Source organism: Maribacter huludaoensis, assembly GCF_029350945.1.
In the GTDB taxonomy this organism is placed as follows: Bacteria; Bacteroidota; Bacteroidia; order Flavobacteriales; family Flavobacteriaceae; genus Maribacter; species Maribacter huludaoensis.
Genome location: NZ_JARKMS010000005.1, coordinates 221,113 through 278,783, shown reverse-complemented (window position 1 = coordinate 278,783; position 57,671 = coordinate 221,113). Strand labels below are relative to the sequence as shown.

56 protein-coding genes and 1 other RNA gene (2 of these 57 only partly in view) are annotated in these 57,671 nt (G+C 35.8%); 23 read left to right on the top strand and 34 right to left on the bottom strand.

Going from position 1 to position 57,671, the window contains the following annotated elements:
- Positions 1-1,589, bottom strand: the 5' portion of a protein-coding gene (locus PXC01_RS15410; protein WP_276473181.1) for a M23 family metallopeptidase. Its footprint begins 103 nt before the window's first position; the window shows 1,589 of its 1,692 coding nt (coding positions 1-1,589); the start codon lies at positions 1,587-1,589; the stop codon falls past the left edge of the window.
- A gap of 193 nt (positions 1,590-1,782) precedes the next feature.
- On the opposite strand from PXC01_RS15410, the gene PXC01_RS15405 reads away from it, so the two are divergent.
- From PXC01_RS15405 to rny, 4 genes are all read left to right on the top strand, one after another.
- Positions 1,783-2,073, top strand: coding sequence for a hypothetical protein (locus PXC01_RS15405; RefSeq protein ID WP_276473180.1), 291 nt, complete (start codon positions 1,783-1,785; stop codon positions 2,071-2,073).
- Positions 2,074-2,085: 12 nt separating this feature from the next.
- Entirely contained in the window at positions 2,086-2,382 is a 297-nt protein-coding gene (locus tag PXC01_RS15400; RefSeq protein ID WP_276473179.1) for a cell division protein ZapA, read from the top strand.
- Positions 2,383-2,438: 56 nt separating this feature from the next.
- Positions 2,439-2,549, top strand: a non-coding RNA gene (gene ssrS / locus PXC01_RS15395) — 6S RNA.
- A gap of 49 nt (positions 2,550-2,598) precedes the next feature.
- Positions 2,599-4,167, top strand: coding sequence for a ribonuclease Y (gene rny, locus PXC01_RS15390; protein WP_276473178.1), 1,569 nt, complete (start codon positions 2,599-2,601; stop codon positions 4,165-4,167).
- A 303-nt stretch (positions 4,168-4,470) separates the two neighbouring features.
- Here the strand turns inward: rny and PXC01_RS15385 are convergent, their stop codons facing one another.
- The 16 genes from PXC01_RS15385 to PXC01_RS15310 form a co-directional block, all read right to left on the bottom strand.
- The gene (locus PXC01_RS15385) at positions 4,471-5,682 is read right to left on the bottom strand and encodes a sensor histidine kinase (protein ID WP_276473177.1); all 1,212 of its coding nucleotides are present in this window, start codon (positions 5,680-5,682) and stop codon (positions 4,471-4,473) included.
- Positions 5,683-5,789: 107 nt separating this feature from the next.
- Complete coding sequence (locus PXC01_RS15380; protein ID WP_276473176.1) at positions 5,790-7,808, bottom strand: DUF349 domain-containing protein; 2,019 nt, start codon at positions 7,806-7,808, stop codon at positions 5,790-5,792.
- A gap of 147 nt (positions 7,809-7,955) precedes the next feature.
- The gene (locus PXC01_RS15375) at positions 7,956-8,708 is read right to left on the bottom strand and encodes a shikimate dehydrogenase family protein (protein ID WP_276473175.1); all 753 of its coding nucleotides are present in this window, start codon (positions 8,706-8,708) and stop codon (positions 7,956-7,958) included.
- Positions 8,680-9,699, bottom strand: a complete 1,020-nt coding sequence (locus PXC01_RS15370) for a DUF368 domain-containing protein (protein WP_276473174.1) — start codon at positions 9,697-9,699, stop codon at positions 8,680-8,682. The genes PXC01_RS15375 and PXC01_RS15370 overlap by 29 nt, the downstream gene beginning before the upstream one ends.
- Before the next feature lie 13 nt (positions 9,700-9,712).
- Positions 9,713-10,627 (bottom strand): DUF368 domain-containing protein, encoded by a 915-nt coding sequence (locus PXC01_RS15365; protein ID WP_276473173.1) that lies wholly within the window; start codon positions 10,625-10,627, stop codon positions 9,713-9,715.
- 17 nt (positions 10,628-10,644) lie between these two features.
- Positions 10,645-12,048: a tetratricopeptide repeat protein gene (locus PXC01_RS15360; RefSeq protein WP_276473172.1), complete on the bottom strand. Its 1,404-nt coding sequence runs from the start codon at positions 12,046-12,048 to the stop codon at positions 10,645-10,647.
- 104 nt (positions 12,049-12,152) lie between these two features.
- On the bottom strand, positions 12,153-13,328 hold the full coding sequence (locus PXC01_RS15355) for an aspartate aminotransferase family protein (protein WP_276473171.1): 1,176 nt from the start codon (positions 13,326-13,328) through the stop codon (positions 12,153-12,155).
- A 9-nt stretch (positions 13,329-13,337) separates the two neighbouring features.
- Positions 13,338-15,050: an OstA-like protein gene (locus PXC01_RS15350; RefSeq protein WP_420828594.1), complete on the bottom strand. Its 1,713-nt coding sequence runs from the start codon at positions 15,048-15,050 to the stop codon at positions 13,338-13,340.
- Positions 15,051-15,175: 125 nt separating this feature from the next.
- Positions 15,176-16,018, bottom strand: coding sequence for a sugar phosphate isomerase/epimerase family protein (locus PXC01_RS15345; RefSeq protein ID WP_276473169.1), 843 nt, complete (start codon positions 16,016-16,018; stop codon positions 15,176-15,178).
- Positions 16,019-16,056: 38 nt separating this feature from the next.
- Positions 16,057-17,493: a Gfo/Idh/MocA family protein gene (locus tag PXC01_RS15340; RefSeq protein ID WP_276473168.1), complete on the bottom strand. Its 1,437-nt coding sequence runs from the start codon at positions 17,491-17,493 to the stop codon at positions 16,057-16,059.
- Between the two features lie 11 nt (positions 17,494-17,504).
- Positions 17,505-18,302: a 3-keto-disaccharide hydrolase gene (locus PXC01_RS15335; protein ID WP_276473167.1), complete on the bottom strand. Its 798-nt coding sequence runs from the start codon at positions 18,300-18,302 to the stop codon at positions 17,505-17,507.
- A gap of 148 nt (positions 18,303-18,450) precedes the next feature.
- The gene (locus PXC01_RS15330; protein ID WP_276473166.1) at positions 18,451-19,722 is read right to left on the bottom strand and encodes an adenylosuccinate synthase; all 1,272 of its coding nucleotides are present in this window, start codon (positions 19,720-19,722) and stop codon (positions 18,451-18,453) included.
- Positions 19,723-19,747: 25 nt separating this feature from the next.
- Positions 19,748-20,218, bottom strand: coding sequence for a Fur family transcriptional regulator (locus PXC01_RS15325; RefSeq protein WP_133673572.1), 471 nt, complete (start codon positions 20,216-20,218; stop codon positions 19,748-19,750).
- Between the two features lie 50 nt (positions 20,219-20,268).
- A complete protein-coding gene (locus tag PXC01_RS15320; RefSeq protein WP_276473165.1) occupies positions 20,269-22,473 on the bottom strand; it encodes a RelA/SpoT family protein in 2,205 nt (734 codons plus the stop codon).
- A gap of 44 nt (positions 22,474-22,517) precedes the next feature.
- On the bottom strand, positions 22,518-23,750 hold the full coding sequence (locus PXC01_RS15315; protein WP_276473164.1) for a M48 family metallopeptidase: 1,233 nt from the start codon (positions 23,748-23,750) through the stop codon (positions 22,518-22,520).
- 48 nt (positions 23,751-23,798) lie between these two features.
- Complete coding sequence (locus PXC01_RS15310) at positions 23,799-24,599, bottom strand: TrmH family RNA methyltransferase (protein WP_276473163.1); 801 nt, start codon at positions 24,597-24,599, stop codon at positions 23,799-23,801.
- A gap of 87 nt (positions 24,600-24,686) precedes the next feature.
- Between PXC01_RS15310 and PXC01_RS15305 the strand changes: the two genes are divergently transcribed.
- From PXC01_RS15305 to PXC01_RS15260, 10 genes are all read left to right on the top strand, one after another.
- Complete coding sequence (locus tag PXC01_RS15305; RefSeq protein ID WP_276473162.1) at positions 24,687-25,481, top strand: DUF6503 family protein; 795 nt, start codon at positions 24,687-24,689, stop codon at positions 25,479-25,481.
- Positions 25,482-25,581: 100 nt separating this feature from the next.
- On the top strand, positions 25,582-25,821 hold the full coding sequence (locus PXC01_RS15300) for a MoaD/ThiS family protein (RefSeq protein WP_276473161.1): 240 nt from the start codon (positions 25,582-25,584) through the stop codon (positions 25,819-25,821).
- Positions 25,821-26,237, top strand: a complete 417-nt coding sequence (locus tag PXC01_RS15295) for a molybdenum cofactor biosynthesis protein MoaE (RefSeq protein ID WP_276473160.1) — start codon at positions 25,821-25,823, stop codon at positions 26,235-26,237. The genes PXC01_RS15300 and PXC01_RS15295 overlap by 1 nt, the downstream gene beginning before the upstream one ends.
- A 198-nt stretch (positions 26,238-26,435) precedes the next feature.
- Positions 26,436-27,419, top strand: coding sequence for a GTP 3',8-cyclase MoaA (gene moaA, locus PXC01_RS15290; protein ID WP_276473159.1), 984 nt, complete (start codon positions 26,436-26,438; stop codon positions 27,417-27,419).
- Positions 27,419-27,892, top strand: coding sequence for a cyclic pyranopterin monophosphate synthase MoaC (gene moaC, locus PXC01_RS15285; RefSeq protein WP_276473158.1), 474 nt, complete (start codon positions 27,419-27,421; stop codon positions 27,890-27,892). The genes moaA and moaC overlap by 1 nt, the downstream gene beginning before the upstream one ends.
- Positions 27,876-28,469, top strand: coding sequence for an NTP transferase domain-containing protein (locus PXC01_RS15280; protein WP_276473157.1), 594 nt, complete (start codon positions 27,876-27,878; stop codon positions 28,467-28,469). Before moaC ends, PXC01_RS15280 begins: the two co-directional genes overlap by 17 nt.
- A complete protein-coding gene (locus PXC01_RS15275; protein ID WP_276473156.1) occupies positions 28,466-29,539 on the top strand; it encodes a HesA/MoeB/ThiF family protein in 1,074 nt (357 codons plus the stop codon). Before PXC01_RS15280 ends, PXC01_RS15275 begins: the two co-directional genes overlap by 4 nt.
- Positions 29,523-30,299 carry a sulfite exporter TauE/SafE family protein gene (locus PXC01_RS15270; protein ID WP_276473155.1) on the top strand — a complete coding sequence of 259 codons (777 nt, stop codon included), beginning with the start codon at positions 29,523-29,525 and terminating at the stop codon, positions 30,297-30,299. The genes PXC01_RS15275 and PXC01_RS15270 overlap by 17 nt, the downstream gene beginning before the upstream one ends.
- Before the next feature lie 66 nt (positions 30,300-30,365).
- Positions 30,366-31,556, top strand: coding sequence for a molybdopterin molybdotransferase MoeA (locus tag PXC01_RS15265; protein ID WP_276473154.1), 1,191 nt, complete (start codon positions 30,366-30,368; stop codon positions 31,554-31,556).
- Between the two features lie 21 nt (positions 31,557-31,577).
- Positions 31,578-31,985, top strand: coding sequence for a hypothetical protein (locus PXC01_RS15260; protein WP_276473153.1), 408 nt, complete (start codon positions 31,578-31,580; stop codon positions 31,983-31,985).
- Between the two features lie 75 nt (positions 31,986-32,060).
- Here the strand turns inward: PXC01_RS15260 and PXC01_RS15255 are convergent, their stop codons facing one another.
- From PXC01_RS15255 to PXC01_RS15245, 3 genes are all read right to left on the bottom strand, one after another.
- The gene (locus PXC01_RS15255; RefSeq protein WP_276473152.1) at positions 32,061-33,353 is read right to left on the bottom strand and encodes an amidohydrolase family protein; all 1,293 of its coding nucleotides are present in this window, start codon (positions 33,351-33,353) and stop codon (positions 32,061-32,063) included.
- A 39-nt stretch (positions 33,354-33,392) separates the two neighbouring features.
- Positions 33,393-36,347 (bottom strand): amidohydrolase family protein, encoded by a 2,955-nt coding sequence (locus PXC01_RS15250; protein WP_276473151.1) that lies wholly within the window; start codon positions 36,345-36,347, stop codon positions 33,393-33,395.
- A 174-nt stretch (positions 36,348-36,521) separates the two neighbouring features.
- Positions 36,522-37,589, bottom strand: coding sequence for a DUF3810 domain-containing protein (locus PXC01_RS15245; protein WP_276473150.1), 1,068 nt, complete (start codon positions 37,587-37,589; stop codon positions 36,522-36,524).
- A 68-nt stretch (positions 37,590-37,657) separates the two neighbouring features.
- Between PXC01_RS15245 and PXC01_RS15240 the strand changes: the two genes are divergently transcribed.
- Positions 37,658-39,103, top strand: a complete 1,446-nt coding sequence (locus PXC01_RS15240) for an aminoacyl-histidine dipeptidase (protein ID WP_276473149.1) — start codon at positions 37,658-37,660, stop codon at positions 39,101-39,103.
- A gap of 60 nt (positions 39,104-39,163) precedes the next feature.
- Here the strand turns inward: PXC01_RS15240 and PXC01_RS15235 are convergent, their stop codons facing one another.
- The 3 genes from PXC01_RS15235 to PXC01_RS15225 are packed head-to-tail and all read right to left on the bottom strand — an operon-like array spanning position 39,164 to position 41,878.
- Complete coding sequence (locus PXC01_RS15235; protein WP_420828593.1) at positions 39,164-40,300, bottom strand: peptidylprolyl isomerase; 1,137 nt, start codon at positions 40,298-40,300, stop codon at positions 39,164-39,166.
- 13 nt (positions 40,301-40,313) lie between these two features.
- Complete coding sequence (gldI, locus tag PXC01_RS15230; RefSeq protein WP_276473147.1) at positions 40,314-40,865, bottom strand: gliding motility-associated peptidyl-prolyl isomerase GldI; 552 nt, start codon at positions 40,863-40,865, stop codon at positions 40,314-40,316.
- A complete protein-coding gene (locus PXC01_RS15225; RefSeq protein WP_276473146.1) occupies positions 40,862-41,878 on the bottom strand; it encodes a DHH family phosphoesterase in 1,017 nt (338 codons plus the stop codon). The genes gldI and PXC01_RS15225 overlap by 4 nt, the downstream gene beginning before the upstream one ends.
- A 75-nt stretch (positions 41,879-41,953) precedes the next feature.
- Between PXC01_RS15225 and PXC01_RS15220 the strand changes: the two genes are divergently transcribed.
- Both PXC01_RS15220 and PXC01_RS15215 read left to right on the top strand, forming a co-directional pair.
- The gene (locus PXC01_RS15220; RefSeq protein WP_276473145.1) at positions 41,954-42,982 is read left to right on the top strand and encodes an alkaline phosphatase D family protein; all 1,029 of its coding nucleotides are present in this window, start codon (positions 41,954-41,956) and stop codon (positions 42,980-42,982) included.
- A gap of 45 nt (positions 42,983-43,027) precedes the next feature.
- Positions 43,028-43,447: a nucleoside-diphosphate kinase gene (locus PXC01_RS15215; protein ID WP_276473144.1), complete on the top strand. Its 420-nt coding sequence runs from the start codon at positions 43,028-43,030 to the stop codon at positions 43,445-43,447.
- Between the two features lie 72 nt (positions 43,448-43,519).
- Here the strand turns inward: PXC01_RS15215 and PXC01_RS15210 are convergent, their stop codons facing one another.
- From PXC01_RS15210 to recF, 3 genes are read right to left on the bottom strand one after another with little or no spacing between them, the layout of a single operon-like run.
- Positions 43,520-43,816 (bottom strand): DciA family protein, encoded by a 297-nt coding sequence (locus PXC01_RS15210; protein ID WP_276473143.1) that lies wholly within the window; start codon positions 43,814-43,816, stop codon positions 43,520-43,522.
- Positions 43,816-44,232 carry a lipocalin family protein gene (locus PXC01_RS15205; RefSeq protein WP_276473142.1) on the bottom strand — a complete coding sequence of 139 codons (417 nt, stop codon included), beginning with the start codon at positions 44,230-44,232 and terminating at the stop codon, positions 43,816-43,818. Before PXC01_RS15205 ends, PXC01_RS15210 begins: the two co-directional genes overlap by 1 nt.
- Before the next feature lie 2 nt (positions 44,233-44,234).
- Positions 44,235-45,314, bottom strand: a complete 1,080-nt coding sequence (gene recF, locus PXC01_RS15200) for a DNA replication/repair protein RecF (RefSeq protein ID WP_276473141.1) — start codon at positions 45,312-45,314, stop codon at positions 44,235-44,237.
- Between the two features lie 123 nt (positions 45,315-45,437).
- Here recF and PXC01_RS15195 point away from each other — a divergent pair, with 123 nt between their 5' ends.
- From PXC01_RS15195 to PXC01_RS15165, 6 genes are all read left to right on the top strand, one after another.
- A complete protein-coding gene (locus PXC01_RS15195) occupies positions 45,438-46,205 on the top strand; it encodes a tetratricopeptide repeat protein (protein WP_276473140.1) in 768 nt (255 codons plus the stop codon).
- Positions 46,205-46,690, top strand: a complete 486-nt coding sequence (gene ribH / locus PXC01_RS15190; RefSeq protein ID WP_276473139.1) for a 6,7-dimethyl-8-ribityllumazine synthase — start codon at positions 46,205-46,207, stop codon at positions 46,688-46,690. The genes PXC01_RS15195 and ribH overlap by 1 nt, the downstream gene beginning before the upstream one ends.
- Positions 46,691-47,109: 419 nt before the next feature.
- Positions 47,110-48,960, top strand: coding sequence for a DNA mismatch repair endonuclease MutL (gene mutL / locus PXC01_RS15180; RefSeq protein WP_276473138.1), 1,851 nt, complete (start codon positions 47,110-47,112; stop codon positions 48,958-48,960).
- Positions 48,961-49,704 carry a rhomboid family intramembrane serine protease gene (locus PXC01_RS15175; RefSeq protein WP_276473137.1) on the top strand — a complete coding sequence of 248 codons (744 nt, stop codon included), beginning with the start codon at positions 48,961-48,963 and terminating at the stop codon, positions 49,702-49,704. It begins immediately after the preceding gene.
- A gap of 3 nt (positions 49,705-49,707) precedes the next feature.
- Positions 49,708-50,589, top strand: a complete 882-nt coding sequence (locus PXC01_RS15170) for a rhomboid family intramembrane serine protease (protein WP_276473136.1) — start codon at positions 49,708-49,710, stop codon at positions 50,587-50,589.
- Between the two features lie 194 nt (positions 50,590-50,783).
- A complete protein-coding gene (locus PXC01_RS15165; RefSeq protein ID WP_276473135.1) occupies positions 50,784-51,620 on the top strand; it encodes an endonuclease/exonuclease/phosphatase family protein in 837 nt (278 codons plus the stop codon).
- Here the strand turns inward: PXC01_RS15165 and PXC01_RS15160 are convergent.
- The 8 genes from PXC01_RS15160 to PXC01_RS15125 form a co-directional block, all read right to left on the bottom strand.
- On the bottom strand, positions 51,601-51,921 hold the full coding sequence (locus PXC01_RS15160) for a DUF6122 family protein (RefSeq protein WP_276473134.1): 321 nt from the start codon (positions 51,919-51,921) through the stop codon (positions 51,601-51,603). The genes PXC01_RS15165 and PXC01_RS15160 overlap by 20 nt on opposite strands.
- On the bottom strand, positions 51,914-52,543 hold the full coding sequence (locus PXC01_RS15155; RefSeq protein ID WP_276473133.1) for a WbqC family protein: 630 nt from the start codon (positions 52,541-52,543) through the stop codon (positions 51,914-51,916). The genes PXC01_RS15160 and PXC01_RS15155 overlap by 8 nt, the downstream gene beginning before the upstream one ends.
- The gene (gene lepB / locus PXC01_RS15150; RefSeq protein WP_276473132.1) at positions 52,540-54,240 is read right to left on the bottom strand and encodes a signal peptidase I; all 1,701 of its coding nucleotides are present in this window, start codon (positions 54,238-54,240) and stop codon (positions 52,540-52,542) included. The genes PXC01_RS15155 and lepB overlap by 4 nt, the downstream gene beginning before the upstream one ends.
- A gap of 93 nt (positions 54,241-54,333) precedes the next feature.
- Positions 54,334-55,035: a 4-hydroxy-tetrahydrodipicolinate reductase gene (dapB, locus tag PXC01_RS15145; RefSeq protein ID WP_276473131.1), complete on the bottom strand. Its 702-nt coding sequence runs from the start codon at positions 55,033-55,035 to the stop codon at positions 54,334-54,336.
- 2 nt (positions 55,036-55,037) lie between these two features.
- The gene (locus PXC01_RS15140; RefSeq protein WP_276473130.1) at positions 55,038-55,679 is read right to left on the bottom strand and encodes a DUF5683 domain-containing protein; all 642 of its coding nucleotides are present in this window, start codon (positions 55,677-55,679) and stop codon (positions 55,038-55,040) included.
- On the bottom strand, positions 55,672-56,580 hold the full coding sequence (locus PXC01_RS15135; RefSeq protein WP_276473129.1) for a ParB/RepB/Spo0J family partition protein: 909 nt from the start codon (positions 56,578-56,580) through the stop codon (positions 55,672-55,674). The genes PXC01_RS15140 and PXC01_RS15135 overlap by 8 nt, the downstream gene beginning before the upstream one ends.
- Before the next feature lie 2 nt (positions 56,581-56,582).
- The gene (locus PXC01_RS15130) at positions 56,583-57,356 is read right to left on the bottom strand and encodes a ParA family protein (RefSeq protein ID WP_276473128.1); all 774 of its coding nucleotides are present in this window, start codon (positions 57,354-57,356) and stop codon (positions 56,583-56,585) included.
- Between the two features lie 189 nt (positions 57,357-57,545).
- Positions 57,546-57,671, bottom strand: the final stretch of a protein-coding gene (locus tag PXC01_RS15125; protein ID WP_276473127.1) for an FtsB family cell division protein. Its footprint extends 207 nt past the window's final position; only the last 126 of its 333 coding nucleotides appear in the window; its start codon lies beyond the right edge, outside the window; it ends in the stop codon at positions 57,546-57,548.

Genomic DNA, 57,671 nt, shown 5'->3' with positions numbered 1-57,671 from the left:
AAATTGTAGGTCAAAGTATTACGCTTGGGTTCATATTCCATTAATATCCATTCTCCGTTCAAGGTAGCAGCGTATTTGTCAACGCCGCTTAAATCATCGGCAATTTGTACACTTAGGTATTTGTAATTATTTAACCATTGCTTCTCTTTAAAGTTCTTGGTTCTAATGGTAGGGGCCACGGTATCTTTTGCCAGAGTGTAGGTTCCTAGATTACGTGTACGGGTCGTAAATTCATTACCACGTTTATAAGTGTTTACATGGTTTGGCCTAAGTTTAGAATCTAATCTGGCTATGAACAATTGCTTTCGTTCTTCTTTTGAATATTTGGATACATCAAAAGTTATCGTAAAATTTCTATGTGCGGGTACGGTGTTGGTGTGTATGGTAACCGTGTCTTTTCCTTTTTTTAGGTCGATGTAAAAATCTTCATAAAATGTATTTGTCGGGAAATAGACTTTAGCACCGTCCAAATCAAAATTATTAGGTTTTTTGGCAATTACATAGTTATCCGTTTTGTTCACTATTTTTTTATTGCCTAACAAATTCTTGACCCCTTCTATAGGTATGTTAAGTTCTAATTTATTGCCTGCATAGTCTTTGATCAATAACTTGGCGTTATAACTTAGCCCTTCGTTTATTTTTACTATACCATCATTATACAGGTCTTTATATATACTTAAGTTATTACCTGGTGATTTAAAGCTCTTTTGAATTTTTTGTCTATGTCTCCCGTAATAATCGTAATCTACAAGTGTGTTTATATATCTGGTTTCACCAAAAGAAAACGATTCAAAATCATATAATGAATAAACTTTGCCGTTTACACTGAGCTCTACACTGTATACCCCATTTTTATTGGCGGCCATATCCAATCTGTCGAAACCAATAAAGCCTACCCCAATATTGCCCAGGGCGGTTACTTTGTCCGCTAAAAAGGTTCCGTCTTTTTGTTTGCTAAAATTTATTTGGGTTCTTTCATAATTATTGTTGACATGAGCATTATCCGTTAAAGGATAAAGAAATAATTTTTCTAAAATAGGGTTGGTGGCATCGGCAACATCTAGGCCATACATTAAAGGATTGGTAGGTTTTTCGGAAATGCTACTTCGTATTTCAAAATGTAAATGTGGACCCGCAGAACCACCCGTATTACCACTATATGCTATTAATTCTCCCTTGGTAACTTTTAACTCTCCGTAATCAGGAAATACTTCAACTTCAAAAGATTTTTTAGCATACTGTAATTTCTTAATATACGCTTCTATAGCCGGAGAAAACTTTTGTAAATGGCCATAGACAGAAGTATACCCGTTTGGGTGGGCTATATAAAGTACTTTTCCATAACCCCATAAAGAAACCTTAATTCTGGTAATGGTGCCATCACCAATGGCTTTTATGGGTATGCCTTCTCTTTGTTGTGTTTTAATATCAACACCAGAATGGAAATGGTTAGAACGTAACTCACCAAAAGTGCCCGCCAATATAATCGGTATATCCATAGGAGGACCAAAAACATCTTTAGGGTATTTTTCTTGTGAGAAAAGACTTAAGCAAAATAACAATAACAGACCAAGGGATATTTTTTTCATAGATAGATAGGAATACTGCGAAAATAATTAATCAATGACAATTCTGTGAAGTTGGGCGCGCTAAAATTATTATAAAGCGTTTTGTATACTATATTATTAATTCAATAGCAGTCTATTTACGAATATTTGAAAAAACTATTGCTAAGTCATATAATGTATGTTAACTTTGTGTAAATCGCATTGATGGTAATGTATGAGCGAGTTAATTAAAATCGTTGATTCTTTAGAAAATAAAATTAGCAAATTGTTGCATAAACTTGAGGTTTTGAACAATGCCAATTTAGAATTGGAAAAAGAATTGAGTGATATAAAATCTTCACAGGAAAGTGCCAATAAATCGGTGTCCGAATGGGAAGAAAAATATAATTCGCTTAAACTTGCAAATTCAATGCTTGGCAGTAATACCAATAAAACAGAAGCTAAGCTTAAAATAAATACATTAATACGAGAATTGGACCATTGTATAGCTCAATTGTCGGAATAATGTTTCAATAATATGTCAGAAAAGCTCAAAATTAAACTTTCTATTGCTGATAGGGTCTACCCATTGACTATTGACCCTGCTCAGGAAGAAGGCTTGCGCAAAGCAGCCAAAAATATAGAACAGTTGGCAAAAAAATTTGAGCAGAACTATGCAGTTAGAGACAAACAAGATGTTTTGGCGATGTGCGCCTTGCAATTTGCGTCTAAGATTGAACAGCATGGCATAGAGCAATCAGAAGGAACCAAGGAAGCTGAAGAGCGTCTAAAAGCGCTTGAAGAATTGGTGACATCTAAATTAGCTTTGAAATAAATACGTTCTTATAAATACATTAAGTTACTGCCCACATTGGTAATACCTTTTGACAAACTCAACATTTATTTTTTTTAAAAAGGGTGAGTTTAGATTGTAAAAGCAGGCCCTACTCGTATAGGGATCCTTGATCAGTCTGTTAGCCCTAAACCTGTTTACCGGAGTTTGATCAAAACTTCTCCAATGTGGGCTTTTTTTTTATTAATTAATTACACTATGGATAGTACAATGATAATTATTGCCGCAATAGTTGGACTGGCAATCGGTTTTGCAATAGCAAAATTTTTGGAAAAAGGGAAAGCCTCTAAAACCATAATAAATGCAAAAAAAGACGCAGAACGTATTTTAAAAGATGCAAATGCAGAAGGTGAAAGCGTCAAGAAAGAAAAGATTTTACAGGCGAAAGAGAAATTCTTAGAATTAAAAGCTGAACATGAGAAGGTTATTAATAGCAAGGACAAGAAAATAAGCGACGCCGAAAAGCGTACCAGGGATAAAGAGTCTCAGGTAAGTAGTGAACTTGCCAAAAACAAGAACATGAACGCTCAGTTAGATAATAAACTGAAAGATGTAGAACAGAAAAGACAACTGTTCGAAAAACGTCATGAAGAGTTGGATAAGATGCACAAAAGCCAAATTCAACAGTTAGAAGTTATATCTGGACTTTCTGCGGACGAAGCCAAAAACCAACTGGTGGAAAGCTTAAAGGAAACTGCCAAGACAGATGCCATGGCCTTTATACAGTCTACTGTAGAAGAATCAAAACTTACCGCGCAGCAAGAAGCTCGTAAAATAATTATCAATACCATACAAAGAATTGGTACAGAAGAAGCGGTAGAAAACTGTGTTTCTGTATTTAATATAGAATCTGATGATGTTAAAGGTAGAATTATTGGTAGAGAGGGTAGAAATATTAGAGCATTAGAAGCGGCTACAGGTGTAGAAATCATTGTTGATGATACTCCAGAGGCCATTATTCTTTCTTGTTTTGATTCCGTTAGAAGAGAGGTTGCAAGACTATCACTTCATAAACTTGTTACGGATGGTAGAATTCACCCGGCAAGAATTGAAGAAATTGTAAAGAAAACAGAGAAGCAAATAGAGACCGAAATTGTTGAAATAGGTAAGCGAACGGTTATAGATTTGGGTATTCACGGTTTACATCCAGAATTAATTCGTGCAGTAGGTAGAATGAAGTATAGGTCTTCTTACGGACAAAACTTATTACAACACTCTAGAGAGGTTGCAAAGCTTTGCGGTGTTATGGCTTCTGAATTAGGTTTAAATCCTAAAATAGCCAAACGTGCCGGACTTTTACATGATATAGGTAAAGTTCCTAATACTGAAAATGAAATAGAAACCCCGCACGCTATCCTAGGTATGCAGTGGGCAGAGAAATTTGGGGAGAAGCCAGAGGTTTGCAATGCCATAGGTGCCCACCATGATGAAATAGAAATGAAAACGCTTATTGCGCCAATTGTTCAGGTATGTGATGCCATTAGTGGTGCAAGGCCTGGAGCAAGAAGGCAAGTGTTGGATTCATATATTCAGCGTTTAAAAGATTTAGAAGAGATTGCGTTCGGTTTTAGTGGTGTACAGAAGGCATACGCCATTCAAGCAGGTAGAGAGCTTCGTGTAATTGTTGAAAGCGAAAAAGTGAACGATGATAGGGCGGCTCAACTATCTTTTGAAATATCGCAAAAGATTCAAACGGATATGACATATCCTGGTCAAGTGAAAGTTACTGTTATTCGTGAGACTAGAGCGGTCAACGTTGCAAAGTAATCTTAGTTTACAATCATCAAAAAGCCTCTAGTTATAGAGGCTTTTTTTATGTAGTTTATTTAGTATTCTTCTAAGGATGATAATTTGTTCTTTCTGCCTTTTGGTATACTTTTCTATCAAATACTTAAGATTCTATTTCCTTTGCAAGTCTATTCATATTTTCAAGGCAAATAATAGTTCCTTTCTTTTTTACTTGGTTGTTTTGATGCCTAAATTCTTGAAATCGGTTATTTGAAGTTTTTGGAAATGAAATTATTAATAATTATAAAAATCCATATTACAGATTTTATATGTCCATCGATTTTAGAAAAGGTTTTTGGCAAGTGTAAATTTAAAGTGTACGCCTTCTTTTTGGTCATGCCGTTTTCCAATACTAATTTCGCCTCCTAATTTTTCTACGAGTTCTTTAATGGTTGTTAGTCCAATACCGGTATCTGTAGCGCCATCAGTGCTTAGTTTTTCGAATAATAAGAATACCTTTTTCCAGTATTTCTCAGGTATACCGGGTCCATTATCCTCATACGTAAATGAATAGGTACTTTCATCTTCACTTAAAGAAACTTTTATTTCCACATTCGGTTTATTGCTGAACTTAATACTGTTCGATATCAAATCCCTAAAAATTTGATCAAAGCTATTTAAAGAATGATTTATGTCACGGTCACAATTTTTTAATTGCAATGAAACACAATCATTATTAAATTGTTTACCGAGTACATCTTTTATTTCTTTTGATACATTAAATTTTTCGAGTTTTATTTCAGTATTGGTAATTAAGTTGTAATTGATAATACCAGTGATCAAAGATTCCATATAGTAAACTCTGTTGTCTATTATACTCAAGTATTCTGGTATTTCGGTATCTTTAAAAAACTCTGAATAGTCTTCTTTTATTATGCCGACCATAGAGCTTATACCGAATAGTGGAGTTTTCATATCGTGAGCCATTCGATATGATAATTGCTTTAGTTGGTTGTTCTTTACTCGCAATTCTTCATTAATGATCTTTTGCTGTATGTTTTGCTTTCGTAACTCTAATTGAGCCATTACTTGATCGGCTAAATCTTTTAAGGACGCCCGTTGTTTTTCAGTAAATTCTTTTCTTGGCTTGGTATCAATTACGCAAAGGGTGCCAATAGATTGGCCTTCTTTAGTGTTCAATGGGGCACCAGCATAGAATTTTACAGACGGGCCACCTGTAACCAAAGGATTGTCAAAAAACCTATCATCTTTATTGGCGTCATTAACCAATAATATAGAGTCGGGAGTATTAATGGCATGTGCGCAGAATGCCAACTCTCTAGGCGTTTCAGTGGCATCTATACCATAGTGAGATTTAAACCATTGCCTATCTTCATCCACTAGAGAAACCAATGCCATGGGAGTATTGCAGATATCTGCTGCAATTCTGGTAATGGCATCGTATTCTTTTTCCTCTAAGGTATCTAATATATTAAAGCTTTTTAACGCTTCAAGTCTTTGTTTTTCGTTACTTGGTATTGTGGGTTTTACCATAATGTATGAAGCTAACTACCTATGCACACTCAAAACATAAGTATTTTCCTACAATTATAACGCATACCAGAGGTAATTGTTATGTATTATTCAATTTTAGAATAAGCTTAGTCCTCGGCTTCCGGTTCTTCGGTATCGGCAACATTTTCCTCTTCCTTAAGTATATTATTTTTCAATATGTTTAACTTCTTTAATTTCGCCTTCCAAGCAGCTAAAGATTCTTTGTGTTGATTTACTCTTTTAATGACATCTTGTACCAGAGGATTACTTTCTGAAGCGTTTGAGAAAAACTGTAGATTGTTTTCTAATTGCCTTATCTCATCTTTGCTTTCATCAATTTTCTTTCTTATGAACGTGCGTTCATTTTGTATGGCGCGTTCTTGATTATCAGTGTCACTTAGCTGTTGAATTTTGTTTCCGTATTTTAACAGCTCTGACTCTTGTTTGCTAACACCACATTTTTGATATAAAGTATCAATAATTTTATCAAATTTTTGATTGATGTTTTTCTTTTTAAACGGAACTCTACCGTAAGTTTTCCATTCTTCAGAAAACTTTTTAATTGCTTCTAAATCTTTGGCTTTATCTCCACTTAATTCAAAAGATTTAAGACGGTCAATGAATTCGTCCTTAAGCTTAAAATTAGCTTCTTCTTCTTTAAACGCGTCGCTTTTAAGTGCATTTAGCCTATCAAAGTAATGGTTACAGGCTGTTTTAAAATCTTTCCAAAGTTGATCTGAATACTTTCTAGGAACATGACCTATTTTTTTCCACTGGCCTTGTATGCGTTTCATTTCTGATGTGGTAGCATCAAAATCTTCGCTATCTTTCAATGAAACCGCAATATCCAATAAAGCTCTTTTTTTATCTAAGTTTTCTTGTTGCTCTTTTTTTAGATTTTTGTAAAAAGCATTTTTATTTTGATTAAAAGCGCGTACAGCTGTCTTAAAGCTATTCCAAGTTTTAGAATTCTGTTTTTGGGGTACTTGCCCTACTTTGAAGAAAGATTCTCTAAGTTCCTCTAATTTTTTAATTTGTTTTTGCAACGTACCATGATTACTAGAAATATGCTCACTAAGTGCAGTTATTTCTGCTATGATGGCATTTTTACGATCTAAGTTCTCTTCCTTTATCTTATCAAGATTTTTAAAATAATCTTGTCTTCTTTCATGAATTGTTTTGGTAGCGGCACTAAAGCGGTTCCAAATTTCCTCTCTATGCTCTTTGCCTACCGGACCTAAATCTTCTTTCCAGATTTTATGCAGCACTTGTAGTTCCCTAAATGCCCGGTTTAAATCCGGTTCTTTTGAAAGTTCTTCCGCTCTAGCTACTATCTTACTTTTTTCTTCTAGATTATGTTTAAAGTCTAAATCTCTTAAGTCTCTATTTATGTTTAAAAAGTCGTAGAATATTTCAATATGGTGATGGTATGTTTTCCAAACATTATTGTAATCTGCCCGTGGAATTGGTCCTGCATGTCGCCATTTTGCTTGAATGTCCTTAAAGTTGTTATACGTAGTATTAATATCTTCTTCTACATTGACCAAAGCCTTTAGTTGTTCAATAAGGTCCAACCTGTATGCAAGATTTTCCTTATGGCTTTTTTCTAAACTTTTATAGTACTGGTTACGTTTATCCCTATACTCCGAGTATACTTCGTTGAATTGTTGTTTGTCAACAGAATTATACCTAAAGTCAATCTCGTTACCACCATTAGCAATAAATTCTTCTTTTTTCTCTTCTAAGAAATGTTCAAATTTTTGGTTGAATTCGTCTTTTATGGTGTCAACATGTTTTCTAATGGCTTGTATTTTCTCGTTCTTTACCAAACGCTGCAATTCTCCCACCAAATTTTCCATGCTCATTTCATGGTAGTCCGGCATAGGAATTTCATGTCTTTTTTCAGTGTCGGTATCCTCTGCATCTTCGGCATTAGAATCGTCAATTTCATTCATTACATTTGGTTCTTCTGCACTATCTGTGGCTACAGATGAAGTTTCTGTTTGTAATGTCGTAGATTCTTCAGAAGAATTTACAGTTTTTTCACCGACATTTTCGGTAGTTTCTGTTGCAGTCTTTTCTTCTATTGAATTCTCTTGTAATGGTTGTTCTTTATCCTCAGACATAATCCTAAATTATATGCTTACAAGATAGTAACAACCCTACTACTGGCAAAGAATTGGTGGGTCTTTTTAGTTAAATGTCTAAAGTGTAATTTGTAGTATACGTATTACATTCTATGTCTGCCTTTTGTAATTTTATAATTGTTGCGACTATCTGTTCCAGATTTCCCAAGATTTTTCAGCTTGAAATTCTAACATTCTATGTCCATTACAAATACTTGCACCGTTGGCTTTGCCCGCAGCTAAGAAAGCAGTTTCCGCAGGGTTGTAGATGAGATCAAAAAGAAGATGGTCATTGCCAATTTTTGAATAGGGTATTGCAGGTTTTTCTTTAATATTTGGGAATGTACCTACCGGAGAACAATTAATAATTAACGTGTAGTCGCCAATGATATCATCGGTAAGTTCATTATAGGTGTAGCCATTGTTTTTACCACTTCTAGAAACATAGGTAAATGTTATGCCTAACTCTTCCAATACAAACGCGATTGCTTTTGATGCTCCACCTGTACCTAAGATCAAGGCTTTTTTATGATAATCTTTTAAGTATGGTTCTATAGATTTTTGAAATCCGTAGGCATCGGTATTAAAACCAATTAAACCTTTGTCCGTGAATTTTATAGTATTTACGGCTCCTATTTTCTTTGCGGCTATATCTAAATCATCTAAATATGCCATGACTTCTTCTTTGTAAGGTATAGTTACATTAAGTCCTTGAACATTTTCGGTTTTTTTAAAAATAGAAGGAAATTCCGAAATGGATTGCAAATCGAAGTTTTGATACTGGCAACGAGCCAATCCCATATCATCAAATTTTTTTGTAAAGTATCCTCTTGAAAATGAATAGGAAATATCCTTTCCTATAAGGCCGTAATTAGCTTTCTGTTCTTCTGTTCTTTCCATACCAATCTAAAAGTAGCAAAATACTAATACCAATGATAATAAAGAAAATAGCTGTCCAGTTTTCTACGGTGGTCAAATCTGGCAGAAACCTTTCATAGTTCATTATTATCGGTTTTCCGTTTGTGTCTAAAATACTTTCTCCGTCAACTCCCGTTTTAAAAATTGTTCTTTTCCATGGCCATACTACCCCCAAAGATCCAGTAATGAAACCAAGAATAGTTGCTGTAGTTACGTGCTTGTAATGTTTTAAGACGTAAGTTAATAAATGGGAGAGGGTTACTAAACCTGTGGCAGAACCTAAAGTAAATACCGCTAAAATCTTAAGCGTATGTAACCTTTCCGTATTGGAGGTGAAACTAAAATCACCAATTAGCAATTCTGAGAAAGTGTCATATAATGCATTGACAGAATCTACCAAAAGCAGCACATAGTTACCTAATAATATTAATATAAATGAACCCGAAAGCCCAGGTAGGGTCATTCCGGAAACACTGATCATTCCACATAAAAAGATAAATAACAAATTGTCATTTTCCTTTGCAGGGCTAAGAAAACTAATGGCAACACCAATACTTAAACCTATAAGCGCTGCAGTAAATGTTTTCTTTTTCCAATAATCAAAATCTTTACCAATGTAGTATATGGAGCCTAAAATCATTCCAAAAAAGGCGGACCAAACATACAGCTCATGGGTGGCCAAAAAATAATCCAAAATTTTTGATATACTGAAGTAGCTGACCAGCATACCAAAGATAAGCAGGGTTAAAAATGAACCGTTTATATATCTATAGAAGCTTTTGAGCCTACCATTAATAAGAAGCTTAAAGGCTTTTCCGTTTACTTTTTGAAGGGAATATATGAATTCTTCGTAAAAACCACCTACAAACGCCACTATACCGCCAGATACGCCGGGTACCTTATTGGCAGCGCCCATGCAAAGACCCTTTATGACCAAGAAAATTTTGTCGGCAAAGGATCGGGTTTTATTCATTTAGCTTTTAGCGTTACTTTTTGGAAGCTGATTTTTCTAATATAAAAATAAGAGAAAAACCTATTACAGCAGCTATGATAGCAAAGGTTAATTGATTATCGCCTTGAAAAGCGAAAGGGGAGATATTTTCGTCTACAATTATTTCTTTTTTACCTATCTGAATAACTTCTATAATATTTTTCCAGGGCCATATTTTGTTCAATGAACCTAAGATGAAACCTGTTAAAACGGCTAATGTAGCATCTTTATAATTGATAAACATCCATTTTAAAACTCGAGCAAAACTTAAAATACCAAAGGCTGCACCAAAAGCAAATGTGATAATAATGCCAAAGTCTTTTTCATTTACGGCTTCTAGTACAGTTTTATATGAACCGAGCAAAACTAAAATGAAAGACCCGGAGATACCTGGTAATACCATGGCACAAATGGCTATGGCACCAGAAAGAAATATAAAAGGTAAACTTCCTGAACTTGTAGAAGGTGGTAGGGTAGTGATGTAAAAAGCACCAACTGTTCCGAATATGAATAAAACAATGGCTAAAATATTCCATCTTTTAATTGATTTGGCTACAAAAATGACACTTGCCAATACCAGACCAAAAAAGAACGACCATGTTACTATAGTGTGTTCATCTAATAACCAAGCAATAACTTTTGATAATGAGAAAATACTAATCATCATACCAATAACTAAGGCCAATAGAAAGTTACCGTTCAATTTCTCCCAGAACTTTTTAAAACCTTCTTCCTTTAAAACTTTTAGGGTTGTTAGGTTAACGTTATTGATAGAAGTAATGAATTCTTCGTATATGCCTGTTACAAAGGCTATTGTGCCACCAGATACTCCCGGCACCAATTCTGCAATACCCATTGCCATACCTTTTAGTGATATGAAAGTATAATCTTTTAGTTTTCTATTGTCCATGAAATGTAGAACCTATTCTAAGAGGTTTTATTGTATTTTCTTACAATTTCTTGTGTCCATTCAGACTTGCCGTATTCTGGAAAATTTTCAATGAACAAATGAAGTTTTTTCTGTTTTTTGTCAATTTTCAATGCATCCATGAGCATTATACGTGCATTAATAGGGTCTTTGGCCAGTAATAGGTAGCCTACAGATCTGTATAATATTCTTAAATTCTCAGGATAAAACTCCCTACCTTGAGCCAAAATTTCTACTGCAGCAGAATCTTCTCCGTTTATATGCACAACTTCTGCCCAGTTTAACCATGTGTCCAATTCAAAATTACCTAAGTCTACGGCTTGTTTAAAAGCAAAATCTGCTTGGTCGTAATTTTTTAAGGACATGTGGATTTGTGCGCATTTTTTCCAGTATTGAGGATTTTCACCATCAATATTTAAGGCTTTGTTTATATAAAATACCGCTTTTTCAAAATCTCTACTGTTATAATATAGATTTGTAATGGCCAGCCAACCTTTGTCCAACAGTGGGTCCTCATGAACCGTTTGGTAGAAATAATATTTGGCCATTTCGGTATCCTTCAGTTTTTCATAACATTTACCTATTCTTAAAAATGCGTGAGATGTGGGATCTTCAATAGAAATTGTAGTCTCGTAGTTTTCTATAGCTTCCTTATGACGACCTAGTTTTTCAAGAACTTTTCCTTTTTCAAAGTAGGCACCAATAAAAGTATCGTCAGATATAACGGCAAAATCAAAAGCGGTCAAAGCTTCGGTATACATTTCTTTGAAATAATACTGTTTGCCCAATTGATGCCAAGCTACTTCACAATACGGATTCTTTTCCAAATAACTGTTCAAATAAACAATTGCACCGTCATAGTCTTCAAGAAACTCAAAGCAATACACCACGTTGTAGAGCGAAGAATAGTCTTGTTCATCAAACTCTACACATTTCATAAAGCTTTCTTTAGCGTTATTGAAATTGTCCATGAACAAATATTCCATGCCCAAAAGACTATAGATATCAAAACTATTGTTGGTAAAACTTAATGCTTTTTGTAATAATTCTATAGCGCCGGCGTGATCATCTCTCTTAGAATATATATTTGCACGTTGAATGTAAATTTCGTCGTTGTTATTATCTAACTGTTGTAATTCATCTAACAACCCTTCGGCTTTATCCATCTGGTTTTCAAAAACCAATACTTCTACCTGAAGCAATTTAAGTTCTATAGAAGCCGGATGCTGTTGTAAACCTATTTTAATTCCTTTTTTTGCCAAAGAAATCTTCCCATGATTTAGGTAATGGTGCACAATATCTTCAAAATCCTCTGCATCAAAGAAATAGACATCATCTGTCTTTAACATTGATTCAAATTTTGTAATCGGCTTGTCCGGTCTCTCGTTAGATTCTAACGCCATAGGAACTTTTTGGTTTTACAAGATATTTTAAAAGTAAGCGATTGTAAGGGGTTTCAGCCATGTTCCTAATCGATATTATTAACAAATTAGTTAACAACGCTGATTTACATTGCATTAAGAAGTTCTAAAATTACGGTACAGCCTTTTTTGATTTCTTCTTCTGAAATTGTTAACGGGGGAGAAATTCTTACCGCTCTATTTTCAAACAATAGCCAGAATAAAATAAGATTTTTCTCTTTTGCCTTTAAGACCAATGCATTGGCTGTTTCGGGTGAATCCATAATGAGGGCAAGCATCAGTCCTTTACCTCTAATTTCTTTTATTTTGGGGTGCTTCAATAAAGATTTGAAAAGGGTTTCTTTCTTTAGGGTATCGGTTATAAGATTAGAATTTAAAAGTACATTCAACGTTGCCAAACTAGAGGCGGCAATAACCGGATTACCCCCAAAGGTTGTAATGTGGCCCATTTTCGGATTCTCGCTTAATGTATGCATGATTTCTTTACTTGCGGTAAATGCACCCACTGGTAACCCAGATGCCATTCCTTTACCAATTACCAAAATATCCGGAACGCAGTCAAAATGCTCAAAAGCGAACAACTTTCCTGTTCTGCCAAAACCTGGTTGAATTTCATCAAGAATCAATAAAGCTCCCATGTCTTTACAACGTTGCTTTACCTTTTTAAGGTATTCATTGGTAGGTACTATAAAACCTGCACCGCCTTGTATGGTCTCTAATATTACGCAAGCTGTTCTTTTTGTGATTTTTTTTAGATCCGCTTCGTTATTGAATTGAATATGATAAATATCCGGTAAAAGTGGTCTGAAAACACTTTTGCGCTCTTCAAAATCCATAAGGCTTAGACTGCCCATTGTATTGCCGTGATAGGCAGATTTTGCCGCAATAATTTCTGAGCGTCCCGTAAATCTACGTGCCAATTTTAAAGCTCCTTCAATGGCTTCTGTTCCAGAATTTACCAAATAGGTTACCTCCAAGGGTGCCGGTATATTATCGGCAAGTAATTTTGTGTAAATGGTAGCGGGAGATTGTGCATATTCACCATACACCATTACGTGCATATATTTGTCTACCTGCTCTTTTATGGCCGCTACCACACTTGGATGACAATGACCAAGCGTACAAGCAGATACTCCTGCAACAAAATCTAGATGTGCATTGCCCTTGGTGTCATAAATATAACTGCCGCTTGAATGCGAAACTTCCATGCCCAAAGGGTAGGGGGAAGTTTGTGCTTGATATTTTAAAAAGTCTTCGTTCATGTGAAATAACTATTTCACCTTTTTAGGTTTTGTAGAATTTTTGGGATCTATAGCTTTGTTTTGTGTGGAAATGTTGTTTACAGGGTCTGTTTCGTTTTTACTTCTTTGTTGCTCTTCTGCATCAATATCAATTGGATTGTCAATACCATTAATTACAACAAGCTTTAAGTTGATGTCGTCTTCATCGAAAATATCGTCCTTAGTCAATATACGTTCATCGCCACGCCATAAGAATCCTTTTAAAATTCTACTGTTTTCCGGTAGATCCTTTTCCGGAAATATATCTCCGTCAGGATTTGTGTAAAAAGTTAGGTCTTCTATATCATTTTCCGCCATGGTAATTCTAATTTTACTACAAACGGTTTTATCTATTCCTATAAGTTCGTCATCGTCATTGTACATATAGTAAATGACCTCGGTATTCTGAACCAGGTCTATAAGTTTTAGTTCATTTTCAATAAACTTACCGAACAAGTTAATTCCTTTGGCTTGATTATACCCTGTCATACTAACACTATCCAATGAAATAATGAATGCATTGTTCAGTACTTTTAACGAATCTAATTTTTCAGTTTCCAGGTTCGATTTTAGGTGAATACTGTCGCCTGTCATTTGGTTTGCCCCGTTCCAAATAATAGGGTTTTTAATCAATTGGGTAATGCCTGTTTTTTGTTCTGAATGTATACTGTCACATTTACCGCTTAAATCTGTTTTATAGAATTTGGCATTTCTAAATGCTCGTAGCACCCTATCCTCTGGCTTACCGGTTACCATTAATGTATCTCCATGAACAAAAAGTGAATCTCTTTCTTGAATAGAAATGGACACTGCCTTTCTTGTTGCAAAAACAGAATCTTTGGCTTTGAACACTTCAGCATAATGTGCCCTAATAATGCCATTGTTTATGGTGTCTGTTACCGTGATGTTATTGGTGGCAGAAGCAAATTCTTGTGCTTTGTTAAAATAAACGCTATCTCCTTCTATGATGCGGTTGTTATAATCTATGCGGGTATTTTTTATACCGTAGCCACTTTCAATTTTTGTATCGTAAAATCCTCTCTCACAATAAATTTTATATGCCTCTCCATTAATGGTCGATGGCCCGTACATATAAGCATTCTTAGAGGTGGTGTAATAATCTAATTGTTCTGAATCTAGCGTGTATTCTGGGTTTTGAACATGTACACTATCTAGAAATTGATACTTTTTAAGTTCCATAAAATACTTGCCAATTTTACTTGTCAATGTATTTGCAGAGTCTATCACAGTGCCGTTATCTTGGTAAAAAGCCTCTTGTTTTTCACGATCTAAACGTAATGTGTCTGTTTTTAAGGTCATGTCAGAGTTAGTTAAAACAACATTTCCCCATGCTTTGGCTAATTTTATATCACCTAAGTAGTTGATTTTTTTACTGGTCATTTCAACGGAATCTCCCTGCTTTAAAATGACATTACCTATTGCTTCCAGCCTATTTTCCAATTGATAATAAATAGCAACATCGCACCAAAGGTCGGCACCTTGATGCTCAAATTGTACTTGACGGGTGTCTTTGCTGAATATTGACGCGCCAGGGTATTCAGCTTCGTTTTTAGTGAAGTTGGCACCGTAGACAATATTGATTTGTTTGGGTTCTTCACCGGTAGTTTTCTCTTGGGCATAGCATAAAAGAGCACTGGCAAAGAACAAAAGGACAACGGAATAAATCTTTTTCAACCTAAAAATTTTTTCAAAAATAGAACATTTTAAAAGAGCCTTGTCATGGTTAAGATACTTTTGGGATTTTGTACAACAAAGTTTGGTTACTCTTTTAATGTTCTAAAGGTAATAGATGGTAGCAATGATTTGTTTTAAGTAGTCTTTAGAATTCCTCTAATATACCCTATAGACTCAGATAAGCCATAAATGGCATGGTCTGCATCTTTCTCATATTCAATGGCTACTATACCGGTATACTTTATTTCTCTTAAAGCGGTCAATATTGAAGGTATATTTATTTTGCCATGTCCTAAGACGGTTTTATTACCTTCTGCAACAGGTGCATCAATATCCTTGATATGAACATCAAATAGTTTGTTTTTATATTTAATCAGTTCTTCTGCGGGATCCAAACCTAATCTAAAGGTATGTCCTACGTCTATACATAACCCTATTCTATCATCTAAATCTTTAATTTTATCATAGACACTTTTTGGAGATGGAAAGATCTTATCTTCTGGTCCGTGATTATGAATGGCCAATCTAATATTCGTTTTTTTAATTTTTTCTTCTACCAGAGGCAATAAATGATGCTCGGGAGCTCCAATAATCATGGGTAAACCCGCATTTTCGGCATAATTGAAATATGTTTCTACGTCTTCTGGAGATTGCATATAAATTACTCCGCCACCGTATAGATTTAAACCTCTTGCTTTAACTTTTTCACGTATATAGGAGAGCTTTGACTTTTCTGCATCATAGGGTAGATGAACACTTTTAAAAGCCACATCTTTTATGTTTAAACGTGCTGTAATTTCAATTAATTCATCTAAACTATATTTTCTTAGGGTAAAAGATGCTAGACCAATATTAAGTTTGTGATTGTTGTACGTGGTATCGGTATTCTTGGGTTGACCAGATTTGAAGGATGCGGTGCCTAGAGCCAAAACACCTAGACCACTTGTTTTAATGAAGTTTTTTCTTGATAAAGCCATGTTTGTAATTGAATGTTTATTTAATGCAAGAGTTATTTCTAGAACGCTCTGTAATCGCCTTGTAAAAAAGTATTGGCTTCTTCTTCGGCAAACTTGGCATTTTCACTGTCCCAGTGCAATACTTGGTTGGGAAATCTACCGGCAATGACACCTAATAGTATAGTTTCCGTTAACCTTGATGCATATGAAAATGGTGCGGTAGTAACATCTTCGCCTAAGCAGGCATCTACAAATTGATGATAATGTTTAGGTCCTTCCAAATCATAATCTCTAATTGGTTTATCCATATTGTTCGCTTTTTCCACGGCTTCGATCTCTGCCGTAATATCTACATATTTACCATCTACGATCTTTTTAGGAAGTTGCATAAAGTGTGGTAGCAATAACCTTCCTTTTTCTCCAATGAACATAGCACCTTGATCTGGTAGTGTTCCTTCAGTGGCATTTTTAGTGTCTAAAGACATTTTATCTTCCATACTTTCCTTGGAACTATCATCTTTGGCGACTATATTTTCTGCACCCGGTAAAATTAAATCTTCATGATCTTTTGGTGCGCCTGGACCGTCGTACCAAACCCATTTTAATGTTTCTGTAGTATATTCAGTTTGTGGAAACTCATAGGTTACTACATTGTTTTGAGGAAAGCCAAACCCATTAGGTTCCCTGCATTCATTTTTTATGGTTTTGGGTACCTGTAAAGCCAGTGCGTTATAAGGGGTGTCAAAAATGTGAACTCCCATATCGCCCAATGTTCCGCAACCATAATCAACTAATTTTCTCCAATTTCCAGGGTGGTAAAATCCTTCTTTGTATGGTCTCTCTGCTGAGGTGCCCAACCATAAATTCCAGTCTAGCGAATCAGGAATAGGGTCAGAACTTGTAGGTTCAGGTCCGTCATAACCCCAATCTTTTGGAGACCATGCACGTACCGTATGTACTTTACCTATAATACCCGATTGAATCAATAAAGTGGCAAGTTTATAGTCATAAAATGAATGAACCTGAATTCCCATTTGAGTGACCAATCCTTTTTCTTGAGCTAGTTTATTCATAGCCCTGGCCTCTGATACATAATGGGTGAGGGGTTTTTGACAATATACAGGTTTGTCCATTTCCATGGCCATCATAGAAGCGGGAGCATGGGTGTGATCAGGTGTAGATACAACCACAGCATCTATCTCATTGCCCATTTCTTTCAGCATTACCCTGTAATCTGTGTACGTTTTGGCATTTGGGTGCAGTTCTTTTGCTGCAGCCAGATTTTTGGCGTCTACGTCACAAAGAGCAGTGACATCCACTTTATTGTGAGATGAAATGGCTTTTAAGTCTTCTGCCCCCATATTACCTACACCAATATGTGCTGTGCGTAATCTGGTCAGTTTTTTCACTTCTTTTTTACAAGACCAGAGTCCAGATGGTAATAATACAAATGTGGACAATGCCGCTGCGTTCTTTAAAAAGTCTCTTTTGTTCATTGGTGTGGTGGTTATAGTTTTTTGATTTTTATATTTCTGAACCAGATAGGGCTAGAATGATCTTGAAAACCGATATAGCCGGTTTTAAACTTGCCGTAATCTTTGCTGTTTTTCCATTTATCGGAATTCTTTCTTTCGTACCAGGCCTCATCCCATGGAACAAAGGAAACTACTTTCTTACCGTTCAACCAATGTTCTACCTGGTCTGGGGTAAAGATTATTCTTGTGGTGTTCCATTCGCCAACAGGGTGCAAAATTTTTTCTTCGGGGTCTGCCGCGTGCATGGCATAATCAGATGCGGTCTGTTGTAACGGTTTAAGTTCTTCCGGGTTGTCCGTATATCCTAAACTTAAATTGTAATCTGTAAGGTCGTGAATGTTTGCATAGTTTTCGTCATCTATCAATTGATACTCAGGGGCAACTTCTGGCGGGCTATCGTACCCTTCTTTTAAATGGTAGAAAATACCACTATTACCACCTTTTGGTAATTTCCACTCTACATAGAGTTCAAAATTATCAAATTCTTCAGCTCCATAAATAATATCGGTACCTCCTTCATAATCTTGCTCTTTGCCCAATTCGGTATCAAATTGTAATTCTCCGTCTTTTGCAATCCAGCCTGGTGGTAGTTCTTTGCCATTATATGCTCGCCAACCCTTGGTAGTCTTACCGTCAAAAAGGGTGATCCATTCATTTTCAATTTGTTGTACGGTAGCGGTTTGTTCCTCCACTTTCTGCTTTGTTTTTGTTTTACAAGCTGTTGTCAGCACAAGCAATAAGAGCAATGTAGTGTAAATAAGTCTTTTCATTTTTTAAGGCTAAAGCGAAGTTGTTGTTGATGGTCAAAATCTAAATTTTACACCTTCTTGAAAATACAAAAAAAAAGAATGGCGATAAAGGTATTTCCCTATATCGCCATTCTTGAAAGTTGAACAACCTGTTACGGCCGTTAAATGTTTATCTTAAAATTGTCTGAGTTCTATCTGGACCCACTGAAACAATTTTGATAGGAACTTCTAGTTCTTTTTCTAGAAAGTCAATGTAATCGTTAAGTTCTATGGGCAGTTGGTCTGCTGAAGTCATTTTGGTCAAATCTTCTTTCCATCCGGCCATTTCAGAATAGACGGGAGTAACGTTCTCCGCTTCAATGTTGTAAGGGAAATGTTCTATTTGCTCTCCTTTGTAATTGTATGCCGTACAAACTTTTAGTTTCTTGAAACCACTAAGTACATCTCCTTTCATCATCATTAGTTCAGTAACACCATTTACACGAACTGCGTATTTTAATGCAACTAGATCTAACCAACCGCAACGTCTTGGTCTACCTGTAGTAGCTCCAAATTCGTTACCTACACGGCCCATAGTTTCACCATCTTCATCAAATAGTTCTGTAGGGAAAGGGCCACTGCCCACCCTTGTAGTATAGGCTTTAAAAATACCTTTAACGGCACCTATTTGGTTTGGTGCAACGCCTAAACCTGTACATGCGCCGGCTGCCGTAGTATTTGAGGAGGTAACAAATGGGTATGTACCAAAGTCAATATCCAATAAAGATCCTTGGGCTCCTTCTGCCAATATTTTTTTTCCTGCCTTTTGGGCCTGGTACAAATATTCTTCACTATCGATAAAAGTTAATTTCTTCAATTCTTCCACAGCTTTAAAAAAGTCTGTTTCCAATTCTGCAAGATCATACTGTATGTCTACATCGTAAAAATTGATCATTGCTTCATGCTTGTTTGCCAAGCTTCGGTATTTTTCTTTCCAATCGCTTAATTCCAAATCGCCGATACGCATACCGTTTCTACCAGTTTTGTCCATGTACGTAGGACCTATTCCTTTTAGCGTAGAACCAATTTTTGCTTTTCCTTTTGATGCTTCCGATGCAGCATCCAATAAGCGGTGTGTAGGTAATATTAAGTGTGCCTTTCTAGAAATGAAAAGTTTAGCGTTTACATCTAAATTAAATTTCTTTAATGCATCTAACTCTTTTTTAAAGATAACCGGGTCTATTACAACACCGTTACCGACTACGTTTACCGCATTTTTATGAAATATTCCAGAAGGAATAGTGTGCAAAACGTGTTTTATTCCATCAAATTCCAAGGTATGGCCTGCATTTGGGCCACCTTGAAAACGTGCAATAATGTCGTAATCTTGAGTTAATACATCAACAATTTTTCCTTTTCCTTCGTCACCCCATTGTAGGCCTAACAATAAATCTACTGCCATTTAAATATTATATACTTGGTTAGTTCTATTTTATTTCTTTTTTACCTGCATCTTTTGCAGGGGTATTTTTGGTCCCATAAAAATATAGGGAGTGTGTGTTTATCGTAATATCGAAAACCTCTTCAATAGTTTTCTTTATAGATTGGATCCTAGGGTCGCAAAACTCCATTACCTCACCCGTATCGGTTAAGATAACATGATCGTGCTGGCGATCAAAATACGATTTTTCGTACTGTGCTTGATTTTTGCCAAATTGATGTTTACGTACCAATTTGCAATCTAAAAGAAGTTCAATGGTATTGTAGAGTGTAGCCCTACTAACGCGATAGTTTTTGTTCTTCATTTTAATATAGAGCGATTCTATATCAAAATGCTCATCACTTTCATAAATTTCTTGAAGTATGGCGTAGCGTTCAGGTGTTTTTCTATGTCCTTTGTCCTCTAAAAAGGTGGTGAAGACGTTTTTTACTATTTCTTGATTTTTATCAGAAGACATATTTACTGCATTAATACACAAAGGTACAGTTAAATTTTAATTTCCTTTTTCTAAATACGAGTAACTTTATCAATACCGCTGATGTTCATAAGATTATCGGTCAATTTTTTTAGCACGGCCTTGTTTTTGACCACTACCGTAATCTTACCTTTAAATGTTCCACCATCTGTGCTGAAGTTCAAATTACGCATATTTACGTGCATAATATCAGAAATAACTTCTGTAATATCACTTACAAGACCCAAATTGTCAATCCCCGTTAATACAATATCTGCCTGATATTCTTGTTGTGACGAATCTATCCATTTGGCACTGATAATACGGTAGGCATAGTTAGATTGTAATGAAATTGCATTGGGGCAGTTCTTTTTGTGAACCTTGATACCTTCGGACACGCTTACAAAACCAAAGACATCATCACCAGGTATAGGGTTGCAACATTGAGACAATTTATATTCTAATTTTTCTTCCTCTTTACCAAAGACCAGCATATCATATTTAGATGTAATCTCATCTTTGTTGATATCTTCCGGTGTTGGTGTTTTGCGCATTCTGTTCTTGAAGAAACTAATGAATGCATTGCTGTAAGAAGATGCAAAGTCTTTGATCATTGCATTGTCGATAGATCCAATGCCTACCCTATAAAATAGATCCAGACTTGTTTTTAGTTTAAAGAAGGAAACCATTTTGTTTATGGAGTCTTCATTGAGCGAAATTTTCTGAGATTTTAATTTTCTGCGCAAAATCTCTTTTCCGTCTTCTGCTACAACTTTTTTCTCTTCACGTAAGACAGATTTAATTTTAGCACGTGCTCTGGCCGTAGTGGCATAGTCTAACCAGTTAGAGTTTGGTTTTGCCTGGTCAGATGTTATGATCTCTACCTGATCACCACTTGAAAGTGTGGTGTTCAACGGTACCAGCTTGCCGTTCACTTTTGCCCCACGGGTTCGCATACCCACTTCGGTATGTATGTTAAAAGAAAAATCTAACGGTGTTGCACCTTTGGGCAAAGACCGTAGTTCCCCTTTTGGGGTAAAGACAAAAATTTCTTTTGAATACAGGTTTAGCTTAAATTCCTCTACAAAATCAACGGCATTGGTATTGGCATTCTCCAATGCTTCTTGAAGTTTGTTTAGCCAAACTTCTATACCTTGTTCTTTTTGATCGCCATGTTTGTATTTAAAATGCGCCGCATAGCCCTTTTCCGCTATTTCGTGCATTCTTTCACTTCTGATCTGTACTTCCACCCATTTACCCTTTGGCCCCATAACGGTAATGTGCAATGCTTCATAACCTGTAGATTTGGGGGAAGAAATCCAATCTCGTAATCTTACAGGGTTTGGGGTAAAGTGATCGGTTACGATCGAATATATTTTCCAAGCAAGAAATTTTTCGTTCTGCGCATCGGATTTATAGATTATTCTAATGGCAAACTTGTCATAGATTTCCTCAAAGGTCACATTTTGCGCAATCATTTTCTTCCGCATAGAAAAGATGGACTTCATTCTTCCTTTTATAATGTAATTCAGTCCTTCTTTTTTTAGGGAATTGTCTATGGTGCCGGAAAATGCGTCAATATACGCTTGTTGGTCTTCTTTACTATCTTCTATTTTATCTTTAATAGAATTGTAAACATCTGGCTCTGTATACTTTAAACTTAAATCTTCTAGCTCTGTCTTAATGTTGTATAGTCCTATTCTATGGGCTAGGGGAGCATAGATATACAACGTTTCGGACGCGATCTTTACTTGCTTATGCTCTGGCATAGAATCCATGGTAAGCATGTTATGATATCGATCGGCAATTTTAATGATAATTACACGTACATCGTCATTTAAGGTCAAGAGCATTTTTCTGAAATTCTCCGCTTGTTGAGAGATGTTCATGTCTTTCTTTAAATGCGATATTTTTGTAAGTCCGTCAACAATCCGCGCCACGGTTTCACCGAACATACGATCAATGTCATCTAGCGTGTACTCAGTATCCTCAACTACGTCGTGTAATAGGGCAGAGGCAATGGAAACCGCATCAAGACCAATTTCCGATGCTACTATTTTTGCCACGGCTATGGGGTGAAAAATGTATGCTTCGCCAGATTTTCTACGTTGGGTCTTGTGCGCGTCAACAGCCACCTCAAAGGCGCTTCGTATTAGTTTTTTATCATCATCTGTTAAGGTTTGATAACTAATACGCAGTAATTCCTTGTACTCTTGAGCTATAAGCTTATTTTCTTCTTCTATTGCTGCCTGTGTCATACTAGATTAAAAATAAGATAATCTTAGATGATGCACAACAAAAATTATGCCTTTAAATTACGTATACGGTCAATTAAAGGCGGGTGGGAATAATGCATAAAAACATATGCAGGGTGAGGAGTTAAATTACTAAGGCTGTTTTTTGAAAGTTTTTTTAACGAGGTTACCAATGGTAGTGCAGCATAGGTATTCTTGGCATAATCATCTGCTTGATACTCAAATTTTCTTGAAAAATAATTCATTAGTAATCCAGTGATTTCTGAAATAGGACTGTACAAGATTCCAAAACCGATCAATGCGGCATGAAAACTTGGTCTGTCCACACCAATGGCCAAAGAAACTTCCGGGTTGTTAATAAACAAAGATAGTATCAATAACATTAGACCGGTTAGCACTATTGATGAGGTCAGGTTAAAGATAGTGTGCTTTCTTTTGTAATGACCTATTTCATGTGCCAGTACGGCAACAATTTCCTCTTCTTCCAAGTCATTGATCAAAGTGTCATATAAGGTTACTCTCTTTTCTTTACCAAATCCTGAAAAATAAGCGTTTGCTTTGGTAGAGCGCTTAGACCCGTTGATAACAAAAATGTTTTGAAGGTCAAAACCTACCTGAGCGGCGTAGGCTTCTATTTTTTCTTTTAGGGTACCTGCTTCCAGCGGTTTTTGTTTGTTAAATAGCGGCACTATTAGCTTGCTGTAAAACAGATTCATAAACAAGGTAAATATGGCGATCAATGCCCATGTATATAACCAAAAGCTGGTGCCTGCCCATTGAAAGAACCATATGACCAAAGATAATATGATGCTGCCCACAATTATGGTCATGGCCCATTGCTTTAGCTTATCGGTAAGAAATGTAGTTTTAGTTGTCTTGTTGAAACCAAATTTTTCTTCAATTACAAATGTTTGGTAGTATGAAAATGGAATATTGATAAAATCACTACCTATCATAATAATACCAAAAAAAATCAAGGCTTGTAATATAATACTGTCGGTCTGGTTTTGTGCAATGTTATCTACATAATTAAATCCTCCAAGTAATAAGAAAGATAAAATCAATACCAATGAAAAAACAGATGTAAACACTCCAAATTTATAATTGGTTAATTTGTAGGCTTGAGATTTTTCATATTCTTCGGCATTGTAGACATCCTTTAAATCTTCTGGTATAGGATCTTTAAAACGCTGCGCGTTCAAGTAATTCATTACCGTGGCAAGTATAAACTCTGCGATCAGAATAAAAAGAATACAGTAAAAGACAATTGTATTATCCATATAGTGTAGTTGCAAACGAAAACGGTACTATAAAAAGTATATGTTTTACTAGTTTATTTTTCGCTGACGTTTGGCTTCAAAGATAAGTATTGCCGCAGAGACCGAAACATTCATGGAATCTATCTCACCTTCCATGGGTATAATAATGTTTTGGGTAGCATTTTTTAACCACTCGTCACTTAATCCAGAATGCTCCGTACCTACTACTATTGCTGTAGGTTCAGTGAAATTGACCGTTGTATAATCTTTGGATGCCGACAATGCGGCGCAAAATATTTGAAATCCTTCTTTTTTAAGATAGGATATAATATCTGAGGTGTTTCCCATTCTAATATTCCTAGAAAAAATACACCCTACGCTAGATCTTATAATATTAGGATTGTAAAGATCTGTCTTTGGGTTGGCTATTAAAACGGCATCTAAATTTGCGGCATCCGCCGTTCTTAATAAAGCGCCTATATTTCCTGGTTTTTCAGGTGCTTCCGCTATTAATATCAATGGATTTTTAGTATGGAACTTTAATGAAGAAAGTTCATGATCTTTACTCTTTGCAATAGCAATGATGCCTTCTGTAGTATCTCTATAAGCCAATTTTTTATATACGTCTAAAGTGACGGATATAAGTTGGTCAGCACTGAAAGCTTGCGTTATATTGGTGTTTTCTAAAATATTTTCGCAGTATAGTACGGTGTCTATATGATAACCGGCATTGCTTGCAATCTGTAATTCACGCAATCCTTCTAAAACAAAAAGGCCTGTTTTTTTACGCTCTCTAGATTTTTCTTTTAAAACTAAAACCTTCTTTATTAGAGGGTTTTGAGCGCTACTAATGTGTTTAGTTGTTTGCATGAAGTACAAAAATAGTTCAATTTAGTAAGTCTGCTATAGTTTATCGACTAACCGGTTGCAAAAAACAATAAATAATCAATCGACATTATGAATAAATTTCACCTTTTAGTTTTGGTCTTGGCAATATTTTCGTGCAAAGAAGCTCCTAAGAAAGAAGTTGTTACCAAGGTTGTTGAAGAAATGACAACGCAAGTAGATTTAGATAAATATCCAACGGAATTGAATAAAGTATTTGAAGCTCATGGCGGATTAAATGCTTGGAAGGGATACAAAACATTGAATTTTGAAATGCCTAATGAGAAGTTCAATGAAATACAAACTATTGACCTTCATAAAAGATATGACAAAATTATAACTCCGGACTATTCAATTGGATATAACGGTTCTGAAGTTTGGCTTTTAGATAACACGGGCAACTATGAAGGCAAGCCAAAATTCTATCATAATTTAATGTTCTACTTCTACGCAATGCCTTTTGTTTTGTCCGATGACGGAATAAAATATGAAGAAGTGGATGCTTTGGTTTATGACGGTGTTTCTTACCCAGGATATAAAATTTCATATAACAGTGGAGTAGGTGCCTCTTCTACAGATGAGTACTATATTCACTATGATGCAAAAACCTATGAGATGAGATGGTTGGGTTATACTATGACCTATTTTAGTGGAGAACCATCTGATAAAATAAGCTGGATCAACTATGCCGATTGGGTAAAGGTAGATGAGGTATTGTTGCCAAAGTCAATTACATGGCATAAGGTAGTAGAGGGTGCAATTAACGAGGCAGCTAAAACCGTAAACTTTGAAAATGCTAGTTTGTCTACAACAGCTAAGCCAAAGGAGTTTTTTACTAAACCTGACAATGCCATAATTGTAGAGTAAGGCATTTCTCAAAATCATATATTTTTTTTAAAATAGGTGCCATTTTTATGGCACCTTATTTTTTATACCTAACTTGGAATTTATCTAATTTTGGAAGGATATGAACGTACTTTTTTTTGGTATAACAAAAGATATTGTCGGTGGTTCAGAAATCAGTATTTCTGATGTTGCTAAACCCTTGAATGTTGCAGGGCTTAAAAAAAGATTAATTGATTCTTATCCTGAATTTTCAAAATTAAACTCTTTGGCCGTTGCCGTTAATAACGAATATGCCGATGATAATGTAATATTGACCGGTAATGAAGAAATTGCCATTATACCACCAGTAAGCGGAGGCTAATGAAAAAAGTAATTGAAATAGTTAATGTGATTGATACCACTAAGGTATATGCTGAGCTAAGCGACCCTAATAGTGGTGGAATTTGTGTGTTTATAGGTGCCGTTCGCGAGTTTACCAATAATGAAGAGGTAACAGCTTTAGAATTTGAAACCTACAAAACCATGGCGCTTAAAGAAATGGAGAAGATTGCCGATAGTGCTTTAAAAAAGTGGTCATTGAATAAAGTGATCATGAGGCATGCCGTTGGTGAAAAAGGTGTTGAAGAACCTGTAGTTGTTGTAGGTGCTTCATCTGCACATAGAGATGCGTGTTTTGAGGCCTGTAGATTTCTTATAGATACCTTGAAAGAAACAGTCCCTATTTGGAAGAAAGAGAAATTTAAGAACAAAACGGTGTGGGTTTCTGCGCATCCGTAAGAAAATAGAGAAGAGAAGTTAGAAGAGAGAGAATAGAAAAGAGATAATAGAGTAAAGGAAATAGCAAACAAGGAATAGAAATTAAAAGGGAAAATTTGAACTTGACATTTGTACTTGAATTTGTATTTGATTTTTGAGTTTAAACTTGATTTTTGAATTTGTATTTCAATTTACTTCTTGAATTTGTATTTACAAAGTATGTTAGTAGACAACCATAATAGAACAATTAATTATCTAAGATTGGCGGTGACAGACCGTTGCAATCTTCGTTGTAATTATTGTATGCCTGAGGAGGGAATTAATTTTGCCAAAAATGATAAGTTGTTTACCATAGAGGAGTTGGTAAAATTGAGCGAGATAGTAGTTTCTCAAGGTATAGATAAAATACGGATTACAGGTGGTGAGCCTTTTGTTCGTAAAGATTTAATGGTATTGTTAAGAAGCTTGTCTAAATTAGAAGGTTTAAACGATATTTCCGTTACTACGAACGCAACGCTGATTGGTCCATATATAGATGAGTTGAAAGAACTGGGCATTAAGAATATAAATGTGAGTATGGATGCCATTAATCGTGAGACTTTTGAGCGTATTACCCGTAGGGATCATTATGACGTGGTGTATAATAATATGATTAGGTTGATTACCGAAGGTTTTAATGTGCGTATCAACTTTATTGCTTTAGATGGTCAGAATACAGATGACATTCTACCAATGCTAGAATTGACAAAGCACTATAATGTATCGGTGCGTTTTTTGGAAGAAATGCCTTTTAATGGTGGTTCTAAAGAATTTCAGACTATTAAATGGGATTTTAAAACCATACTTGAACATATTAGAAGTAAGCATCCAGATTATTACAAACTAGACTCTCCAAAAACATCTACATCTATAAATTATAAAATACCAAGCTTTAAAGGAACTTTTGGGGTCATTCCTTCTTTTAGTAGAACGTTTTGTGGTAGTTGTAACCGATTAAGAATTTCGGCTACGGGAGACGTTATTACTTGTTTGTATGCTAAGGCAAGCGCAAATCTTAGAGATATTATGAGAGCCGATGCTATGGAAGATAATATCAAAAAAGAAATTTTGAAGGCAGTAGGTAGTCGTGCTAAAACAGGTTTTGAAGCACAAGAAAAGTATAAGGACGTATTTAGTAATTCAATGACTTCAATAGGAGGGTAATGCAAAATAAATTATCACATATAGATGAATCTGGGAATGCTACCATGGTAGATGTTTCTCAAAAAACACCTTCGATACGTACCGCAATTGCCAGTGGAATTATAAAATTTCCAGCGGAAGTTTTTAAATCTTTATCAGACCAAGATTTTGTAGGCAAGAAGGGCAGTATTGTACAAACAGCTGTTATTGCTGGTATACAAGGTGTAAAGAAAACATCGGAATTAATACCGTTGTGCCATCAAATAAACCTGTCTAAAATAAATGTTGAAATTGAACCGGCATTAGATTCATTTCAGATTACCTGTACTGTAAAATGCAATGAAAAGACCGGGGTTGAGATGGAAGCTTTAACCGGGGTTTCTATAGCTGCCTTAACCATTTATGATATGTGCAAGGCGCTTTCACAAGACATCGTAATCGGTACAATTCAACTAGAACAAAAAACAGGAGGTAAGAATGATTTCCAAAGATAAGATATACGGATTGGTGCTTTCAGGTGGTAAAAGCACTAGAATGGGAGAGGATAAGGGTTTAATTACTTACCACAAGCTGCCGCAACGTGAGCATTTGTACCATTTGTTGAATGAGGTTTGCGATAAAACTTTTCTTAGTATCCGTAAAGATCAAAAAAGCGAAATTTCTAATTCGTTCGATGCCATAATAGATAATGATGAATTCAGAGGTCCTTACAACGGATTGCTGTCTGCTCATAAAGAGCATCCAGATGCTGCGTGGTTGGTATTAGCGTGCGATTTGCCATTGATGGATAAAAAGGCTTTAGAGGAGCTGATTGAAGCAAGAAATCCAGATAAAATAGCAAGTGCTTTTGCAGACGCGGATGACCCGTTGCCAGAGCCACTTTGTGCTATTTGGGAACCGGAGGCTTTAAAACAATCTGTTGCTTATTTAGAAGCAGGTAACGGTTCTTGCCCTAGAAAATTTTTGATCAATGCAGATGTAAATTTGGTATTTCCACAACAAAAAGAGGTGCTGTTAAATGCGAATTCCAGAGAGGAGTATGAAGAGGCGCTACTAAAAATAGCACCATGAACGAAGAACGTTATCTAAGACAAATAACTTTAGATGAATTTGGCACCATTGGCCAGCAAAAGCTAAACGATGCCAAAGTACTTGTGGTAGGTGCTGGCGGATTGGGTATTCCTGTCCTAACCTATTTGAATGCCATGGGTGTGGGTACATTGGGTATTGTAGATGCGGATATAGTTTCGTTATCCAATCTTCATCGTCAAGTTTTATTTACCGAAGCTATGGTAGGCATTCCCAAAGTTGAGGCTATTAAAAAGCAATTATCAGCTCAAAATTCTACAACGCAAATTCATACATACCAAACTTTTTTAACTGTAGTCAATGCGCTTGATATAATTGAAAACTATGACATTGTTGTAGATGCTACAGATAATTTTCCCACCAGATATCTAATTAACGATGCCTGTGTAATTTTGGATAAACCATTTGTATATGGGGCACTACATGCATTTGAAGGTCAGGTAAGCGTATTTAACTACAAAGGCGGACCAACATATCGTTGTCTGTTCCCTACCATGCCAGGGGCTGATGCCGTTCCAAATTGTAATGAGAACGGTGTATTGGGTATTTTACCTGGTATTATTGGTAATCTACAAGCACTGGAAGTTGTGAAAGTAATTGCGGAGATAGGAGAGGTGTTGTCCGGTACTTTATTACTTTTTGATACACTAAGCCAGCGAACACAAAAAATGAAATTCCAGCTACAGATAGGTAATAACAAAATTAAGACTCTTGCAAGTAGCTATGAGTTTGACTGTGAGCTACCTATAAAATCGGTTGGGGCTGCTGAGCTTAAAAAATTGCTTTCAGATACGGCTGTTGAGCTCATAGATGTACGTACAGATAAAGAGTTTCAAAGGCAACATTTAAAAGAAGCCAAACATATTCCTTTAAGTGAATTAACGAGTAGGGTAGATGAGATTGATCTAGAGAGCACCGTTTATGTTATATGTCAGTCAGGTATTCGCAGTAAGAAAGCTATTGCATCTTTACTGGAATTATTTCCTGGTAAGGCTTTTGTAGATGTTTTAGGAGGTATGAACCAGATAAAGAATTATGTTGATACCTATTGAGCAACTAATTCTTTTATGTTTTGGATTTTTTATAATTGCCACATTGTATTCTTCTGTAGGTTTTGGTGGTGGTTCTAGCTATCTAGCGCTACTAACGTTATTTCTAACTAGTTTTTTTGATATTAGATCTATTGCGTTAGTTTGTAATTTAGTGGTAGTTTCAGGTAGTACGTATCTGTATTTTAAGAAGGGACACGCTAATGTAAAAGATTTCTTTCCCTTTGTTTTAGTTAGTATTCCATTAGCGTATATAGGAGCAACGTTCCGTTTAAAAGAAAGTATATTTTTTATTATTTTAGGTTGTTCTCTTATTCTATCGGCTTTGTTTTTGGCTGTCCAGACCTTTGAAATACATAAGTCGAAAAAAGAGGTTGAAGATTATCCTAATTATTTAAGTTATGTATTGGGAGCGGGAATTGGGTTCTTGTCTGGATTAGTAGGGATTGGTGGAGGAATTTTTCTTGCTCCGATTTTAAATCATTTACGATGGAATAAAGCCATCAAAATAGCCGCTCTAGCAAGTTTCTTCATTTTGGTAAATTCGATATCAGGTTTATTTGGGTTGATAACCAGTAATTCATTGTCATTACCATGGCTAGAAACTATTTGCTTGGTTGTAGCAGTTCTTCTTGGTGGGCAGTTAGGTATTCGCATTAGTCTTAAAAAACTATCGGCTAATGGTATTAAAAGGGTTACTGCTTTATTGGTACTCGTTGTTGGTATGCGTGTTTTGTTGATCAACGGACTCAGGTTATTTTAAAAGGTTGAATACATTTGATTGTAATTCTATGAGGGTATAATTTATAATAGTTTTACCTTTAATTCTATGATCACATTCAATGAAGCCTACCAAAAAGTATTGGACCATCCTTTAAATTTAGGAACGGAGTCCGTGCCATTAATAAATAGTTTAAATAGAATACTAGCTGAGGATATTTTTGCCGATAGAGATTTCCCCCCTTTTGATCGTGCAACCAAAGATGGTATTGCAATTCAGTTCTCTGATCTTGTTAATGGTGGACACTCCTTTAAAACTGAAGGTGTAGCCGCCGCTGGTTCAGTTCAAAAGGTCCTATCTGATAATCGTAATTGTATAGAAGTAATGACCGGTGCAGTTGTGCCAGAAAATTGCGATACTGTGGTTATGTATGAACACATCACAATTGATGGTGGTAAGGTTACTATTAATGAGAAAGTGACTAAAGGTCAAAATATTCATTATCAAAGCAGTGATGAAAAAGCCGGTGCACTTCTGTTATCTAAAGGAAAAAAGATTAGTCCTGCAGAAATTGGTGTGATGGCTACCGTTGGGAAGGCAACGGTGTTGGTTAAGGGAAACCCTAAAGTTTGTACTATTGCCACAGGGAATGAATTGGTTGAGGTTAGTGATACTCCCAAGCCGCACCAGATACGAAAATCCAATATGCTTACAATTGAGACCGCATTATTGAATTCTAAAATTGAAGCTAGTTCTCTTCATTTAGTAGATGATAAAACTATGATCAAAAACAAATTAGAGAAAGTTTTAATTGAAAATGATGTGCTTCTGTTGAGTGGCGGAGTATCAAAAGGAAAGTTCGATTTTATTCCCGAAGTGATGGAGTCATTGGGTGTAGAAAAAGTTTTTCATAGAGTACTTCAAAGACCGGGTAAACCCTTTTGGTTTGGAATTCATCCAGAATTGAAGACAGTTATTTTTTCTTTTCCTGGGAATCCCGTTTCTACATTTGCCAATTATCATCTTTACTTTTTACCTTGGTTGCATACCTCATGGGGCATTTCAATAGATAAATCGTATATTAAGTTAAGTACAAGGATAACCGTATCACAGCCGTTAACCAGATTTATACAGGTAAATGCTGAAGAAAGAGAAGGTGAATTTTGGGCAACTCCTGTTGTTGAAAATGGTTCGGGAGATTTAACCAGTTTAGCAAAGGCTGACGGATTTATTTGCCTAGAACCAAGAAATAAGGAGTATGAAGTAGGGGAGGTTGTACCTTTTGTAAAGACCAGGTAGTAATCAATTAAATTTTTCTATATGAATCCAGTAGTAAAGAATATTTTGGCTGTAGTAGCCGGGGTAGTGGTTGGTAGTATTGTAAATATGGGAATTATTATGATTAGTGGTTCCATAATTCCACCGCCAGAAGGCGGTGATATTACAACTATGGAAGGTTTGAAGGCAACCATGCATCTGTTTGAACCCAAACATTTCATTTTTCCTTTTCTTGCCCATGCTTTAGGAACACTAGTGGGTGTCTTTGTTGCAACCAAAATTGCGGCAACAAGAAAAGTGTTAATGGCTTTAGTCATTGGCTTGTTTTTTCTAATTGGTGGTACAGCAAATATTGCCATGCTTGGCGGACCAATGTGGTTTACCGCTCTAGATATTATAGTGGCTTACATGCCAATGGCATATGTTGGTTACATGCTTGGCAAGAAATAACCTAAAATATTTATAAATAAAAAGAGGCGGTCTAGAATTCTAGACAGCCTCTTTTTTATACATAATTTTAAGGTGTTACTTTCCTTCGTACTTGCCCATGTAGCGTTTCCAAAGTTCAGTTTGGTGTGTTTCTAATGAAACTGTTCTACCATCAATAAAAACATGTGTTAGACGATTTCCTACCATATCTAGAGCATCACCTTCAGATATAAAAAGGGTGGCACTTTTACCATTCTCCAATGTTCCGTAAAGGTCATCTATACCTAAAATTTTAGCCGTATTACCGGTCAATAGTTGCACGGCTACTTCCTTATCCAGTCCTTGTTGTGCTGCTTGACCGGCATAGAAAGGTAAATTTCTGGTTTGAAAATTAACCGCATCTGAATTTTGAATTCCCACTAACAAACCTGCATCTACCAATAGCTTGGGTAATTTATAAGGTAGGTCATAATCATCATCATCAAATACCGGAAGATTATGCGTATACTGTACCAAAACAGGAATATCATTGCTTTTTAAAAATTCTGGAATTTTATAAGCATGGTATCCACCGATCAAGACCACTTTTTTAACGCCGTTCATTTTTAATATGTTAATGGCATCTATAATCTGTCTTTCATCATCTGCATGTACATATAATTTTTGACTGCCATCAAAAACACCTTTCATTGCTGCGTAAGCAGGGTTTACCTCTTTGGGAGTAGATTTCCCGTAGGCGGTAGCATTTTTTATAAATGATATTACCGCTTCGGTTTGTTCCGCATAATCTTTATTTGGGTGATATCCTGGATCTTCACCTGCCCACCAACGACCTTGTTTAAAGGTAGCTGGCCAGTTTAAATGTATACCGTCATCTACTTTAATGGCTGCATCTTCCCAGTTCCAAGCATCAAATTGTACTATACTTGAAGTTCCTGAAATTCGACCCCCAGAAGGAGCGATCTGCCCTATTAAGACTCCGTTAGGTCTCATACTTTCAACCACTTTAGATTCTGCATTATAAGCAATTAAACTTCTTACATGGGGTATGAAATCTCCTATTTCATCTTCATCTTTAGATGCTCTAACGGCATCAATCTCAACTAAACCTAGTGTTTTTGCGGGAGCAATGAATCCTGGGTAAACGTGTTTGCCGGTAGCATCTATTACTTTACCTTTTCTGGCAATTCTCATTTTTGAATCCCCTACAAAAGTAATCTTACCATCTTCGAACATGATGAGCGAATTTTCAATAACTTCTCCGTTTCCCAAATGCGCCGTGGCACCTTCAATAGTAATGGCTTCGGTTTGTTTAGAGCCGGGTGTTTGTTGTGCCATAGTTGGTACTACAAGACCTAAGGCTATGATTAAGGTTATAAATTTTTTCATTTGTATTGTTTTATGTTTTTTGAAAAGTAGCTTGTTATGTTAAAGGCTTTCGCAAGTGAAATCTCTTTTGACACTTTGTTTAGGACCTTGCATTTTTTTACCACTACTTTTCTCTTTAAGCATCATGGTAACCAACTCGTTTCTTTCTTTTTTAATTTTTTCACGGTTTTTCCTATCCATTTCCAAATCAAAATAGGTAACTCCTTCGATCATTGTCTTTTCTGCTTTGGTATAAACTGATAGCGGGTTGCCAGACCATAAGACCAAATCTGCATCCTTACCTTCTTTTATACTACCTACACGGTTATCTAAATGTAACAATTTTGCAGGGTTGATAGTAATCATTTTCCAAGCTTCAAGCTCGGTCATACCACCGTATTTTATTGTTTTGGCGGCTTCTTGGTTCAATCTTCTGATCATCTCACGATCATCACTATTAATAGCCGTTACCACCCCTTGCCTTTGCATTATTGCCGCATTATAGGGTATAGCATCGTTTACTTCGAATTTATATGCCCACCAGTCACTGAAGGTACCTGCACCTACACCGTGTTCTGCCATTTTATCGGCTACTTTATAACCTTCCAGAATGTGGGTAAAGGTGTTTATTCTAAATCCAAAATGTTCGGCAACCTTCATCATCATGTTAATTTCGCTCTGTACGTAAGAGTGGCAAGAGATAAAACGCTCACCGTTAATAATCTCGGCCAGTACTTCCATTTCCTCGTCATATCGGTAAGGTTCACCATTTTTCTTTTTGGTGTCATATTCCTTGGCTCTTTGAAAGTAGTTCATGTATAATTGTTCCACCCCCATACGCGTTTGTGGGAAACGAGAAAAGCTACCCCAATTACTTTGCTTTACATTCTCGCCAAGTGCAAATTTGATGAACTTAGGAGAATTGTCATATATGAGTCCGTCTGCTTCTTCTCCCCATTTTAATTTTAGAATTGCAGATCTGCCACCAATGGGATTAGCGGAACCGTGTAGCAATTGTAGTGATGTAACACCACCGGCAAGAGAACGATAGATTCCCATATGTTCCGGATCTACAACATCTTCCATTTTAACTTCCGCAGAACTGTTTTGACCGGCTTCATTTACCGCCAAAGCTGCTATATGGCTATGTTCATCAATAATACCTGCAGTTAAATGTTTACTTGTAGCATCGATCACCGTTGCACCAACGGCGCTTAGGTCTTTTCCTATTTTAACTATTTTTCCGTTTTTAACAAGAACATCTGTATTTTCCAATATACCGGCATCTTCACTTGTCCATACCGTGGCATTCTTAAATAATGTGTTTTGTGCTTTTGGTTTAGTTGCAAAGCCGTAGCCTAAATTAGGGAAGGTTACTGGCATTACTTTGATAGCCGGCTCGTTGTTATTTTTTTTCGCTTCCGTTTCTGTAAACGATTTCAATTTTGTGGCAGTAAATTGAGATTCTGTACCATCTGGTAGTACCAATCTACCAGCTAAATTGTCAGATGCTTCGGTTACAGCACCTATCATTCTATATGTTTTTTCACCTTTGTCCGTTGCAAATGAAAGGGTAACCCAATTGTCATCGTATGAAATTTTAGATGATAATTTTGTAGTGTCCTGTTTTACCTCGATTTTAGGTTTAGAAATTTCGCCCGTTATAGAAACATCATAGGATTTTCCCTGTACAGCTAAGCTGTAATCTCCACGAATGTCTTTTGAATCCATTGAGTTTATGACATTTTTGGTCCCTTGTACCCAGTTTTCGTATAATGTGGTCGATTTATCAAAAACGTTGCCCGACGTAATCAAGAAATTTGCCAAAGCCCCCGTTTTTAAGGTGCCTATTTCGTTTGATTTTCCCAATATTTGTGCCGGTACCGTAGTTAGGGCTTCCAGAGCTTTTGTAGAAGAAAGACCGTATTCAATGGCTTTTATCAATTTTTCTTTAAACTTTGCCGGTGATTTTAGATCGTGCGTAGTAAATGAAAACTGTATTCCGTTCTCTGCCAATACTTTTGGATTGGAAGGAGCTTGGTTCCAATAACGCATATCTTGTAAGGATACGTAATCTACGGCATACGGGTTAGAGACATCATAGGCATCAGGAAAGTTTAATGGTACTATGAATTTAGCATTGGTGCCTTTAATTTCTTCTATACGTTCAAACTCATTGCCACCGCCTAAAATAGTATATTGTATACCGTTGGCATCTCCTATTTTATCTACACGTAAATCATGAGATTTGTCTTTGGCCTCAAAAATCTGTACCAAACTTTTATTTTCATTAAGAGCTTCTAAAGAAAGGTCTATAGTTGTAGCATTGCCTTTAGCGTACCAATCTGCATCGCTATACATTTGTCTCAACAATGCCAATACTCCCATTAATGAACCTGGGTAAGATTGTCCTTTTGCAATACTTCTGGACAAAGAAAAATATTGGGCAGATCTGTCATCTAATATCCTATTGGCATTTGTTCCTTTGGCATTCAGGGCAATTAAGACACCTGTACCTCTGGCAATACCATCTTGTATATGGGAATTTACGACACCAAATCCAGCTTCTCGTAACACCTTTGCTTCTTTGTCATCATAAGCAAACTTTTCAATAGCTTTGTTTTCTGGCATAATATGGTCGTTCCAGTAATAACCTTCTCTTGATGGTTCATATTGGGTAGAACGACCTCCACCTTGTTTTTTCTTTGCTTGTTCTACTCCAAATTTAGAATATACGTCTATAAAAGATGGGTAGATAGATTTACCCATTAAATCTATGATTACGGCGTTCTTTGGAATACTTACAGAGCTTGAAGCACTGACGACCTTTCCGTGTTGGATCAATAATGTTCCGTTTTCTATTACTTGTGTAGGGGTTACAAAGATTTTTGCGTTGGTAAAAGCCGTGTAATTATTGTTATTGACTTTTATTCCTGCATTTTCCGGGAAATAGTCTTGTGCGGTCAAAAGTGAGCCATACCCAAGTAGGCATAGCACAAAAAATAGTTTTTTCATTGTGTTCGGTTTGAATTAGTATCTCTAAAAATACTCGGATTACTCAGTAAACACGGTCTATTTCACTTTTCTTTAACACTTGGTTTTTTAATTATAAAGAATCGCTATTATTTTCTTAAAAATTTAAAAAAAGGACCGATAAATTGAGCTAGGATTACGAAATTTCATGCAAATTTAAAGTGGATGATCTTTATGATAAGCTACCAGGAATAGTACTACGGCGCTATAACTCTTAATACCTTCTTTTTGGTTATTGGCTTTTAGAAAAGTATCGAATATTGATTTGAAAACCGGTTCCATAGGGTTTTCGTAAGAATTCCAAAAAATGGACATTTCTTGAAAGTTGTTTTTTACCCCAGAGTTCAGTTGTAGCATCAATTTATCAAAATCTTCGGTATTGGTTCTTCTAATGTCATTTAGGCAATAGCCTAACCCATAGGCATATGCTGCATATTTAAAATATGGGTCTTTATTGTTTGAAGTAACTAGATAGCCAATAAAATTTGTTTCGTTTTCAGCTGAATAACCAATTTGATGGCCTACCTCATGACCGGCAACAAATGGAAATCTGAAGTTTGGTAGTAAGTCGTTTACCTGAGCCTCATTTGTAAACGGATTTAAATATCCGGCGTAGCCCATATATGTTAGCCCTGTGCTGAATAAAGATTTTTTTATGCTTGGTATTTCATAGGCTAAAAATGGATGAATCTTTTTTAAATCATCATAACCTTCAACTGTTTTATGAAAAATTTCTTTTTGTGAGTATGGTATTTTTACCGCTAAACTAGAATCTTGGGTTATGGCGATTTGTGTTTGGTTAGTTTTCTTAATTAACCTTTCCGTAAATTCAAGTAAATCTTGGTATTCTCTGTTTGGTACCAATTCTAGTTTCTTGGCCAATGGTTCTCTATAATAATTCATGCCCCAAATGACATGGAAGGTGAAATAGGCAACGGAGAGTACCATAGCTACATTTTGTAAAAATTTCAGTTTATTTCGCCAAATGTATTTTCTGTTCTTAAATAGGTAGGTGATGGCAAGTAGTATTAAAATTAAATAGATGATATCGCCTACTGAAAAAGGAATCCAACCAAAAAGAAACCTAAAGAATTTGGAAATTACAGGATATAATCCCGTACTGTAATATTGCTCCACTAAATCGCTACGTGTGGCCAGCCATTTTACAATTATAATTTGTGGGACCAAAGAAATAGCAAGCGCATTTTTAAAAGATATCTTCATTATCTCAAAAATAGCGAAATCCTTTTTCTATAAGTATTTTTGCAGGTACTAACCATGAAAATAATTATATGGATATTGATAAATTAGAACCTACAGCGGTATGGAAAAATTTTTCTAGATTGAATGCCGTACCTAGACCCTCAAAAAAAGAGGAAAGGGTAATCAGTTTTATGTTGGATTTTGGTAATGGTCTTGGTCTAGAAACTTTTTCTGATGAAATAGGTAATGTTATCATTAGAAAACCTGCCGCCAAAGGTATGGAAGATAAGAAAATGATAACGCTGCAGAGCCATTTAGATATGGTACACCAAAAAAATGCCAACACCGTTTTTGATTTTGATACCCAAGGTATAGAAATGTATGTTGATGATGATTGGGTGAAAGCAAAGGGTACCACATTAGGTGCGGATAATGGTATGGGTGTTGCCGCTATAATGGCGCTTTTGGAAAGTACAGAAATACAGCATCCTGCTCTTGAAGCTTTATTTACAATTGATGAGGAAACGGGAATGACCGGTGCTTTTGAATTGAAAGCAGGAGTTTTACAGGGTGAAATTCTTTTAAATTTAGATACTGAGGAAGATGACGAAATTGATATTGGTTGTGCAGGTGGTATTGACGTTACCGCCACTAGAACATATAATGAAAAGGACGGAACTCACGGTGACGCCGGTTTAGAGATTACTGTAAAAGGTTTAAAGGGTGGCCATAGTGGTATGGATATTCATAAAGGTTTGGGCAATGCCAATAAGATTATGAATAGATTGCTCTTTTTAGGTCTTGATTATAACGTTCGCATCAATTCATTGAACGGTGGTAGTCTTAGAAATGCAATACCTAGGGAAAGTGTTTGTAAACTAAATGTTGGTAGAAAGCATGCCAGTGAATTTTTTAAAAAGATAAATGAACTTTCTAAGGTTATAAAGGAAGAGTTAAGTGTGCAAGAGCCGGATCTGCAAATAGAATTTAAAGATGTAAAGTCCGCTAAAAAGGTGATGGGTCTTGGTGCGCAAGAAAAATTGGTAAAAGCTGTTTATGCAGCGCATAATGGGGTCTATGCCATGAGTGGTGCTATTGCTGATTTGGTTGAAACGTCTAACAATATTGCAATTGTAAAAGTTGAAAAAGGAGAGATAACTATTGGTTGCCTAACACGGTCATCAGTAGAAACGGCTAAGCTAGATCTGGCAAATTCTCTGCGTTCAGCTTTTGAATTAAGTGGTTTTAAGGTTAGTTTTAGTGGGGCCTATCCAGGTTGGAATCCTAATCCTAATTCTGAAATATTAACAGTAGTAAAAGATAGCTATGTTAAATTGTTTAAGGAACGACCAAGGGTCGTTGCATGCCATGCAGGATTGGAATGCGGTATTTTGGGTCAAAATTATCCTGATGTGGATATGGTTAGTTTTGGACCTACAATTCTTGGGGCACACTCGCCAGATGAACGAGTAAGTATTTCTTCCGTTCAAAAATTCTGGAGTTTACTTCTAGAGATTTTAAAGAATACAAATTAGAATTGCAGATATGAAAAAAGCCCTTTAGTGAAGACTAAAGGGCTTTTTTATTTGTGTTTATTATTGGGTTATTCCCGTAATTTCCAAATCAAAGATTAAATCTGCATCTGGTGGAATTGGACCGCCACCTTGTGGACCATAACCTAAATGAGACGGAATGAACAAACGGACTTTATCGCCCACTTTCATGGTTAAAAGTCCTTCTCTAAATCCGGCGATCAAACGAGATTCTGGAGAGTAATCCATAGGTACCGGCATGTAGCCGCCACCTTGTTGCCTCTTAATATCGAACATGCCATATTTTTGCGCAATCTCTTCGTAGTTACTGTCAAATAAAGTACCGTCCATTAAGTAGCCTGCATACATTACATTTACTTTTTGGCCCACTTTAGGCTTTTCGCCAGAGCCGGTTTCTAAAGTCAATACTTTAAGACCTGAAGCCAAGGTTTGTGCTTTTGCTTTTTGAGCTTCGATCGAAGATGCAAATTCCGCTTTAATTTTTTTTACTTCCGCCAATTTTTCAGCTTTCTCTTTTTCAATAGCGGCCAGTCTTTCTTCTTCACCATCAAAATAATCAGTCATTATTTGTACCGCATCGAATTTGCGGGCCTCTTTGCCGTTTCTAATGATTTCAATAGTGTTCATTATAACCGGTTCTAATGGCTTGTTACCTGCGCCTACTGGAACATTTGCAATAGAATCCACAACCTCCATACCTTCAACTACTTCTCCAAACACGGTGTGTTTGTTATTTAGCCAAGGTGTTTCTTTATGAGTAATGAAAAATTGACTTCCGTTGGTCGTTGGTCCTGAGTTTGCCATTGACAGAATTCCTTTTTTATCATGGACCAACGAATCGTTGAATTCATCCATAAATTTATAGCCAGGGTTTCCTGTTCCTTGTCCTAAAGGATCGCCCCCTTGGATCATAAAATCTTTCATAATTCTATGGAACGTTAATCCGTCATAATATTTCTTACCTTTATATTCTTCACTGACAAAAGTATTTGTTCCTTCTGCCAAGGAAACAAAGTTGGCTACGGTAACAGGTGTTTTTTCTTGCTCTAAACGAACAATAATATCGCCTTTAGAGGTTTTTATATCGGCGAACAAGCCGTCTCCTAGATCAGCTCTTTTACTGGTTTTGCAGCTAGCTAAAACTAGGGCAATTACTGCAATCAAGTACATTTTTTTAATCATAATGGTCTTTTTAATTTACTGCGTTGTCTTCTTGTTTTTCTATTTTTAAAATGGTAATCGTAGATTTAATTGGAACATTACTACCTATTTTGTTTTCATCTCCATGATACCCAAAAGCAATTGATGAAGGAAATAGAAATGTAGCCCGTTCATTTTCTTTTAACATTTTAATAGCATCCCTAAGGCCCAAGAACAATTCTTGCTTATCAACCTTATAGGTAACAACGCCAATATCTTCTTGAGAATAAATAGTGTCGTTATCCAAGGTTAAAATGTCATAGGTAAATGCTACTAAATCATCTGTTTTTGGGGTGTAGTTAGTTTCTTCATTAACATTTAAATAATGAAACCAAGAACCGGAATTACTGTGAGAATAATGTTTTAGAGAGTCTAGGGCAATAATTTTTTGAATTTTACTTTCTTCGGCTTCCAACAGTTTTCTACTTCTTTCTATAGACGCCTTAAAGAAGCTTCCGCTTTTTGTTTGAACCGGTTTTCTTGGTTCAGGGCCATCACAGCCTAGCGCCAAAATGGCTATGAATAAAACTAAAACTAATCTCATGATTGTAATTGATTCTTATAAGCAGGTAACAATGATGTAAATTTAGCTATGGTGTCTTCAATATTGTCATCACTTTTTCCGCCTGCCGCATTTGTGTGTCCGCCGCCATTAAAGTGTTTTCTTGCAAAGTCATTAACGGAAAAATCACCTACCGACCTAAAAGAAATTTTATAAATTCCCTCTTCTCTATTTTCAATAAATATGACTGCAAATTTAATTCCGTCCAATGTTAGACCATAGTTTACAAACCCTTCGGTATCGCCTTTTTGATAATTAAAAGTGTCTAATTCATCTTGGCTTAACGTAATGTAGGCCGTTGAATATTCTTCTAATATTACCATATTCTTCAAAGCACAGCCCAATAAATGAAGTCTGCTTGGAGAATTTGTGTCATAAATACGATGATGAATTTCTGTGCCTTCTGCACCTTTATCCATAAGGTCTGCAATAACTCTATGTGTATTACTAGTTGTTGCGGCAAATTTAAAGGAACCGGTATCTGTCATAATACCTGTATATATACAGTTGGCCATTTCTGGGGTAATGCTATTATCGTCCCCCAGTTGGTTGATGAGTACATATACCATTTCACAAGTAGAGCTCATTTTTACATCTGAATACATGATTTTAGCATAATCCGATGGCTCTTGATGATGATCTACCATCACAAAAGTACCTTTTGCAGATGCCAAAATATCGCTCATTTGACCAACACGGCCTAAATGGTTGAAGTCTAATGTAAAAATGATGTCTGCATTATGTATACATGCTTTAGATTGTGAATTTTCTTTTTCAAAATTCAATATTTTATCTGAGCCCGGCATCCATTTTAAAAACTTTGGATAATCATTTGGAGCAACAATACTAGCTGTATGACCGGTGTTGACCAAATAATGCCAAAGTGCCAAAGTTGATCCAATGGCGTCCCCATCGGGATTTTTGTGTGGAATAATTGCTATTTTCTTTGGTGAAGAAAGTAGTTTTTTTAGCTCGTTTAAGTGCTCTAAATTCATGGCGGCAAAGATACAATTTAATAATATAGGCTTTAAACCGAATACCTTAATTTTACCCAGACTTAACTATCTCATATGAAAATTATATACTTTTTTATAAGTACGCTATTTTTGGTATCATGTTCATCCAAGAAAAAAGCGGTAGAAAATAAAGCTGTAAATGCTGATTTTGTGCTGGCTTTTGGTTCTTGTAACAGGGTTGATCTGCCCAATCTTTTATGGGACGACGTTTTAAATGCCAAACCAGATGTTTGGGTCTGGGGCGGTGATAATATTTATGCGGATACCGATGATATGGTTGCTCTTAGGGCAATGTATAATGAACAAAAGGAACAATCTATATATAAGAAACTTGTAGAACGTACGGATATATTAGGTACTTGGGATGATCATGATTATGGTCTAAATGATGGCGGAGTAGAATTTAAGGCTAAGGATGCCAGTCAACAAGAGTTCTTGAATTTTATGGATGTCCCAGAGAGCAGTCCGCTAAGAAAGCGCCAAGGGGTCTTTAATTCCAAGAAATATGAAGTGGATGGTCATACTATAAATATCATTATTTTGGATACTCGGTATTTTAGAACAAAGTTGACCCCTGATACCGAAACAAAAAAGAGGGTAAAACCCAATGAGTATGGGGTAGGTACTATGTTGGGAGCAGCGCAATGGGGTTGGTTAGAAAAAGAACTGAATGATTCAAAAGCTGATTTTAACATCATTGTAAGTAGTGTACAATACTTGTCTAATGAACATGGTTTTGAAACTTGGGGCAATTTTCCTCATGAGGTAGATAAGTTGGCAAACATTATTTTAGATTCAAAGGCTAGAGGAGTAATTATTTTATCTGGTGATAGGCATATATCAGAGTTTTCAAGCACTAAAATAACAGGAATGGAATATCCTTTAATAGATTTTACTAGTAGCGGGCTTACCCATGCCTATAGGGGTTTTACGGGTGAACCAAATAAATATAGAGTAGGAGAAGTTGTTTTTACAGAAAGTTTTGGAATTTTGGAGTTTGATTTTGAAGCTAAAAAGGTTGATTTTAAAATAGTTGGAGATAACGGAATTGTGCTGGAGGAGATAGAACAAGTCTACGAATAGTTGTGAGATATGTGGAAAAACGTATTTTTGCGCAAAAATTAAGATATGAGTACGAATAGAACGTTTACAATGATCAAACCAGATGCCGTAAAGAACGGGCATATTGGGGCTATTTTAGAAAAAATTACTGCTGCTGGTTTTAAGATCGTAGCGATGAAATATACACAATTGAGCTTAAGAGATGCACAAGAATTTTATGGTGTGCACAGAGAGCGTCCTTTCTTTGGTGAGTTAGTGGAGTTCATGACAAGTGGTACAATTGTAGCGGCAATCTTGGAAAAAGAAAATGCTGTTGAGGATTTTAGGGCATTGATCGGTGCTACCAACCCTGCAGACGCAGCAGAGGGTACTATACGTAAAATGTTTGCTACCAGTATTGGCGAAAATGCCGTACATGGTTCTGATAGCGATGAGAATGCGGCTATTGAAGGTGCATTCCATTTTTCTGGTAGAGAAATTTACTAAGACGAATTATAACAAATAAAAAAAGCCAGTTCTTAGAACTGGCTTTTTTTATTATCTGTGTTTGTGATTTGGCTATCTAAGCACAAGTTTTTTTACTACTTCTTTTCCGATCTCTTCATTGAGCATGCGTACAATTTTAGATTTTCCCAAGCTTAATTCTTCACGCAATACAGATGAGCTTAAGGACACGTAAAGGGTGCCGAATTTTAATTCAATTTCAGTAGTATAATTATTTACACCGTTGCCCATTAGTTTTGCCCATGCTTCTCTAGCATCAACTTTATCTATTCCTTTTTCTAATTTGTTTTTTTGAATAAATGCGGAAAGCGCATCTTTCATTGAAGTGTTATCGTTGCCTCTACTTGCCATTATGGGGTTATGTTTATAGGTTCAAATCTGTTGTATTGATATGTAGTACCTTGATTGTTCTTTACCGAGAAACTTTCTGCAGATAGTTTGGTCAAAACTTCTTCCCAGGAATTAGCGTTGTTACTGTAACTCATGAAAACCGAATCGTTAGAAATTCTAATTGTAAAAGGTTCTGCATCATTTGAGGTTTCGAAAGTGCCGTTGAATTTTGGGTCAACTTTTTTTCTAAATCCAGTTATAGAATCTAATTTAATATAATCTACGGTACTGTTTATGGTGTACTCTTTTTTTGCCCCGTCTTTAAAGGTAACTTCTTTTATTTCCCAATATCCGTTTAATAGGTGTAACTGACTTTCGTCAATTTTGGCGTTGCAAGAAATTAAGATTATGGAGCAAATGACCAGTAATTTTTTCATCGTTATAATTTAAAAATTTTATAGGATTGATGAATTTTTTTAACAACACTTTCGGTTCTATCCGCATGGGTGTCGCTTATAAAAATTTGACCAAAATTTTCATCGTTTACCAAAGTTATAATATGCGATACCCTATGTTCGTCCAGTTTGTCGAAAATATCATCTAAGATTAGAATAGGCGTAGTTCCACTTTGCGATTTCATAAAATGAAACTGTGCAAATTTTAAAGCTATTAAAAAGGACTTCTGTTGGCCTTGACTGCCAAATTTTTTAATGGGATAGTTGCTGATTTCAAAGCTAAGGTCGTCTTTATGAATACCTACACTGGTGTATTGCAGTGCCCGGTCTTTATCTAAATTTTTATTTAAAAGAGTTAGGAGGTCATAATCCTTCAATTTACTATTGTAAGAAAGTGAAACATCTTCGGTATTGCCGGTAATAGATTTATATTGTTCTTGAAAAATAGGTATAAAGGCTTCCAGGAATGAGGTTCTTTTTTTAAAGATTTCATTACCATAAGTCTCCATCTGCTCGTTGTATACGGCCAAAGTATCTTTGTTGAACGTTCTATTGGCGGCAAAGTATTTAAGCAAAGCATTTCTTTGCGAAACAACCTTGTTATAATTGATGAGGTTTTGCAGGTAGGCTTTGTCTGATTGGGAGATTACGCCATCAATAAATTTTCTACGGGTATCGCTGCCTTCTATTATAAGGTCCCTGTCCGCAGGAGAAATAATGACCAATGGCAAAAGACCAATATGGTCCGCAAAGCGATCGTATGCTTTTCCGTTACGTTTTATTACTTTTTTATTGTTCTTCTTTAAACTACAAACAATTTTTTCTTCCCTTCCTTCTTTTTCAAATGTGCCATCGATAACAAAAAAATCAGAACCATGACGAATATTTTGAGAAGAAACAGGGTTAAAATAGCTTTTGCCAAATGATAAATGGTAAATGGCATCAAGAATGTTTGTTTTACCAATTCCGTTATCACCTACAAAACAATTTATTTTAGCATCGAACGTCAGTTCTTTTGATTCAAAATTTTTGTAATTGATTAGCGATAATTGTCTTAGCAGCATTAATAAAATCGGATTTTAGATTTGGAAGAATGTAAACCAGTTTAAAATATCCAAAAATAACGAATAAATACACTTTGCGATTTCAATAAAACCATTATTTTTGCGCGACCAATAAATTTAGAGATGGCTACATATAAAAAAAGAGGATATAAACCTGAAACAAAGGCTGAACAGCAAGAATTTGACGAACAGGAAAGCACAACTGCTGAGGTTTTTAGTTCGTTGGATGAAGGTGCTTCTAGATCGGAAGAGTGGGTTTCTAAGAATCAAAATATTATTTTAGGTGTCATTGGTGTTATTGCTATTAGTGTATTAGGCTATTTGGCCTATGATCAATTTGTGGAAAAACCGAAAGAGGCCAATGCTGCAAATGAGATGTATTACCCACAGCAATATTTTGACCAGGCATTGGTTGCAACCAGCGCTAAGGATTCATTGTTTAATTTGGCATTGGAAGGTGCTGAAGGTAAATATGGTTTTTTGGATATTATAGAAGAATATAGCGGTACAAAAGCGGCAAACCTTGCAAATTATGGTGCTGGTATGTCTTATTTAAATATGAACAAATACCAGGAGGCAATTACTTATTTAGAAGATTTTAGTTCTGACGATGCTGTTTTGGGCGCTTTGGCCAAAGGTGGTTTAGGTGATGCTTTTATGCAATTAGATCAACCTTCAGATGCGTTAGGATATTATGAGGCTGCGGTTAAGCATAGTGATAATGATTATACGGCCCCTAAATTTCTATACAAGGCAGGTATTACTGCTTTGGAAATGGGAGATAAGGATAAGGCCTTGAGTTTTTTCCAAAAAATAAAGGACGAGTTTCCAAAATCAGAAAATGCCGCTTCTATAGATGCGTTTATAGGCATGGCTAAAAGTGGTGAATAATGGCTACAGTAAATAAAAATTTATCGGTTTACGATAAAGCAACAATCCCAAACGCGAACGGACTTCGGTTTGGGATTGTTGTTTCAGAATGGAATTCAGAAATAACAGAAGGTCTATATTCTGGTGCAATTGAAGCTTTATTAGATTGCGGCGCAAAAGAATCTGACATCATCCGTTGGGACGTGCCCGGTAGTTTTGAACTAACCTTTGGTTCCAAGAAAATGATACAGAGCCTTAAGATAGATGCGGTCATTGCTATTGGTAGCGTTATACAAGGGGAAACAAAACATTTCGATTTTGTGTGTGATGCAACTGCACAAGGCATAAAAGACTTAAATGTAATTACTGATGTACCGGTCATATTTTGTGTTCTTACGGACAATACTATGCAGCAGGCCATAGACCGCAGTGGTGGTAAGCATGGTAATAAGGGTACTGAAGCCGCTATTGCCGCCATTAAAATGGCAGTTTTGGGTAAAAGCTAAAGTTTATACCCACTTACTTTTCCGGGAAGTTTAACAGAGCTGGGTCAATGTCATAAGATGTTAACAAATTTTGGCATTGGTAACATGTCCTATTTTTCTATTTTAAGTAACTTTGATGTTATGGGGATGCTGAGCAAAATAACGCGGTTACGAAAAAATAGGTCATTTGAATACAATCCTAGGTATTACGATGGTAAGGGAAAAGGTAATCCTTATAAAATAGAGCCGAAATTTGACCAATTCCGCAGTACGTTAAATACATCCCGGGGATTAAAAAGAAAGATTAATAGTGCAATTGAAGACACTAAAAGACAAGGCGATCGTAATTTAAAGATCAGAATGACTATAATAATTGCGATATTGGTTCTTATATTTCTTTACATTATAGATTTTGACCTCACAATTTTCTTTACTTCATAATGGCAGATATTATTAGATTATTACCAGACCATGTAGCAAACCAAATTGCTGCTGGTGAAGTGGTTCAACGTCCATCTTCTGTGGTAAAAGAATTAATGGAGAATGCCATTGATGCCGGTGCGACCGAAATTCAGCTTATTATCAAGGATGGTGGTAAAACATTGATTCAAGTAGTTGATAACGGTAAAGGTATGAGCGGAACAGATGCACGCTTAAGCTTTGAACGCCATGCTACATCAAAAATTCAAAAGGCAGAAGATCTCTTTAATTTGAATACCAAAGGTTTTAGGGGAGAGGCTTTAGCTTCCATTGCCGCTATTGCACATGTAGAAATGCTGACCAAGACGGAGGAAGACGACATTGGTACCAAAATTAAAATTGAAGGCAGTAAAATAGTTACACAAGAGGTTGTGGTAGCCCCAAAGGGAACTTCAATGATGGTAAAAAATCTTTTCTTCAATATTCCGGCAAGACGTAATTTTTTAAAATCTGATCAAGTTGAATATAGGCATATTGCCGATGAATTTCATAGAATAGCACTGGCTCATCCACGGGTCGCTTTTAATTTTTATAATAATGGTAGCGATGTTTTTCAGCTGCCCGGAAATGATTTTAGAAAACGAATAGTACATATTTTTGGGAGAAAAACAGATGAAAAACTGGTGCCTGTAGAAGAAGAAACCCAGGTGGTTAAAATTTCCGGCTATATTCAAAAACCTGAATTTGCTAAAAAAAGTAGGGGAGAGCAGTTTTTCTTTGCAAATAATAGATTTATTAAGAGTCCGTATTTACACCATGCTATATTGGGTGCATTTGAAGGTTTAATTCGTCCGGGTACGCATCCCGGGTATTTTTTAAGCCTTGAGGTTGATCCGGGTACCATTGATATAAACATACATCCAACCAAGACAGAGGTTAAGTTTGATGATGAGCATACGTTATACGCTATGCTAAAATCTACCGTTAAACATAGTTTAGGTCAATTCAACGTTGTGCCCGCATTGGATTTTGAACAAGATCAAAATTTAGATACTCCGTATTCCTATAAAAACAAAACGGTAGATATACCGCAAGTAGTAGTAGACTCTTCCTTTAATCCATTTGAAACGGCACAGCCTGTAAAAAGCAATACTAACGGTGGTAATTATAAGAAACCAAAGGTAGACGGTTGGGAAAATTTATATGTAGGCTTAGAAACATCTGCAGATAGTGGAGCAAGTCATTTGGAGTTTGAGTCAGAAGTAGTCAATAGCAGTATTTTTGATAATGAAAAAGAAGCTGTAGATCATTCTACGACTACTTTTCAAATGCGTAAAAAGTATATTATTACAACAATTAAATCTGGTATGGTCGTCATCAACCAGAGTAGGGCGCACCAAAGGGTGTTATATGAGAATTTTTTAAAAAATATTACAATTAAAGAAGCTGTTAGCCAGCAGTTACTTTTTCCTTTGACCTTATCTTTTTCTACTAGCGAAATAAGTATTTTAAGGGAAATTAAAGAGAATTTATGTACCGTTGGTTTCGTATTTGGCGAAATTTCCGATGACGGCGTAGAAATTTCAGGAGTTCCGGTTTTAGTTGTTGAAAGTGAAGTGCAAATGATTATGGAGCAACTCATTTCTGATTTTCAGCAAGAAGTGCCGGGCGATAGTTTTTCTCAAAGTGATATGTTGGCAAAGACCTTGGCAAAAACACTCTCTGTAAAAACGGGCGAAACCTTAGATGAGTTTTCTCAAGTAAAATTGGTAAACGATTTGTTTGCATGTAAGGAAACAACTTTAAGTCCGTTTAACAAAAAAGTTTACATTACGGTTACAGAAAATGATATTGAACGAAAATTTATATAAATGGGAAGGATAACAGAAACTATTAAACATTTACTGATAATTAACGTTCTGTTTTTTGTTGCTACACAATTGTATGGTGAACAAATGTATGAGTTGTTTTCTTTGTACTTTCCAAAAAATGAACATTTTCAACTTTGGCAGATCATTACCCATATGTTTATGCATGGCGGGTTTATGCATATATTATTTAACATGTATGCTTTATGGGCTTTTGGGTCGCCTTTAGAGCAAATGTGGGGTAGAAATAAATTCTTGTTTTTCTATATTTCTGCCGGCTTAGGTGCTGCATTGATTCATATTGGTGTTAATTATTACTACTACAATGCCGGAATGAGTGCCCTAATGGAGGCTGGATTAGCTGAAAGTAATATTCTTGAAATCATTAATAACGGGCAGTATAGTACAGACTGGTATAATATAGCAGGTAAAGCAACTATAGATAACTTTCTAAGCGCATTCAATACTCCGGTAGTTGGTGCTTCAGGTGCTATTTACGGTATATTAGTTGCATTTGGCATGTCTTATCCAAATAGTGAATTGTTTCTTATTTTTCTTCCTGTTCCCATTAAGGCAAAATTCTTTATACCTGTTTTAATAGGATTGGATTTGTTTTCTGGTGTTACCGGGTATAGTCTGTTTGGGCAAGGTATTGCTCATTTTGCCCATGTTGGTGGAGCCTTATTTGGATTCTTAATGATGTGGTACTGGAAAAAAAATCAGTTTAATAATAATAGGTGGAACTAAACTATGGCTCAACCAGATTTAAAATATCAATTTAGTAGATTAAACATTGCAGAAAAACTCATTGCGGTCAACGTACTGGTTTTTATTGTAAATGCTTTAATTCCCTTTCTATTAGGCTTATCAGGTAATAGTATTGTGCAGTGGTTTGAGTTGCCCAATGATATAGTGGATATTGCTTTGCAACCATGGTCCATTATTACCTATTCATTTTTTCATGGAGGTATAGGTCACTTGTTTTGGAACATGTTAATGATATATTTTGTGGGGCGTATCTTTTTAAACTTATTTGATGCGAAGCGCTTTTTAAATGTATATATTTTGGGGGTTATTTTGGGCGGACTCTTTTTTGTTCTGGGCTATAATATCTTTCCTGCTTTTTTTGACATCAATGCAACTTTGATCGGTGCTTCGGCAGGTGCCAGTGCCGTTTTAATATTTATATGTACTTACCTGCCAAATCAAGAAGTGCGGATTATATTTTTTAATGTAAAACTTTGGATGGTAGGGGCGGTATTGGTTTTAAGTGATTTAATTCTTTTGCCGATCAGTAACTCTGGGGGGCATTTGGCGCATTTGGGCGGTGCATTTTTAGGATACTTATATGCAAGTCAATTGGCAAAAGGAAACGATATTGGGTCTGGTTTTTCAAAGTTTATGGATAGTATTGCTAACCTTTTTAAGGCTTCAGAGAAGAAGGCGCCTTTAAAAACCGTCTATAAGAATAAAAGTACTACACGTAGTACCAGCAGTTCTGCCGTTGATTACGATAAGAAATCTCATCAGAAAAAGATTGATGCTATACTTGATAAAATTAGCAAATCTGGTTATGAAAGTCTTTCAAAGGCAGAAAAGGACTTTTTGTTTAAAGCTGGTAAAGAAAATTAAGCATGAAAAGATTGTCTTTTTTTAAAAAAATCATATTGTTCTTAAATGTGATTGTGGCTTTCTGTTTGTTTTTGGCGTGCATTGTACCATATACATCTATAGCTAGCCTGGCATTTATAAGTTTAACCGTACCTGCATTGGTTTTAATAAACATGTTGTTTTTTATATACTGGTTAATTGGAAAGAGCATATATATGTTACTGTCTCTTGCTATTTTAGTTTTTGGTTACTTTACCCTTGGTTCTTTTATAGCCTTTAACGGGCGTTCCAATAGTGTTGCTGATGCTAATACCATTTCGTTGTTAAGTTATAATGTTCTCAGTTTTCATAATAGTGATAATGATTATGAAATTAATACAGCTCCTGAAATTGTGGATTTTATTATTAATGAGAATCCGGATATTTTATTGTTTCAAGAATTTCAAAGCTTTTATATTAAAGAGGATATGCTGCGAGCTTATCCATATATTTCAAAAAGGGAAAGTTTAGAAGAGGTTGAAGGGGGTAAAAATTTAGCAATCTATTCTAAGTTTAAAATTATTAATAATGGAACATTAGAATTTCCAGATTCTTATAACGGTGGTCTTTTTGTTGACATTGTTATGAAAAATGATACTTTAAGGGTATTTAATCTGCACATGGAATCATTTGGTGTAAGGCCTTATAGTATTAAGTATGAGCGGTCGGATCGATTGTTTGTTCGATTAAGAGATTGTTTTGCCAAACAGCAGAGACAAGCTTTGATCGTTAGGGATTTTATTGATAAAAGTCCATATAAGGTTGTTGTGTCCGGTGACTTTAATAATACTCAATTTTCAAAGAGTTATTTTGACATCAAAGGTAATTTAAAGGATAGTTTTTTAGAAGGGGGTCATGGTTATGGAGAAACTATTAAATTTTGGAAATTTCCTTTTAGAATTGATATGTTATTATTAGACCCTTCATTTAAGGTGTTAACTCACAAAAATTTTAATATAGATTTATCTGATCACGAACCAATTATGGCTACTTTTAAGTTGAACGAAGAATAAATAGGCAGTCTACGGTATCTGCTAAAATGTGTATTAGCAATGCCAGTCCAAATATGCGTGTTTTTCTATAAATAAAAAGTAAAGTGTAAATGCCAATTGCCCAATAGGTATGTAGCGGGTGAAAGTTAATGCTGCATCGGTTAGGGTCAAATAATGGCGTGGCCAAAAAATGATCAATGTCAATCAGTATTGCGGATAATATTATAATTGCAGACCAAAGTTTGTTGTCCTTATAAAAATAAATGGCAATTATAATAGGTATTATAAAATGTATACCATAATGGGCTACAAACCTAATCATTAGATGGCTCTATAAACTCGTGTTTTAAATATTCAATACTATTGGGTCCTATGTTAAATAGTAGGTCTAAAATGCTTAAATTAGGTGTAAAGCCATGTCTGTCTCCAAAAACCTGCGTATAACGCTCCATATTTAACTGAGGTTTAAACTTTGCATTTATCAAAAATCTAAAATCCTCCTTATTCTCAGGGTTTGTTTCAAATGCAACTGTTCTATCGGTTGGCATATCTAATTGTAGACAATCAAATATGGTCTCTATGGTCTTTAAATTATAATCAAGCAGACTTTCATATGGCTGATTGTATAATAGTCTTATATCATCTTCATAAAACTCAAAGAAAGGTGATGTTCTGTAGGCGGTCTCTAACGTGCGCCAATGTTGTCTTTGCCAAGGATAAGAATTGTCTATTTGAACATCCTTATATTTTTGTCTACCGTTTGCTCTGCCTACATGTATGATCGGTATACTTAGAATGTGCTTACCTCGATCATTAGAAATATAAGTTCTATTTCTAAAGGTCTGTTTCTGGTAATTATCGTTAACCTCCCAGCAAATAGGGTGGTGCATGATATAGCTAAATGTTACTATGTTAGGGAAATATGAGGGGTGTATTAATTTCACTTTTTTTCCTTTTTACGTTTCCAGAACCAATTTCCTACGAAATACGCTACTAATAAAATTAAAAAATACTTGAAGTATGATTGTGGTTCTCCATCGCCGTTTACCGTAGTAAATATACGATCCCATCTAGGTCTCCAATTGCTTATGCCTTCCGTGAAATTATCGAAACTCATCCATATAAAAATAGGAGTGCCAACAATATGATTTTCAGGAACATAGCCCCAAGCTCTACTATCTTCAGAGTGGTCCCTATTATCACCCATCATCCAAAAATAATCTTGCTTAAAGGTATAGCTAGTTACCGGAACACGATTTATGCTAATTTGATTGCCAGATACTGAAATATCGTTCTTCTCGTACTCTTGGATAATTTTCTTGTATAATGGAAGAACTTTTAAATTTAGGTCTACCGTTGCTCCTTTTTGAGGAATGTAGATCGGTCCCATTTGGCTATAGTTCCAAGGGTAATCAGGACTTTGAGGAAATAAGTTGATACCTCTTCTTCCTTTTTCAACTACCTGTTGTACTACAGAATCAATATTAGGGTCTTTTCTCAATGCTGACACCATATCGGCAGTTAAAGGAACGGTGCGTTGGCGATCGGTAATTTCTTTTAGTGCAAATCCGTATTTAGATATGATCTTTGGAGGAATACCCGAGGCTTTCGTATAGAGTTCTAGCTGACCGTTGTCTGTTGGTTTGTAACCAACTAAATAAGGGTTAAGGGCATTTGCTTGATTTTGATTTAACTGCCCAGATAAATATTTTCTGGTAAAATCAGTGACCCCTAAATTGTCAAGTGTTTTAGAAGATACACCTTTAGAGCTGTAAATATTATAGTCAAACTGTGGTTTGGCACTACTGGGTAATTCTAATTGCTTACCGTTGATAAAAACATAACCGTCACGAACTTCAAGAGAATCGCCAGGTACACCAACGCAACGTTTAACGTAGTTAGATTTTTTATCTATCGGTTTATCAACGCCTTTTTCTTTTTTAAAGAATACACGAACGGTATCTGCAGGCCAGCTAAATACAACAATATCGTTTCTTTCTACTTTTGTGAACCCTGGTAACCTAAAATAGGGCAGTTGTGGTTTTTTTAGATAGGAAGGAACACCTAATACCGGTAACGTATCATGAACCATGGGAGCTGCAACAGTGGTCATTGGTGTTCTTGCCCCGTAATGAAATTTGCTTACAAAAAGAAAATCTCCCACTCTTAACGTACGTTCCAATGATCCTGTTGGAATTACATATGGTTGAATGAAATAAGTGTGTACCAATGTAGCAGCTACTACGGCGAATAAAATGGAACTAATCCATTCTCCTGCCGCTGTAGTTGGTTGTAAAGACCTGTCTTCAATATATTTTACATCTAGAGAATAGTTTACATAGTAGATATAAAAACCCAGTGTCAATACTACGATCCAAGTTTCTAACTTGCTATTTCTTCCAAAGCTTCTAATTGTTTCTACCCATATTACCGGGAACATCAATAGGTTAATAATAGGAATGAACAGTAATACTACCCACCATTTTGGTCTATTGATAATTTGCATTAAAACTATAGCATTGTATACAGGTATTGCTGCTTCCCAAGCTTTTCTGCCTGCTTTAACATATAGTTTCCAAGTACCTAAAAAATGTATTACTTGTACAATGAGAATAAAAATAATCCATTGAGTGCCGTTCATCGTTTTTATTTTTTATTAAAATAGATTGAATTATAAATGTGAAGGTTCACATTAATAATCCATCAGTCTTTTAGATAAATTATTGTTACGCTTTTAACTTAGGTTTAACACATCTCGCATTGAAAAAACACCTGTTTTTCCAATAATCCATTCTGCAGCGGTAACCGCACCCAGTGCAAATCCTTCTCTATTATGCGCAGTATGCTTAATTTCAATACTGTCAACATCACTGTTATAAGCTACCGTATGTGTACCAGGTACCTTGCCAATTCTTTTAGATGTAATTTTCAACGTTTTTTCTGCTGAACTATCTAGTTTCCATTCTGTATAATTAGAGTTTGCAATGACACCTTCTGCCAAAGTTATTGCGGTTCCGCTTGGTGCGTCTAATTTTTGAGTGTGATGTATTTCTTCTAGTTCTACCTTGTATTCAGGAAGGTTTTGCATCATTTTGGCCAAATAATTATTTAACTCAAAAAAAATGTTTACTCCTAAACTAAAGTTGGAAGCGTAAATAAAAGCACCTTTCTTTTCTTCGCATAAAGAAACAGCGTCATCATATTTATCTAGCCACCCCGTTGTTCCAGAAATTACGGGAATATCATTGTTCAAGCATTTGCTGATATTTCCGTAAGCTGCTTTTGGCATACTAAAATCAATAGCAACATCCATAATGCTAAAGTCTATATTCTCGGAATTTTCGTCAATTTTAGCAACAATTTCGTGACCTCTATTCACTGCAATTTGCTCTATCATCTGACCCATTTTTCCGTATCCGAAAAGTGCAATCCTCATTTTTAAAATTTTATAATTAATGCCATTCCGTAATTGGGACTATTGGTTACTTGATTAAAATCAAGATAAGGTTCAAAGTCTATACTTAGGTCATCGTCAATATTAAACTGTTTTAAATGTGCGTCAACATTGGCGTCGACAATATTAAGGGCGTATAACCCTATAGCCGCAACCAACCAAAGGTCACGGTCATTTTGAAAACGCTCTTGTTGATATTCAAGGTCATCTTCATCAAAAAGGGGCAATGTACCTTCACCATTAAATTCATCGTCTGTAAAACCAGCTTGTCTTCGTTTAAATGCAGTTCTAAAACGTTGATATTGATCGTTGTTGTAGATATACATATAAGCACTACCACCAATAGCTCCCCAAACGATAGGAACCTTCCAGTATCTCTTGTTGTAGATTTGACCTAGCCCTGGTATTACGGCAGAGTAAAATGCTGCTTTACTTGGTGCTAATGGATTAAATTCTTTTTTTGCTTTCTTGAAGGAAACGGAATCTTTGATTACCACTCCCTTATCAGCTAAGTCAGCTTGTACGCTGTCTATTTCAGTTTTAGGAATAGAATCATGTTCCTCTTGAGAAAAGGATAAATTAATAAATAATAATAGAGTACTAAATAATAAAAGATAGTTACGCACCTGTTATCAATTTTTTGATACGGTCAAATTCCTCTTGAGACTTAAATGGTATGGTTATTTTTCCTCTTGCATTATCGGCAGACTTAATGTCTACCTTTACGGATAAGGCTTCCGTCAATTCTTTAATACCCTTGCGAACAAAAACAGAAGCTTCTTTGTTTACTTTTTTAACTACTTCATCAGTAGGTACATCATCTGCATGATACGCTTTTACCGCACTTTCAGTATCCCTTACGGAAAGATTGTCAAAAATAATTTTTTCGTAAAGTGATATCTGATCCTGTTTCTTGTCAATATTAACTAGAGCTCTACCGTGACCCATAGTTAAAAAACCATCTCGCATGCCTGTTTGTATGATCGGATCTAATTTTAAAAGGCGCAAGTAATTGGCAATAGTAGATCTTTTTTTACCAACACGTTCGCTCAACCTTTCTTGGGTAAGATTAATTTCGTCAATAAGACGTTGGTAAGAAAGTGCAATTTCTATTGGATCTAAATCTTGACGTTGAATGTTTTCGACCAAAGCCATCTCTAAGGACTCTTGATCATTGGCAATACGGATATAAGCTGGTATAGTTTCTAAACCTAAAAGTTTGGAAGCACGATATCTTCTTTCTCCAGATACAAGTTGGTACTCGTTAAAACCAAGTTTCCTAACCGTAATTGGTTGAATAACACCCAATTCCTTAATAGATGCAGCCAGTTCTTTTATATTTTCATCATTGAAATTAGAACGTGGTTGAAATGGGTTGACTTCAATGTGTTCTAAATCTAATTCTATAATATTACCAACAACCTTATCCGCATTCTTATCCGAAGCCGTGTTTATATCATTTTCCGGGTCTTTCAAAAGAGCTGAAAGTCCTCTACCAAGAGCTTGTTTCTTTGTCGCTTTTGCCATACTTAAACCGTCTGCTTATTTTTTTTGACTATCTCGTTAGCCATGTTCAAATAATTTGTTGCCCCTTTACTGGCAGCATCATATTTGATTATACTTTCTCCATAACTTGGAGCTTCACTCAATCTAACATTACGCTGAATTACAGTTTCAAAAACCATATCTCCAAAATGTTTTCTTACTTCATCTACCACTTGGTTAGATAAACGTAATCTAGAATCGTACATCGTCAGCAACATGCCTTCAATATCTAATTCCGCATTATGTAATTTTTGAACACTTTTGATCGTATTTAATAATTTACCTAATCCTTCTAATGCAAAATACTCGCATTGAATAGGGATTATTACTGAATCTGCCGCGGTCAACGCATTCAACGTCAGTAGCCCTAATGATGGGGCGCAATCTATAAGAATATAATCGTAATCGTTCTTTAATTCCGTAATAGCCTTCTTCATCATGTACTCACGCTCGTCCTTATCTACCAGTTCTATTTCAATGGCAACAAGGTCTATATGTGCAGGAATAAGGTCTACGTTAGGCGATGTTGTAGGGATAATGGCCTCCTTGGCGGTCTTGGTATGCTCCAAAAGTTGGTACGTACCCAGTTCTACACCATCGACATCAATACCTAGCCCAGAAGTAGCATTCGCCTGGGGGTCGGCGTCTATCAATAATACCTTTTTTTCCAATACACCTAGCGAGGCAGCTAAGTTTACTGTGGTCGTAGTTTTACCTACGCCTCCTTTTTGATTGGCTATAGCAATAATCTTGCCCATGTTCAAAGTAAGTTAGGTCGTAAAAATACAATTATTTATGGGGCTAATGAAAGCTTTTTGTTAACACTAAGTGAATAAGGGCGTACTTTTCTTTAATAAAGCGTTAAACTTTTAATTATGAAATGGTTAAGATACCATTTGTTGCGTATTATATAAAAAGTCAAAAACTTATTAAAAGAATATGAAAAACTAATTTTTATCCTTGAGTTTTAAACTGTCCTCGTATTCAATAAGATAAATTTCTTCGTTCTTTTTCTTTAAATAATATTCCTCCCTGGCAAAGCGCTCAAGTTCATCTTCATCAGATAATTTTTC

What these genes read in the sequence shown, in the direction of transcription:
- PXC01_RS15405 (WP_276473180.1), top strand. Translation starts at nt 1,783, where the DNA reads ATGAGCGAGTTAATTAAAATCGTTGATTCTTTAGAAAATAAAATTAGC.
- PXC01_RS15400 (WP_276473179.1), top strand. Translation starts at nt 2,086, where the DNA reads ATGTCAGAAAAGCTCAAAATTAAACTTTCTATTGCTGATAGGGTCTAC.
- rny (WP_276473178.1), top strand. Translation starts at nt 2,599, where the DNA reads ATGGATAGTACAATGATAATTATTGCCGCAATAGTTGGACTGGCAATC.
- PXC01_RS15385 (WP_276473177.1), bottom strand. Translation starts at nt 5,682, where the DNA reads ATGGTAAAACCCACAATACCAAGTAACGAAAAACAAAGACTTGAAGCG.
- PXC01_RS15380 (WP_276473176.1), bottom strand. Translation starts at nt 7,808, where the DNA reads ATGTCTGAGGATAAAGAACAACCATTACAAGAGAATTCAATAGAAGAA.
- PXC01_RS15375 (WP_276473175.1), bottom strand. Translation starts at nt 8,708, where the DNA reads ATGGAAAGAACAGAAGAACAGAAAGCTAATTACGGCCTTATAGGAAAG.
- PXC01_RS15370 (WP_276473174.1), bottom strand. Translation starts at nt 9,699, where the DNA reads ATGAATAAAACCCGATCCTTTGCCGACAAAATTTTCTTGGTCATAAAG.
- PXC01_RS15365 (WP_276473173.1), bottom strand. Translation starts at nt 10,627, where the DNA reads ATGGACAATAGAAAACTAAAAGATTATACTTTCATATCACTAAAAGGT.
- PXC01_RS15360 (WP_276473172.1), bottom strand. Translation starts at nt 12,048, where the DNA reads ATGGCGTTAGAATCTAACGAGAGACCGGACAAGCCGATTACAAAATTT.
- PXC01_RS15355 (WP_276473171.1), bottom strand. Translation starts at nt 13,328, where the DNA reads ATGAACGAAGACTTTTTAAAATATCAAGCACAAACTTCCCCCTACCCT.
- PXC01_RS15345 (WP_276473169.1), bottom strand. Translation starts at nt 16,018, where the DNA reads ATGGCTTTATCAAGAAAAAACTTCATTAAAACAAGTGGTCTAGGTGTT.
- PXC01_RS15340 (WP_276473168.1), bottom strand. Translation starts at nt 17,493, where the DNA reads ATGAACAAAAGAGACTTTTTAAAGAACGCAGCGGCATTGTCCACATTT.
- PXC01_RS15335 (WP_276473167.1), bottom strand. Translation starts at nt 18,302, where the DNA reads ATGAAAAGACTTATTTACACTACATTGCTCTTATTGCTTGTGCTGACA.
- PXC01_RS15330 (WP_276473166.1), bottom strand. Translation starts at nt 19,722, where the DNA reads ATGGCAGTAGATTTATTGTTAGGCCTACAATGGGGTGACGAAGGAAAA.
- PXC01_RS15325 (WP_133673572.1), bottom strand. Translation starts at nt 20,218, where the DNA reads ATGTCTTCTGATAAAAATCAAGAAATAGTAAAAAACGTCTTCACCACC.
- PXC01_RS15320 (WP_276473165.1), bottom strand. Translation starts at nt 22,473, where the DNA reads ATGACACAGGCAGCAATAGAAGAAGAAAATAAGCTTATAGCTCAAGAG.
- PXC01_RS15315 (WP_276473164.1), bottom strand. Translation starts at nt 23,750, where the DNA reads ATGGATAATACAATTGTCTTTTACTGTATTCTTTTTATTCTGATCGCA.
- PXC01_RS15310 (WP_276473163.1), bottom strand. Translation starts at nt 24,599, where the DNA reads ATGCAAACAACTAAACACATTAGTAGCGCTCAAAACCCTCTAATAAAG.
- PXC01_RS15305 (WP_276473162.1), top strand. Translation starts at nt 24,687, where the DNA reads ATGAATAAATTTCACCTTTTAGTTTTGGTCTTGGCAATATTTTCGTGC.
- PXC01_RS15300 (WP_276473161.1), top strand. Translation starts at nt 25,582, where the DNA reads ATGAACGTACTTTTTTTTGGTATAACAAAAGATATTGTCGGTGGTTCA.
- PXC01_RS15295 (WP_276473160.1), top strand. Translation starts at nt 25,821, where the DNA reads ATGAAAAAAGTAATTGAAATAGTTAATGTGATTGATACCACTAAGGTA.
- moaA (WP_276473159.1), top strand. Translation starts at nt 26,436, where the DNA reads ATGTTAGTAGACAACCATAATAGAACAATTAATTATCTAAGATTGGCG.
- moaC (WP_276473158.1), top strand. Translation starts at nt 27,419, where the DNA reads ATGCAAAATAAATTATCACATATAGATGAATCTGGGAATGCTACCATG.
- PXC01_RS15280 (WP_276473157.1), top strand. Translation starts at nt 27,876, where the DNA reads ATGATTTCCAAAGATAAGATATACGGATTGGTGCTTTCAGGTGGTAAA.
- PXC01_RS15275 (WP_276473156.1), top strand. Translation starts at nt 28,466, where the DNA reads ATGAACGAAGAACGTTATCTAAGACAAATAACTTTAGATGAATTTGGC.
- PXC01_RS15270 (WP_276473155.1), top strand. Translation starts at nt 29,523, where the DNA reads ATGTTGATACCTATTGAGCAACTAATTCTTTTATGTTTTGGATTTTTT.
- PXC01_RS15265 (WP_276473154.1), top strand. Translation starts at nt 30,366, where the DNA reads ATGATCACATTCAATGAAGCCTACCAAAAAGTATTGGACCATCCTTTA.
- PXC01_RS15260 (WP_276473153.1), top strand. Translation starts at nt 31,578, where the DNA reads ATGAATCCAGTAGTAAAGAATATTTTGGCTGTAGTAGCCGGGGTAGTG.
- PXC01_RS15255 (WP_276473152.1), bottom strand. Translation starts at nt 33,353, where the DNA reads ATGAAAAAATTTATAACCTTAATCATAGCCTTAGGTCTTGTAGTACCA.
- PXC01_RS15250 (WP_276473151.1), bottom strand. Translation starts at nt 36,347, where the DNA reads ATGAAAAAACTATTTTTTGTGCTATGCCTACTTGGGTATGGCTCACTT.
- PXC01_RS15245 (WP_276473150.1), bottom strand. Translation starts at nt 37,589, where the DNA reads ATGAAGATATCTTTTAAAAATGCGCTTGCTATTTCTTTGGTCCCACAA.
- PXC01_RS15240 (WP_276473149.1), top strand. Translation starts at nt 37,658, where the DNA reads ATGGATATTGATAAATTAGAACCTACAGCGGTATGGAAAAATTTTTCT.
- gldI (WP_276473147.1), bottom strand. Translation starts at nt 40,865, where the DNA reads ATGAGATTAGTTTTAGTTTTATTCATAGCCATTTTGGCGCTAGGCTGT.
- PXC01_RS15225 (WP_276473146.1), bottom strand. Translation starts at nt 41,878, where the DNA reads ATGAATTTAGAGCACTTAAACGAGCTAAAAAAACTACTTTCTTCACCA.
- PXC01_RS15220 (WP_276473145.1), top strand. Translation starts at nt 41,954, where the DNA reads ATGAAAATTATATACTTTTTTATAAGTACGCTATTTTTGGTATCATGT.
- PXC01_RS15215 (WP_276473144.1), top strand. Translation starts at nt 43,028, where the DNA reads ATGAGTACGAATAGAACGTTTACAATGATCAAACCAGATGCCGTAAAG.
- PXC01_RS15210 (WP_276473143.1), bottom strand. Translation starts at nt 43,816, where the DNA reads ATGGCAAGTAGAGGCAACGATAACACTTCAATGAAAGATGCGCTTTCC.
- PXC01_RS15205 (WP_276473142.1), bottom strand. Translation starts at nt 44,232, where the DNA reads ATGAAAAAATTACTGGTCATTTGCTCCATAATCTTAATTTCTTGCAAC.
- recF (WP_276473141.1), bottom strand. Translation starts at nt 45,314, where the DNA reads ATGCTGCTAAGACAATTATCGCTAATCAATTACAAAAATTTTGAATCA.
- PXC01_RS15195 (WP_276473140.1), top strand. Translation starts at nt 45,438, where the DNA reads ATGGCTACATATAAAAAAAGAGGATATAAACCTGAAACAAAGGCTGAA.
- ribH (WP_276473139.1), top strand. Translation starts at nt 46,205, where the DNA reads ATGGCTACAGTAAATAAAAATTTATCGGTTTACGATAAAGCAACAATC.
- mutL (WP_276473138.1), top strand. Translation starts at nt 47,110, where the DNA reads ATGGCAGATATTATTAGATTATTACCAGACCATGTAGCAAACCAAATT.
- PXC01_RS15175 (WP_276473137.1), top strand. Translation starts at nt 48,961, where the DNA reads ATGGGAAGGATAACAGAAACTATTAAACATTTACTGATAATTAACGTT.
- PXC01_RS15170 (WP_276473136.1), top strand. Translation starts at nt 49,708, where the DNA reads ATGGCTCAACCAGATTTAAAATATCAATTTAGTAGATTAAACATTGCA.
- PXC01_RS15165 (WP_276473135.1), top strand. Translation starts at nt 50,784, where the DNA reads ATGTTACTGTCTCTTGCTATTTTAGTTTTTGGTTACTTTACCCTTGGT.
- PXC01_RS15160 (WP_276473134.1), bottom strand. Translation starts at nt 51,921, where the DNA reads ATGATTAGGTTTGTAGCCCATTATGGTATACATTTTATAATACCTATT.
- lepB (WP_276473132.1), bottom strand. Translation starts at nt 54,240, where the DNA reads ATGAACGGCACTCAATGGATTATTTTTATTCTCATTGTACAAGTAATA.
- dapB (WP_276473131.1), bottom strand. Translation starts at nt 55,035, where the DNA reads ATGAGGATTGCACTTTTCGGATACGGAAAAATGGGTCAGATGATAGAG.
- PXC01_RS15135 (WP_276473129.1), bottom strand. Translation starts at nt 56,580, where the DNA reads ATGGCAAAAGCGACAAAGAAACAAGCTCTTGGTAGAGGACTTTCAGCT.
- PXC01_RS15130 (WP_276473128.1), bottom strand. Translation starts at nt 57,356, where the DNA reads ATGGGCAAGATTATTGCTATAGCCAATCAAAAAGGAGGCGTAGGTAAA.